This window comes from Natrinema pallidum (assembly GCF_005890195.1).
Taxonomy (GTDB): domain Archaea; phylum Halobacteriota; class Halobacteria; order Halobacteriales; family Natrialbaceae; genus Natrinema; species Natrinema pallidum.
The window spans coordinates 341,846-397,005 of sequence record NZ_CP040637.1; the positions used below are offsets into that span (position 1 = coordinate 341,846).

55 protein-coding genes, 1 tRNA gene and 3 rRNA genes (2 of these 59 running past the window's edge) are annotated in these 55,160 nt (G+C 64.6%); 39 read left to right on the forward strand and 20 right to left on the reverse strand.

Features of this window, described 5'->3' with window-relative positions; genetic code table 11:
• Window positions 1–24, forward strand: partial view of a dihydrolipoyl dehydrogenase gene (gene lpdA / locus FGF80_RS01580; protein WP_138651846.1) — the 3' end only. It extends 1,443 nt beyond the left edge of the window; 24 of the gene's 1,467 nt are visible here — the last part of the coding sequence; the start codon falls outside the window, past its left edge; it ends in the stop codon at window positions 22–24.
• 142 nt (window positions 25–166) lie between these two features.
• On the opposite strand, the gene FGF80_RS01585 is transcribed toward lpdA, so the two are convergent.
• Both FGF80_RS01585 and FGF80_RS01590 read right to left on the reverse strand, forming a co-directional pair.
• Window positions 167–463: a DUF7521 family protein gene (locus tag FGF80_RS01585; protein WP_006187175.1), complete on the reverse strand. Its 297-nt coding sequence runs from the start codon at window positions 461–463 to the stop codon at window positions 167–169.
• Window positions 460–837 carry a winged helix-turn-helix domain-containing protein gene (locus FGF80_RS01590; RefSeq protein WP_130170974.1) on the reverse strand — a complete coding sequence of 126 codons (378 nt, stop codon included), beginning with the start codon at window positions 835–837 and terminating at the stop codon, window positions 460–462. Before FGF80_RS01590 ends, FGF80_RS01585 begins: the two co-directional genes overlap by 4 nt.
• Before the next feature lie 894 nt (window positions 838–1,731).
• Between FGF80_RS01590 and FGF80_RS01595 the strand changes: the two genes are divergently transcribed.
• From FGF80_RS01595 to FGF80_RS19965, 5 genes are all read left to right on the forward strand, one after another.
• Window positions 1,732–3,205: ribosomal RNA gene (locus FGF80_RS01595) — 16S ribosomal RNA — on the forward strand.
• 134 nt (window positions 3,206–3,339) lie between these two features.
• A tRNA-Ala gene (locus FGF80_RS01600) sits at window positions 3,340–3,411 on the forward strand.
• Between the two features lie 229 nt (window positions 3,412–3,640).
• Window positions 3,641–6,561: ribosomal RNA gene (locus FGF80_RS01605) — 23S ribosomal RNA — on the forward strand.
• 130 nt (window positions 6,562–6,691) lie between these two features.
• Window positions 6,692–6,813, forward strand: a 5S ribosomal RNA gene (gene rrf / locus FGF80_RS01610).
• Together the 16S, 23S and 5S rRNA genes with 1 tRNA gene alongside form the textbook arrangement of a ribosomal RNA operon.
• Window positions 6,814–7,048: 235 nt before the next feature.
• Window positions 7,049–7,306 carry a DUF7344 domain-containing protein gene (locus tag FGF80_RS19965; RefSeq protein ID WP_455429711.1) on the forward strand — a complete coding sequence of 86 codons (258 nt, stop codon included), beginning with the start codon at window positions 7,049–7,051 and terminating at the stop codon, window positions 7,304–7,306.
• A 343-nt stretch (window positions 7,307–7,649) separates the two neighbouring features.
• Here FGF80_RS19965 and FGF80_RS01615 read toward each other — a convergent pair whose 3' ends face one another.
• Window positions 7,650–8,024 carry a hypothetical protein gene (locus FGF80_RS01615; RefSeq protein ID WP_138651848.1) on the reverse strand — a complete coding sequence of 125 codons (375 nt, stop codon included), beginning with the start codon at window positions 8,022–8,024 and terminating at the stop codon, window positions 7,650–7,652.
• Between the two features lie 583 nt (window positions 8,025–8,607).
• Window positions 8,608–9,399: a cytochrome c oxidase subunit II gene (gene coxB / locus FGF80_RS01620; protein WP_138651850.1), complete on the reverse strand. Its 792-nt coding sequence runs from the start codon at window positions 9,397–9,399 to the stop codon at window positions 8,608–8,610.
• Window positions 9,400–9,620: 221 nt separating this feature from the next.
• Here coxB and FGF80_RS01625 point away from each other — a divergent pair, with 221 nt between their 5' ends.
• Window positions 9,621–11,903 carry a DUF6789 family protein gene (locus tag FGF80_RS01625; protein WP_138651852.1) on the forward strand — a complete coding sequence of 761 codons (2,283 nt, stop codon included), beginning with the start codon at window positions 9,621–9,623 and terminating at the stop codon, window positions 11,901–11,903.
• Window positions 11,904–11,905: 2 nt separating this feature from the next.
• Entirely contained in the window at window positions 11,906–12,490 is a 585-nt protein-coding gene (locus FGF80_RS01630) for a hypothetical protein (RefSeq protein WP_006184293.1), read from the forward strand.
• A 60-nt stretch (window positions 12,491–12,550) separates the two neighbouring features.
• Here FGF80_RS01630 and FGF80_RS01635 read toward each other — a convergent pair whose 3' ends face one another.
• On the reverse strand, window positions 12,551–13,399 hold the full coding sequence (locus FGF80_RS01635) for a manganese catalase family protein (RefSeq protein ID WP_138651854.1): 849 nt from the start codon (window positions 13,397–13,399) through the stop codon (window positions 12,551–12,553).
• 430 nt (window positions 13,400–13,829) lie between these two features.
• Window positions 13,830–14,465: an IS6 family transposase gene (locus FGF80_RS01640; RefSeq protein WP_138651856.1), complete on the reverse strand. Its 636-nt coding sequence runs from the start codon at window positions 14,463–14,465 to the stop codon at window positions 13,830–13,832.
• A gap of 117 nt (window positions 14,466–14,582) precedes the next feature.
• Here FGF80_RS01640 and FGF80_RS01645 point away from each other — a divergent pair, with 117 nt between their 5' ends.
• Complete coding sequence (locus FGF80_RS01645) at window positions 14,583–14,765, forward strand: hypothetical protein (protein WP_138651858.1); 183 nt, start codon at window positions 14,583–14,585, stop codon at window positions 14,763–14,765.
• Between the two features lie 40 nt (window positions 14,766–14,805).
• On the opposite strand, the gene FGF80_RS01650 is transcribed toward FGF80_RS01645, so the two are convergent.
• The 3 genes from FGF80_RS01650 to FGF80_RS01660 form a co-directional block, all read right to left on the reverse strand.
• On the reverse strand, window positions 14,806–15,714 hold the full coding sequence (locus tag FGF80_RS01650) for a cytochrome c oxidase subunit 3 (protein WP_138651860.1): 909 nt from the start codon (window positions 15,712–15,714) through the stop codon (window positions 14,806–14,808).
• A gap of 150 nt (window positions 15,715–15,864) precedes the next feature.
• Window positions 15,865–17,256: an NAD(P)/FAD-dependent oxidoreductase gene (locus tag FGF80_RS01655; protein WP_006184288.1), complete on the reverse strand. Its 1,392-nt coding sequence runs from the start codon at window positions 17,254–17,256 to the stop codon at window positions 15,865–15,867.
• 180 nt (window positions 17,257–17,436) lie between these two features.
• On the reverse strand, window positions 17,437–17,781 hold the full coding sequence (locus FGF80_RS01660; RefSeq protein ID WP_138651862.1) for a cupin domain-containing protein: 345 nt from the start codon (window positions 17,779–17,781) through the stop codon (window positions 17,437–17,439).
• Between the two features lie 115 nt (window positions 17,782–17,896).
• Here FGF80_RS01660 and FGF80_RS01665 point away from each other — a divergent pair, with 115 nt between their 5' ends.
• The 4 genes from FGF80_RS01665 (at window position 17,897) to FGF80_RS01680 (ending at window position 20,146) form a co-directional block, all read left to right on the forward strand.
• The gene (locus FGF80_RS01665; protein WP_138651864.1) at window positions 17,897–18,304 is read left to right on the forward strand and encodes an SHOCT domain-containing protein; all 408 of its coding nucleotides are present in this window, start codon (window positions 17,897–17,899) and stop codon (window positions 18,302–18,304) included.
• A gap of 84 nt (window positions 18,305–18,388) precedes the next feature.
• Window positions 18,389–19,240, forward strand: coding sequence for a triphosphoribosyl-dephospho-CoA synthase (locus FGF80_RS01670; protein ID WP_138651866.1), 852 nt, complete (start codon window positions 18,389–18,391; stop codon window positions 19,238–19,240).
• Complete coding sequence (locus FGF80_RS01675; protein ID WP_138651868.1) at window positions 19,237–19,866, forward strand: DUF447 domain-containing protein; 630 nt, start codon at window positions 19,237–19,239, stop codon at window positions 19,864–19,866. Before FGF80_RS01670 ends, FGF80_RS01675 begins: the two co-directional genes overlap by 4 nt.
• Before the next feature lie 88 nt (window positions 19,867–19,954).
• Window positions 19,955–20,146: a 30S ribosomal protein S17e gene (locus FGF80_RS01680; RefSeq protein ID WP_006184283.1), complete on the forward strand. Its 192-nt coding sequence runs from the start codon at window positions 19,955–19,957 to the stop codon at window positions 20,144–20,146.
• Between the two features lie 142 nt (window positions 20,147–20,288).
• Here FGF80_RS01680 and FGF80_RS01685 read toward each other — a convergent pair whose 3' ends face one another.
• Window positions 20,289–20,555 carry a hypothetical protein gene (locus FGF80_RS01685; RefSeq protein WP_006184282.1) on the reverse strand — a complete coding sequence of 89 codons (267 nt, stop codon included), beginning with the start codon at window positions 20,553–20,555 and terminating at the stop codon, window positions 20,289–20,291.
• 212 nt (window positions 20,556–20,767) lie between these two features.
• Between FGF80_RS01685 and asd the strand changes: the two genes are divergently transcribed.
• From asd to FGF80_RS01700, 3 genes are all read left to right on the forward strand, one after another.
• Window positions 20,768–21,802, forward strand: coding sequence for an aspartate-semialdehyde dehydrogenase (gene asd, locus FGF80_RS01690; protein ID WP_138651870.1), 1,035 nt, complete (start codon window positions 20,768–20,770; stop codon window positions 21,800–21,802).
• A gap of 190 nt (window positions 21,803–21,992) precedes the next feature.
• Window positions 21,993–22,637: a helix-turn-helix domain-containing protein gene (locus FGF80_RS01695; RefSeq protein ID WP_138651872.1), complete on the forward strand. Its 645-nt coding sequence runs from the start codon at window positions 21,993–21,995 to the stop codon at window positions 22,635–22,637.
• A 53-nt stretch (window positions 22,638–22,690) separates the two neighbouring features.
• Entirely contained in the window at window positions 22,691–22,999 is a 309-nt protein-coding gene (locus tag FGF80_RS01700; protein WP_006184279.1) for a HalOD1 output domain-containing protein, read from the forward strand.
• A gap of 87 nt (window positions 23,000–23,086) precedes the next feature.
• Here the strand turns inward: FGF80_RS01700 and FGF80_RS01705 are convergent, their stop codons facing one another.
• The 5 genes from FGF80_RS01705 to FGF80_RS01725 form a co-directional block, all read right to left on the reverse strand.
• Window positions 23,087–23,518: a universal stress protein gene (locus FGF80_RS01705; protein WP_138651874.1), complete on the reverse strand. Its 432-nt coding sequence runs from the start codon at window positions 23,516–23,518 to the stop codon at window positions 23,087–23,089.
• A gap of 161 nt (window positions 23,519–23,679) precedes the next feature.
• A complete protein-coding gene (locus FGF80_RS01710; protein WP_006184277.1) occupies window positions 23,680–24,651 on the reverse strand; it encodes a D-2-hydroxyacid dehydrogenase in 972 nt (323 codons plus the stop codon).
• 183 nt (window positions 24,652–24,834) lie between these two features.
• Window positions 24,835–25,596 carry a beta/alpha barrel domain-containing protein gene (locus tag FGF80_RS01715; protein ID WP_138651876.1) on the reverse strand — a complete coding sequence of 254 codons (762 nt, stop codon included), beginning with the start codon at window positions 25,594–25,596 and terminating at the stop codon, window positions 24,835–24,837.
• A 1-nt stretch (window position 25,597) separates the two neighbouring features.
• On the reverse strand, window positions 25,598–26,590 hold the full coding sequence (gene cofD / locus FGF80_RS01720) for a 2-phospho-L-lactate transferase (RefSeq protein ID WP_006184275.1): 993 nt from the start codon (window positions 26,588–26,590) through the stop codon (window positions 25,598–25,600).
• Window positions 26,591–26,731: 141 nt separating this feature from the next.
• Window positions 26,732–29,227, reverse strand: coding sequence for a DUF5059 domain-containing protein (locus tag FGF80_RS01725; RefSeq protein WP_138651878.1), 2,496 nt, complete (start codon window positions 29,225–29,227; stop codon window positions 26,732–26,734).
• Window positions 29,228–29,524: 297 nt separating this feature from the next.
• Here FGF80_RS01725 and FGF80_RS01730 point away from each other — a divergent pair, with 297 nt between their 5' ends.
• Window positions 29,525–30,625: an FAD-binding oxidoreductase gene (locus FGF80_RS01730; protein ID WP_138651880.1), complete on the forward strand. Its 1,101-nt coding sequence runs from the start codon at window positions 29,525–29,527 to the stop codon at window positions 30,623–30,625.
• A 16-nt stretch (window positions 30,626–30,641) separates the two neighbouring features.
• Here FGF80_RS01730 and FGF80_RS01735 read toward each other — a convergent pair whose 3' ends face one another.
• The gene (locus FGF80_RS01735) at window positions 30,642–32,195 is read right to left on the reverse strand and encodes a hypothetical protein (protein ID WP_138651882.1); all 1,554 of its coding nucleotides are present in this window, start codon (window positions 32,193–32,195) and stop codon (window positions 30,642–30,644) included.
• Between the two features lie 103 nt (window positions 32,196–32,298).
• Here FGF80_RS01735 and ligA point away from each other — a divergent pair, with 103 nt between their 5' ends.
• From ligA to FGF80_RS19485, 13 genes are all read left to right on the forward strand, one after another.
• On the forward strand, window positions 32,299–34,035 hold the full coding sequence (gene ligA, locus FGF80_RS01740) for an ATP-dependent DNA ligase LigA (protein ID WP_138651884.1): 1,737 nt from the start codon (window positions 32,299–32,301) through the stop codon (window positions 34,033–34,035).
• A gap of 224 nt (window positions 34,036–34,259) precedes the next feature.
• Complete coding sequence (locus tag FGF80_RS01745; protein ID WP_006184270.1) at window positions 34,260–34,667, forward strand: hypothetical protein; 408 nt, start codon at window positions 34,260–34,262, stop codon at window positions 34,665–34,667.
• 228 nt (window positions 34,668–34,895) lie between these two features.
• Window positions 34,896–36,050, forward strand: a complete 1,155-nt coding sequence (hisC, locus tag FGF80_RS01750; RefSeq protein WP_138651886.1) for a histidinol-phosphate transaminase — start codon at window positions 34,896–34,898, stop codon at window positions 36,048–36,050.
• Complete coding sequence (locus tag FGF80_RS01755) at window positions 36,047–36,601, forward strand: adenylate kinase family protein (protein ID WP_138651888.1); 555 nt, start codon at window positions 36,047–36,049, stop codon at window positions 36,599–36,601. The genes hisC and FGF80_RS01755 overlap by 4 nt, the downstream gene beginning before the upstream one ends.
• Window positions 36,598–37,212, forward strand: a complete 615-nt coding sequence (locus FGF80_RS01760) for a CDP-alcohol phosphatidyltransferase family protein (protein ID WP_138651890.1) — start codon at window positions 36,598–36,600, stop codon at window positions 37,210–37,212. Before FGF80_RS01755 ends, FGF80_RS01760 begins: the two co-directional genes overlap by 4 nt.
• An 85-nt stretch (window positions 37,213–37,297) precedes the next feature.
• Entirely contained in the window at window positions 37,298–37,843 is a 546-nt protein-coding gene (locus FGF80_RS01765) for a multiprotein bridging factor aMBF1 (protein WP_083864476.1), read from the forward strand.
• A gap of 76 nt (window positions 37,844–37,919) precedes the next feature.
• Complete coding sequence (gene tpiA / locus FGF80_RS01770; protein ID WP_006184264.1) at window positions 37,920–38,564, forward strand: triose-phosphate isomerase; 645 nt, start codon at window positions 37,920–37,922, stop codon at window positions 38,562–38,564.
• Window positions 38,565–38,642: 78 nt separating this feature from the next.
• A complete protein-coding gene (locus tag FGF80_RS01775; RefSeq protein WP_138651892.1) occupies window positions 38,643–39,083 on the forward strand; it encodes a hypothetical protein in 441 nt (146 codons plus the stop codon).
• Between the two features lie 59 nt (window positions 39,084–39,142).
• Window positions 39,143–39,748, forward strand: coding sequence for a toll/interleukin-1 receptor domain-containing protein (locus tag FGF80_RS01780; RefSeq protein WP_138651894.1), 606 nt, complete (start codon window positions 39,143–39,145; stop codon window positions 39,746–39,748).
• Window positions 39,749–40,193: 445 nt separating this feature from the next.
• Window positions 40,194–40,619, forward strand: coding sequence for a DUF3054 domain-containing protein (locus FGF80_RS01785; protein WP_006184190.1), 426 nt, complete (start codon window positions 40,194–40,196; stop codon window positions 40,617–40,619).
• A gap of 296 nt (window positions 40,620–40,915) precedes the next feature.
• Window positions 40,916–41,131 (forward strand): hypothetical protein, encoded by a 216-nt coding sequence (locus FGF80_RS01790; RefSeq protein ID WP_006184191.1) that lies wholly within the window; start codon window positions 40,916–40,918, stop codon window positions 41,129–41,131.
• 67 nt (window positions 41,132–41,198) lie between these two features.
• The gene (locus FGF80_RS01795) at window positions 41,199–42,197 is read left to right on the forward strand and encodes an ornithine cyclodeaminase family protein (protein ID WP_138651896.1); all 999 of its coding nucleotides are present in this window, start codon (window positions 41,199–41,201) and stop codon (window positions 42,195–42,197) included.
• A gap of 102 nt (window positions 42,198–42,299) precedes the next feature.
• The gene (locus FGF80_RS19485) at window positions 42,300–42,479 is read left to right on the forward strand and encodes a hypothetical protein (RefSeq protein ID WP_138651898.1); all 180 of its coding nucleotides are present in this window, start codon (window positions 42,300–42,302) and stop codon (window positions 42,477–42,479) included.
• A 237-nt stretch (window positions 42,480–42,716) separates the two neighbouring features.
• Here FGF80_RS19485 and FGF80_RS01805 read toward each other — a convergent pair whose 3' ends face one another.
• On the reverse strand, window positions 42,717–44,261 hold the full coding sequence (locus tag FGF80_RS01805; RefSeq protein ID WP_138651900.1) for a zinc ribbon domain-containing protein: 1,545 nt from the start codon (window positions 44,259–44,261) through the stop codon (window positions 42,717–42,719).
• Window positions 44,261–45,439 carry a thiolase domain-containing protein gene (locus tag FGF80_RS01810; protein WP_006184195.1) on the reverse strand — a complete coding sequence of 393 codons (1,179 nt, stop codon included), beginning with the start codon at window positions 45,437–45,439 and terminating at the stop codon, window positions 44,261–44,263. The genes FGF80_RS01805 and FGF80_RS01810 overlap by 1 nt, the downstream gene beginning before the upstream one ends.
• Before the next feature lie 257 nt (window positions 45,440–45,696).
• Here FGF80_RS01810 and FGF80_RS01815 point away from each other — a divergent pair, with 257 nt between their 5' ends.
• Window positions 45,697–46,695: a DHH family phosphoesterase gene (locus FGF80_RS01815; RefSeq protein WP_006184196.1), complete on the forward strand. Its 999-nt coding sequence runs from the start codon at window positions 45,697–45,699 to the stop codon at window positions 46,693–46,695.
• A 65-nt stretch (window positions 46,696–46,760) separates the two neighbouring features.
• Here the strand turns inward: FGF80_RS01815 and FGF80_RS01820 are convergent, their stop codons facing one another.
• Window positions 46,761–47,225, reverse strand: coding sequence for an Hsp20/alpha crystallin family protein (locus tag FGF80_RS01820; RefSeq protein WP_006184197.1), 465 nt, complete (start codon window positions 47,223–47,225; stop codon window positions 46,761–46,763).
• 153 nt (window positions 47,226–47,378) lie between these two features.
• Here FGF80_RS01820 and FGF80_RS01825 point away from each other — a divergent pair, with 153 nt between their 5' ends.
• Window positions 47,379–48,068: a type 1 glutamine amidotransferase domain-containing protein gene (locus tag FGF80_RS01825; RefSeq protein WP_006184198.1), complete on the forward strand. Its 690-nt coding sequence runs from the start codon at window positions 47,379–47,381 to the stop codon at window positions 48,066–48,068.
• 147 nt (window positions 48,069–48,215) lie between these two features.
• Here FGF80_RS01825 and FGF80_RS01830 read toward each other — a convergent pair whose 3' ends face one another.
• Window positions 48,216–48,398, reverse strand: coding sequence for a hypothetical protein (locus FGF80_RS01830; protein ID WP_006184199.1), 183 nt, complete (start codon window positions 48,396–48,398; stop codon window positions 48,216–48,218).
• A gap of 162 nt (window positions 48,399–48,560) precedes the next feature.
• Here FGF80_RS01830 and FGF80_RS01835 point away from each other — a divergent pair, with 162 nt between their 5' ends.
• The 7 genes from FGF80_RS01835 to FGF80_RS01865 all read left to right on the forward strand — a co-directional run.
• Window positions 48,561–48,785: a HalOD1 output domain-containing protein gene (locus FGF80_RS01835; protein WP_138651902.1), complete on the forward strand. Its 225-nt coding sequence runs from the start codon at window positions 48,561–48,563 to the stop codon at window positions 48,783–48,785.
• Window positions 48,786–49,051: 266 nt separating this feature from the next.
• Window positions 49,052–49,264, forward strand: coding sequence for a DUF1918 domain-containing protein (locus tag FGF80_RS01840; RefSeq protein ID WP_138651904.1), 213 nt, complete (start codon window positions 49,052–49,054; stop codon window positions 49,262–49,264).
• Window positions 49,265–49,340: 76 nt separating this feature from the next.
• The gene (locus FGF80_RS01845) at window positions 49,341–49,790 is read left to right on the forward strand and encodes an RNA-binding protein (protein WP_006184203.1); all 450 of its coding nucleotides are present in this window, start codon (window positions 49,341–49,343) and stop codon (window positions 49,788–49,790) included.
• A gap of 198 nt (window positions 49,791–49,988) precedes the next feature.
• Window positions 49,989–50,582: a TetR/AcrR family transcriptional regulator gene (locus FGF80_RS01850; protein WP_006184204.1), complete on the forward strand. Its 594-nt coding sequence runs from the start codon at window positions 49,989–49,991 to the stop codon at window positions 50,580–50,582.
• A complete protein-coding gene (locus FGF80_RS01855; RefSeq protein WP_006184205.1) occupies window positions 50,579–52,018 on the forward strand; it encodes an MATE family efflux transporter in 1,440 nt (479 codons plus the stop codon). The genes FGF80_RS01850 and FGF80_RS01855 overlap by 4 nt, the downstream gene beginning before the upstream one ends.
• A gap of 145 nt (window positions 52,019–52,163) precedes the next feature.
• The gene (locus FGF80_RS01860; RefSeq protein ID WP_138651906.1) at window positions 52,164–53,402 is read left to right on the forward strand and encodes a cation:proton antiporter; all 1,239 of its coding nucleotides are present in this window, start codon (window positions 52,164–52,166) and stop codon (window positions 53,400–53,402) included.
• A gap of 59 nt (window positions 53,403–53,461) precedes the next feature.
• On the forward strand, window positions 53,462–55,160 hold the 5' portion of the coding sequence (locus FGF80_RS01865) for a YcaO-like family protein (RefSeq protein WP_138651908.1). The gene runs 62 nt beyond the window's last position; the window shows 1,699 of its 1,761 coding nt (coding positions 1–1,699); it begins with the start codon at window positions 53,462–53,464; the stop codon falls past the right edge of the window.

Genomic DNA, 55,160 nt, shown 5'->3' on the forward strand with positions numbered 1-55,160 from the left:
GCGATTCACACGCTCAATCGGTAATCCGTTTACTGGATCTGGAACCGATCCCTGAATAGCAGCCTCGGTACTTCCGTTCGTCCGGCTTCTGTCGATTTCCATCCGACCCGCGGCACACACTGGCCCACGGCGAGCGTTGGCGACCGGACGAACTCGAGGTCGACTCTTACTGTACGTACAACGAGTACGCGATCACGAGAAAGCCAGCCAACACGAGTAGGCTCTCGAGTAAGATTCCCGTCGCGAGCCCGACATCGAGCAGTTCGTACAACATTCCGGCGAGTACCAGTCCAAGCGTGACGAGTCCGAACCCTGCGGCGAGATAGCCCAATGCGGGCTGTCGAGTCCGACGATACGCCTTGAACGCGAAGTACGTAATGATGCTCCCAACCGCGAGCACGAGCGTCTTGACGACGGCCAGCGCGAACATCGTCTCGGCCGAGCCGGCGGGCAATGGATTCATGTTTCCTTTCGCACCTCCGACCACAGTTCCGCGAGCCGTTCGTCCGCCGTCCGCGCCGGCCGTTCGATCTGGACCGTCAGCGACCGCTCTTCGTCCAACCCGAGCGTGATTTCGTCGAACGCGATCGAGTACTTGCTCGCGTGGTGGCCGTCCTGTCGAATCTCGGTCGACTCCTCGAGCAGCGTCGCTTCGGTCAACAATTCGAGTTTCCGGTACAGCGTCGACTGCGGAATCTCACACCGCTTCGATAGCTCCGACGCGGTCATTGGCTCCTCGAGATTACGGATGATCTCACGGCAGTCGGGATCGTCCAGCGCAGAGCAGATCTCCTCTGCCGACGGCGTCGACTCCGAAGCGAACGGGTCCCGGACCATTCGTCTCCCTCTTGCAACGCACATGGTTTATCGGCATCGATGCGTTGCCCCCGTCCGGTGGCCCGCGACACGAAGCCTTCATGCGCGTGCACGCTCGAGTGCGAGCACGCGGGTATCATTCGGTCCGACTCCCTACAAGGGTGGGATGACCGGCCGACCTCCGCCCGCGTGACATTCTCGAGACGGCGCTTCGACTCGCTCGAGCAGCCGCTGCATTTATTAGTGTCACTGCTGCAATGGTCTCGCGGAAAATCGTGCCATGGTATCGGATTCCGATGCCGGTCTCGTCCGACGGCCTTATATGTTGCCCGGGCATCCGACACTAATGCGAACGACGTGGCGCACGCCGCCACGTTCCCTCCGGCCGCGACCCGGCACGGAGGTTGGCATCATATCCGCCCTCGCGACGGCAGCGGACCGCTCCGCTACCGTCCATCTCGAGGCACTCGGACTCGCCGCGACTGACGCCGACCGACGGCGTTCCGATACGACGCCCTTATATGATAGGGGATCGTCGTTCGGAGTACGCGGAAGTCCCCGCCGGATGCGGATTCCGGCGAGGACGCGATCCGATGCCCTTATATGTACGAGGGCAGTTGGATATGAACGCGAACGAAAACGTGATCGACGGAACGTTCAATCCGTTCCGTCATCTCGGATGGCTCGAGTCCGAAGGGGTTATGTACCCCAGGCGACCTACGATTACATCCGAAGGAAATGAGGATTCCACCCCTGCGGTCCGCCGTACAGATGGGATCTGATGTTAGCCTTGGTAGTTCGGTGACGCTCGATCGGTCGACGATCCGTGTGTCATCGAACGTGGACCATTGTGTGAGTGTGTACCAACATTCACCGCCAACAGACCCTCTCCCACCACGGGAGAGTACAGATAGCATTCCGGTTGATCCTGCCGGAGGTCATTGCTATTGGAGTCCGATTTAGCCATGCTAGTTGCACGAGTTTAGACTCGTAGCAGATAGCTCAGTAACACGTGGCCAAACTACCCTATGGATCCAAATAACCTCGGGAAACTGAGGCTAATGTGGAATAGCGTTCATCGCCTGGAGTGGCACGAACGCGAAACGTTACGGCGCCATAGGATGTGGCTGCGGCCGATTAGGTAGACGGTGGGGTAACGGCCCACCGTGCCCATAATCGGTACGGGTTGTGAGAGCAAGAGCCCGGAGACGGTATCTGAGACAAGATACCGGGCCCTACGGGGCGCAGCAGGCGCGAAACCTTTACACTGCACGCGAGTGCGATAAGGGGACTCCGAGTGCGAGGGCATATAGTCCTCGCTTTTCACGACCGTAAGGTGGTCGTAGAATAAGTGCTGGGCAAGACCGGTGCCAGCCGCCGCGGTAATACCGGCAGCACGAGTGATGACCGCTATTATTGGGCCTAAAGCGTCCGTAGCTGGCCACGCAAGTCTATCGGGAAATCCGCGCGCTTAACGCGCGGGCGTCCGGTGGAAACTGCGTGGCTTGGGACCGGAAGACCAGAGGGGTACGTCCGGGGTAGGAGTGAAATCCCGTAATCCTGGACGGACCACCGGTGGCGAAAGCGCCTCTGGAAGACGGATCCGACGGTGAGGGACGAAAGCTCGGGTCACGAACCGGATTAGATACCCGGGTAGTCCGAGCTGTAAACGATGTCTGCTAGGTGTGGCACAGGCTACGAGCCTGTGCTGTGCCGTAGGGAAGCCGTGAAGCAGACCGCCTGGGAAGTACGTCCGCAAGGATGAAACTTAAAGGAATTGGCGGGGGAGCACTACAACCGGAGGAGCCTGCGGTTTAATTGGACTCAACGCCGGACATCTCACCAGCATCGACAATGTGCAGTGAAAGTCAGGTTGATGACCTTACTGGAGCCATTGAGAGGAGGTGCATGGCCGCCGTCAGCTCGTACCGTGAGGCGTCCTGTTAAGTCAGGCAACGAGCGAGACCCGCACTCCTAATTGCCAGCAACACCCTTGCGGTGGTTGGGTACATTAGGAGGACTGCCAGTGCCAAACTGGAGGAAGGAACGGGCAACGGTAGGTCAGTATGCCCCGAATGTGCTGGGCGACACGCGGGCTACAATGGCCGAGACAGTGGGATGCAACCCCGAAAGGGGACGCTAATCTCCGAAACTCGGTCGTAGTTCGGATTGAGGGCTGAAACTCGCCCTCATGAAGCTGGATTCGGTAGTAATCGCGCCTCAGAAGGGCGCGGTGAATACGTCCCTGCTCCTTGCACACACCGCCCGTCAAAGCACCCGAGTGGGGTCCGGATGAGGCCGACGCAACGTCGGTCGAATCTGGGCTCCGCAAGGGGGCTTAAGTCGTAACAAGGTAGCCGTAGGGGAATCTGCGGCTGGATCACCTCCACAGACCGGGACCAGGCCGTCGTGCCTGGCCCACCTTTGCAGTTCACGTTCGATCGACCAGCGTCTGGCCGATCGGGCACCTTTGAACTACCAAGGCTAACGTGTCACTCCCTGTCCGCCCTTCTGGGCGGACGTGGGCCCATAGCTCAGTGGTAGAGTGCCTCCTTTGCAAGGAGGATGCCCAGGGTTCGAATCCCTGTGGGTCCATGTCTCGGAGGACGATCGAACCGTGTCCCTTAAGTGGGAGACGGAACTTCGATCTAATCCGAACAACGAACCGATGCACCACCCCGTGTAAACGCGGGTGGGAAGGGTTAATGCAGGCCGGCCGTCTACCGGCGTGCAAATGAGACCGTGTGTACGTGTAGTCCAGGCGTCCACTGGACCCGTTCCCGGGTCACTACGTGATCGCACTTCCGTGCGATCGCCGATCCGATGAACGTGGCTACTGTGCCAGCTGGTGGATCGCTCGGCTTGAGAGCTGATGAAGGACGTGCCAAGCTGCGATAAGCCTGAGGGAGCCGCACGGAGGCGAAGAACTCAGGATCTCCGAATGGGAATCCCCACCGCAATTGCTTCGCGCAATGGGGAACGTCGAGAATTGAAACATCTTAGTATCGACAGGAAAAGAAAGCAAACGCGATGTCGTTAGTAATGGCGAATAAACGCGACACAGTCCAAACCGAAGCCCTCACGGGCAATGTGGTGTTCGGGCTGACTCTCAGCAGCAGAACGGCGAGGCGAAGTCTCTTGGAATAGAGCACGAGACAGGGTGACAGTCCCGTACCGTCGACAAGTATGCTGTGCGTCAGTCCCAGAGTATCGGGGGTTGGATATCCCTCGTGAATATCGCGGGCATCGACCGCGAAGACTAAACACTCCTCAAGACCGATAGCGAACAAGTAGCGTGAGCGAACGCTGAAAAGCACCCCACGAAGGGAGGTGCAATAGGGCGTGAAATCAGTTGGCGATGGAGCGACAGGGCACACAAGGTCCCGGACAAAATGAATCAGGTGCGAACCTGTAGTAAGAAGTTTGGGAAGCCGGTGTTCTGTCGTACGTTTTGAAAAACGAACCAGGGAGTGTGCTTGTTTGACGAGTCTAACTCGATTATCGAGGAAGGCGAAGGGAAACCGACATGGCCGCAGTGCTTTGCACGAGGGCCGCCGTGTTCAAGCGCGGGGAGTCAAACGGGCACGACCCGAAACCGGACGATCTAGGCGTGGGCAAGATGAAGCGTGCCGAAAGGCACGTGGAAGTCTGTTAGAGTTGGTGTCCTACAATACCCTCTCGTGACCTACGTCTAGGGGTGAAAGGCCCATCGAGTCCGGAAACAGCTGGTTCCAACCGAAACATGTCGAAGCATGACCTCTGCCGAGGTAGTTTGTGGGGTAGAGCGACGGATTGGGGGACCGCACTCCGAGAGGAGTGCGCCCCCCTGTCCAACTCCGAACCTACAAACGCCGCTCGACGCAGGGAGTCCGGTGCACGGGGTAAGCCTGTGTACCGTGAGGGAGACAACCCAGAGCTGGGTTAAGGTCCCCAAGTGTAGACTAAGTGCGATCGAAGGTGGTCTCAAGCCCTAGACAGCCGGGAGGTGAGCTTAGAAGCAGCTACCCTCTAAGAAAAGCGTAACAGCTTACCGGCCGAGGTTTGAGGCGCCCAAAATGATCGGGGCTCAAGTCTACCACCGAGACCTAGCAGCACCTTTCACAAGGTGATCTCGTAGGTTGGCGTTCTGTTCGGGTGGAAGCACGGAAGAGATTTCGTGTGGACCGTTCAGTAACGAAAATCCTGGTCATAGTAGCAGCGTTAGTCGGGTTAGAACCCCGACGGCCGAACGAGTAAGGGTTCCTCAGCAATGCTGATCAGCTGAGGGTTAGCCGGTCCTAAGTCAGCCCGTAAGTCGAAGCTGACAACAGGGAAATAGGTTAATATTCCTATGCCAGTGTGCACTCAAAGCCGACGCTTTGGGGCCGCCTGAGCTGGGCTTTCGCCCAGTCGAACTATCGAAATTCGTGGAAGCCGTAATGGCACGAAGCGAACGAATGGTAGGATCGCGCAAGTCAGGCCAACCTAGAGCCCGTGAAAAGGCGAGCACACTGTCCGTACCGAGATCCGACACAGGTACTCATGGCGGCGAAAGCCAAGGTCTGTCGGGATCAACCGACGTTAGGGAATTCGGCAAGTTAGTCCCGTACGTTCGCAATAAGGGATGCCTGCCTCGCGAAGAGGCAGGTCGCAGTGACTCGGACGCTCCGACTGTCTAGTAACAACATAGGTGACCGCAAATCCGTAAGGACTCGTACGGTCACTGAATCCTGCCCAGTGCAGGTATCTGAACACCCCGTACAAGGGGACGAAGGACCTGTTAACGGCGGGGGTAACTATGACCCTCTTAAGGTAGCGTAGTACCTTGCCGCTTCAGTAGCGGCTTGCATGAATGGATCAACGAGAGCGTCACTGTCCCAACGTTGGGCCCGGTGAACTGTACGTTCCAGTGCGGAGTCTGGAGACCCCCAAGGGGAAGCGAAGACCCTATAGAGCTTTACTGCAGGCTGTCACTGAGACGTGGTCGCCATTGTGCAGCATAGGTAGGAGGCAGTACACAGGTACCCGCGCTAGCGGGCCACCGAGCCAGCATTGAAATACTACCCGATGGTGACTGCGACTCTCACTCCTGGCGGAGGACACTGGTAGCCGGGCAGTTTGACTGGGGCGGTACGCGCCTGAAAAGATATCGGGCGCGCCCCAAGATTTCCTCACCCGAGTCGGAGACTCGGGGAAGAGCGCAAGAGCAAAAGGAAGTCTGACAGTGTCCGGCACAACGACGGACGCTGACGCGAAAGCGTGGTCTAGCGAACCAATTAGGCTGCTTGATGCGGCCAATTGCTGACAGAAAAGCTACCTTAGGGATAACAGAGTCGTCACCCGCAAGAGCACATATCGACCGGGTGGCTTGCTACCTCGATGTCGGTTCCCTCCATCCTGCCCGTGCAGAAGCGGGCAAGGGTGAGGTTGTTCGCCTATTAAAGGAGGTCGTGAGCTGGGTTTAGACCGTCGTGAGACAGGTCGGCTGCTATCTATTGGGGGTGTTACGGTATCTGACGGGAACGTTCGTATAGTACGAGAGGAACTACGAATGGGTGCCACTCGTGTACCAGCTGTCCGAAAGGGCACGTGCTGGGCAGCGACGCACCACGGGGTAAGAGCTGAACGCATCTAAGCTCGAAACCCACCTGGAAAAGAGATACCATTGAGGCCACTCGTAGAAGACGAGATCGATAGACTCGGGGTGTACGCACCAAGGCAACGAGGTGTTGAGCCCGCGAGCACTAACCGGCCAAGCCACACATTCATACATTACATCGCATTGGATCCGTGACGCGAGAACGGGTCCGGACGTAAACTGGACTACACGTACACACGGTCTTAGACACACCAACCGATACTGGCATTGCAACGGTTCGATTCCGTTGATCGGCGTTACGGCGGCCATAGCGGCGAGGTGCCTCCCGTACCCATCCCGAACACGGAAGATAAGCTCGCCTGCGTTACGGTTAGTACTGGAGTGGGAGACCCTCTGGGAACTTCGTTTCGCCGCCACCACTCATACTGAAGCCCCACATAGCATCGGCTATGTGGGGTTTTCTGCGTATGTATCGCTCCTGAAGCGGTCCGATACACAACTCGGAGCAGCCAACCAGAGACCGTAGCAAGTTTAAATACCGACTGTTTCTGGAGCGGACCTTAACCAGCTGTCCCTGGAACACCGGATTGTGTCCACAGGACTACCTATGATCTCCTTTCCGCAGCGCGTCGTCAATACGTCTTGTACGCTCTCATGGACCGCGAACGGACGACCGTTGACCGATTGGTGCTTCGGATCGCCGCTGCAGAACAGACCAAGTCGATTGAGCAGGTCACGGCAGACGAAGCAGAGAGGGTAACAACATCACAGAGGCAGATTCACCTCCCTCGATTCGCCGATCACGAAATCATCACGTGCGATCCACAAAGTGGTGATCTCGTTACTGGCGTCACTTCGAGAGACTGCAAGCGACCATCGAGCACACGCGAGATGTCGAGTCCGTCGATCTAGCTAGTGATCGTCCAACCGAGTCACTTCTCTTTACAGATCCAGTAACGGAATCGACTTCCGACGGCTGATCGGCTTGTCGTATTGGTCGAGGAAGGAGCCAGCAACTATTCATGAATCCGGAAATAGCACTCTGCGTTCGCGGCCGATCTGTACGGTTTGCTCTGTCACCTCGAGAGTTGTGCTCACCGCATCGGAAAATGTCGCCCGAAACACTAGCCGTCGACGGACTAGTAGCACTTGAGTACGGCATTACCCGGCATCTCTCCATCACAGACCCGATGACTGCATCTGAACGGTTACAATAACTTCGTCTTACTCCGACCACTTCGACTGTGCTGGGCCGTCAGCAACCCGCACACAGATGGCTTTGATAACGCCGATGATCGCGAACACCCCCTACGAAAAAGGTTCCACCTGCCACAGTTCTGGACGGCCAGATTTCGTCGTCGCCGCGTGGGTTTCGCTTGTGACGGCGCAGAATCGCTGCGCCGAACACAAGGCTGATGACCGCCTGACCGAAGTAGAGAGTGACGCCGACGGTTAACACGAGAAACAGTCCTCCGATATACGCCGCCGGGGTAAACAGGATCTGTGGCCATGGATCGAGGGCGGACTGATCGAACAGATAGAGAAACAGAGTCGGATGATACCACGAAGCTGGCCCGACAAAAATTAAGAGTCCACTGATTCCTAGGCCGACGAGCAGGTCCAACACCATACGAGTTAATTCACATACTTGCTAAAATCTCTTTTTACGGCCGGTCAGGGCCATGAGCGGTCAGCGTTCACTCTCCCCTCCTGAAATAACAGACCGCTTCTCGGCAGGAAATACGGCTATCTTGACGATCTGGAGCTGTTATGGTGCCGGGTCTGTGTTCCGGCTCGAGCTCCGGTCGCACGTCCCCGACGACAGGAGTGAATCATCCGTGGAATGTCACGTACGGACCACGGGTCGTACTTCATGGATAGAGTCGACGGTGATGGATCGACAGATATGAGCGGGTTTCGAGAGACGGGACGACCGGACACGGCCCGAGAGATTGGTCACGGGTGACACTCGCGGCACCGTCACTGGTACGGTCTCAGAAATGTGCGCCCGGAACACTAACGTCCAGCCTCATCCCGTGGCGGCGTGCCGCGTCGGCTGGCTAACCCTCGTGCCGGGCGGGGGAACTCGTGGGAGGTCCCCGGAACGACTGTTGCGTGCCCGGGTTCGCCGTACTGTCATCGCACCCGAATGGGTTCGCTCGGACGGGGACTAAAGGCACGCAGTGTCTCTAGGTCGGTGTCCGGTTTAACTCTTACAGACTGGGGCTGTCTTGGCCGGGTTCCGGTGCGTCGGTGACGGTGTCCTCGTTTTCGGCGAGCCAGCGATCGTAGGTGGCTTGTTCGACGACGACGACTGTGGCGTCCATTCGCGAGTGGCCTGCACCGCAGAATTCGGAACAGACCGCGTTGTAGCGGCCCGGTTCGGAGACGATGGTCCGGGAACGGGTGTATTCGCCGGGGAAGGCGTCCTGTTTGATGCCCAGATCAGGGACGAACAGCGAGTGGACGACGTCGTCACTGGTGAGCCAGACGGTGACGTTTCGATCGGCCGGGAGCACGAGTTCGTTTTCGGTCGTGACGTTCGACCCCGGGTAGGTCGCTTGCCATTCCCACTGGTAGCCGCGGACGTGTATCTCCTCGTCGTCGGTTTCGGGGAGATCGTCGAACGAGTCGAATCCCTCCTGACTGCGGTCGTCGCCCTCGAGTGCCTGAGAGGGCGATACGTAGGGATTGACGAGGACGCTGTAGCCCGAAAGGCCGACGAAGAGCAGGATGAGCGCCGTCGCGGCGGTCCAGGTGATCTCGAGGGCGGGATCTTCCGTGGTCGGTTCGGGATCGTCGTTGTCGTGGAACTTGACAGCCGCGTAAATCAGAATGACGAGGACGAACAGGGTAAGCGGCAGGGCAACGTAGAGCAGTTGGTATTCGAGGGAGTCGATGAGGTTGCGATTGGTCGACTGTGCAGCGACTACCCCCGTCAGCGCGAGGCAACTCGAGCACGCCATGACGAGGAGTGTGAGGATCGCGCGTCGACGGCTGCCCATTAGCGGGCATTCGACGACCGGCATGATATACGGCGTTCACGAATCGGCGGACTGTCAGGGTCGACTACTGATCGGAGGCGACAGGGGGTGGTGGCGGAGACCTGTCACGGATGGCGACACTCACGGAGATGCCAGTCCACCTTTATTGGGGACGATGGTGAGACCACCGCTATGTGCGGTGACGTGCGGCATGACCGAGCAGCGGGGGGTGACGGGAGACGATGAACCGTGCACTCGCGGAGGTGTCGCTGTTCGGTGTCATCGTCATCGGCTGTCTGTTGGTCGTCCTCTATGCGCAGCGCGTTCGGGCTGAGGCGTCGCCGGATGGGGGCTATGCGGCAGAGCGGCGGCTCGGGTTCGGACTCGGGGACGCAAAGGCGGCCGCGGTCCGCTGGACGACGACGACGAACCATCGAGAGATCGGCATGCTCTACATCGCGTTCGGGACCGTCGCGGCGATCTGGGGCGGGATCGACGCGATGATGATGCGGACGCATCTGTTGACGCCCGAAGCGAACATCTGGACGGAACAGACGTACAACGAACTGTTCACGATGCACGGGCTGACGATGCTGATTTTCTTCGTCACGCCGGTGTTCTTCGGGATCGGGAACTATTTTCTCCCGCTGTTGATCGGGGCCGACGACATGGCGTTTCCACGGCTCAACGCCGTCGGGTTCTGGTTGTTGCCGCCGTCGCTCTTGCTCGCTCGGCTGGGGATCGTAGCCGAAGTGACGGGTGCGGTGCTCGCAGTCGTCGTACCGACGGACTGGCTCTCGGTCCTATTGGCGTTTCAGGAGCCGGCGATCGGATGGACGATGTATCCGCCCTTGTCACTGGCACCGAACCCGCAGACGAACTTCCTTTTGCTCGGTCTCCACCTGAGTGGCATCGCTACCACGATCGGCGCGATCAACTTTATTACGACGGTCATCTACGAGCGCGACGAGTCGATCGGCTGGGCGAACCTCGACATCTTCTCGTGGAACATGCTCGTCACGAGTGCGATCATCATCTTCGTGTTCCCGTTGCTCGGGACTGCTCTACTCATGTTGCTGTTCGATCGGAACTTCGGGACGACGTTCTTCGCAGTTGAGGGGGGCGGTCCGATCCTCTGGCAGCACCTCTTCTGGTTCTGGGGTCATCCTGAAGTCTATATCATCTTCCTGCCAGCAACCGGGTTGATGAGTCTCATCTTGCCGAAGTTCGTCGGTCGAAAGCTGTTCGGCTTCAAGTTTATCGTCTACTCGACGATCGCCATCGCCGTCCTCTCGTTCGGCGTCTGGGCTCACCACATGTTCGTGACCGGCATCGATCCGCGCGTCCGAGCGAGCTTTATGGCGACTTCGATCGCCATCGCCGTCCCGAGCGCGATCAAGGTGTTCAACTGGATCACGACCATGTGGAACGGTGATGTCAGACTCGCCGCGCCGACGATCCTTTGTATCGGCTCGATCGGCCTGTTCATCGTCGGCGGCGTCACCGGCGTTTTCCTGGCCGTGATCCCCGTCGATGTCATCTATCACGGGACCTACTACGTCGTCGGTCACTTCCACCTCATCCTCATGGGGATCATCCCACTGATGATGTTCGCCGCCAGCTACTACTGGTTCCCCGTGCTCACCGGCCGGATGTACGACCGTCGGCTCGCGATCTTTCAGTCGTCGCTGCTAGTCGTCGGCTCCGCGCTCACGTTCACGACGCTGATGGCGCTCGGCTTTCTCGAGCTTCCACGTCGGTACGCGACGTACCCGCCGGCGTACTCGGGGCTGCAGGTCGTCGCGACTGTCGGGTCGTTCATCATCGGGCTCAGCGTCCTCATGTGGCTGTATAACATGCTCTGGTCGTCCGTTCGTGGGACGCCGATCGAGACCGCCGACCCCTGGGAGCTCAAGGCGACCGAACAGTTCACGCCGGAGTGGCAGTGGTTCGAGGACCGTCTCGAGCGCGAGCGTGGCGTGCCGCCGAGCGAGCCCGAGGACATCCGTCCGTCGTACGTGCCCGCACAGGGTGAGCGGCCGCTGTCGATCTACGGCCGGATCAAGCCGGTGGCCCGGACCGTCGCGAACGACGCCGGTATCGGTGCGGTCGGCGGGTTCGTCGGGACGATGTTGATGACGGGCGTTCTGCTTCTGGCAGTGGTACTCGGCGTGTTCGACCTCGAGTCGTTCGCGACCCTCGCGACGTTCGTCGGGTTGCCGGCGAACCTCGGGCTCGGATACGCGCTCTTCGTCGCCGGTGGAACGACGGTCTGGCCGCTCCTGTTCCTGTCGCTGGGCGAGTACCTGCCCGGGACGCTCACGCTCGTAACGGGGCTGTGGTATGCGACGGTCATCGCCTCGGGGTTCGCACTCGCATTCTACACCGGGCAGCCCGGCCTGCAGTTGGTCGCGTACCTGCTGTTCGTCCTGCTCGGTCACTGGAGCTACGGACTCGGGCTCGCCGGCACGATCGCAACTCTCGGCGGTCGGCAACGTCGCCCGTCGGCCGGGGAGGGCGAGTAGCGATGAGCGCCGGCGACGACAGGTCATCCGACCCGACCGAGCCGCCCGCGACCGACGAGGCGGGACCGATCGAGCCGACGGCGTCGTCCGAGTCGCTGGTGTTGACTTACGCCGCGCCTTTTCTGGGTGTCCTCCTGATCGCCGCCGGCATTCCGCTGTCGATCGCGGGGGGCTACGTCGTGATTCAGGACGGGATCGGGCTCTGTGGGGACCCGAGTATCACGGTCGACCCGATCGCCGAGGGTGAGACCCCACCGGAGACCGTCGAGACGCTGCCAGCCACGTCACTTTCGGCGGCCGAGCGAGCGGCCCTCGAGGAGGCGATCGACAGCCCGCTCCGGGAGGCGACAGTCGACGGCGAGATGAGAAACAGGGGGACGCTACTCGAGGGAGCAGTCGTCGAGTACGACGGGGACCGCTACTACGTCCGGATCGCGTCCCAGAACTCCTGTCTCGATGTTGCACCGTTGCTGTTTCCGATCGGTGCGATCGCGATCCTTATCGGGGGGATCGGCGTCTTGACGCCCCCGATATACCGGAAAATGGCGGGCTTCGAGGAGCGGATGCAACGCGATCGAACGGACTGAACGGCCGCTCGCAGGCGGCACGACCGCGGCTGGCGACGACACGATGCGACGGCGTCGCGCTTACTCGTTCGAGTCCGCGGCGTCGGCCGACTGGGTGTCCCTGTTCGGATCGTTGTTCGTCATGGGAGCAGGATCGGGGGCGACGACGTTGCCGTCACCCGGCTGCTCGGCGGCGTAGGAGAACTGGCCGTTGCCGTCCGGTGTCTCTCCCTGGGTCCACGGGTACTCGGGGTCCGGTTGTGCTTCGCGCCTCGTCGAGATGAACGTGTAGTTGACGTCCTGGTTCTCCTGGTCTTGCGGGAAGCTTGCGGGCACTGGGACCGGGTCGTCGAGCGTCTCCAGAACCTGGAGCCACTGGTTTTGGTGCATCGTGTCGCGAGCGATGAGATAGGAGAGCATGTCCTTCATGCCGGGGTCGTCGGTGTACTCCCAGAGCCGCGTCGCGAGGGTGCGGCCGGTCGCCTCGGCCATCACGTTCGCGTAGAGGTCGCCGGCGAGGTTGCCCGACGCGGCGATGTAGCCGCCGGTGAACGGGACGCCGTTACTGTCGACCGGCATCGCCGACTGGCCGGCCGAAAGGAACTGCCGCGGGTTCTGTCCGGTCATCGACGCCACGGCCGCCGGTTCCCGAGCGTCGGTGTCCATTTCCGTGGACGACCCGCGCAGGTTCTTCGTGACCGCGGTCGCGAGCATCTCGATGTGGCCGAGTTCCTCGGCTGCGGTCTCCATCAGCAGGGTCCGATACTCCTCGTACTCCTCGGGCAGCGCCCAGGCCTGGAACATGTACTGCATGGCGACGCGCATCTCGCCTTCCTGGCCGCCGATCGCTTGCTGGAGGAGTTTCGCGAAGTGCGGGTCGGGTTGGTCGACGGTGACCTCGTATTGGAGTTCCGGTTTTTGGAAGAACATCCACTGGGGCCTGCCCACAGCCAGTCGGATAAACCACTGGGACAATCGCCAGTGACCGTTCCCCGTCCTGTCTGAGGACGTGATGTCTGATACTGGGCCAGCCGACTGCGGCGTCGTTCGTTCCGGACAGCCCCGTCACCGTCCTCGAGTCGATGCCCGACTGGCTACCGGAGCGGTTCGAGGACACCCATCGAACGACCGTGATCGCCGACGATCACGTGCCGTCGTACCGTGCGTTCCTCTTCACCGAGTCCGATGCGATGTCACCTTCGAGTCGGACCGATCGCTCGAGTTCGGGGCCGTTCGGTGGACGTCCGAATCCGCCGGGCAACAGTTTGTTACCGTCGCCCTCGAGTGGCCACGGACGCGCGGAGAGTCGAACCGCTCTCACCGTGCGGAGTGCGGACTGGCGGCTACCGATCGGTAGTGTTCAGATAAGCTGATTCCATACGAAGCTGAACGATCTGAGCCAGTCATCGGCAGTTTCTGCTTCGGCATTGCTAAAGCAGTTTGAGAAACAGAGAGTTCGTCGTTTTATCTCTCGAAAGACACGTTCAACAGCATTCCGATTTCCATGTTTCTCGTATCTGAAATCGAAGCCGTGACGTTGACATGCATCTTGTAATGAGTGCGATCCATCGACGAGAAACACGGCGTCGGAGACGTCGTGTTTCTCGGAGAGTTCCGTAAGAAACGAATGAGCGAGAACCTTTGTTGTTGTCGGTTCAAGCTTCGTATGGAGCAATTCGTTTGTCTCGGGATCAACTGCAGCGTACAGCCAGTACTGCTCATTATTCAGTTGGATCACAGTCTCGTCAACCGCAACGTGATCCGGACACCGATCAGATTCGGGCTGTAGATCGGCCTTGTGAACCCAATTGTGAACGGTTGATCGAGCGCGTTCGACACCGAATACCTCAAGAATAGATACAGTATTTGAAAGCGAGAGTCCAGCAAGATGCAGCTGAATACTGAGTTTCATCAGCAATCGCGGTGTCGCTTCTCGTTCAACAAACTCTAAGTTGATCTCTTCTAAACAACCATTGAGGCGGTCGTTTTCGGGCATAGATCACTCAGAAAACGAACCGCCTCATCCTTCATCCTTATCTGAACACCGCCTACCGATCGGACCGGGGTTTTTCGTCGGTGGCTGTGGTATGGCCCAGCCCGAGAGGTGAGCCTAGTGGGAACGAACGACGGGAAACAGCGAGCGGCGGCCGAGTGCGACGGGTGCGGGACGATCGGTATCGTTCAGATCTGGCCCGACGGACGTCTCCAGCCCCTCGGGCAGTCGGATTTCTGTGACTGCGACGCATCGACGCTGAGAGTCCTCGAGACGGATCTCGACCACGACGAGATACCGTGAGTTCGGTTTTCCGGCGGCGGTCCAATCGGCCGCGGTCCACCTACACCGACGCGCCGGCGTAGAGGACGACGACGAGGAAGAGCCAGACGGCGTCGACGAAGTGCCAGTACAGGGACACGGTCGTGATCGACGTATCGCGATCCCGACCGTAGTGACCGCGGACCGCTCGCCACCAGAGCACGGCGATGCCACCAATGCCCAGCGCGACGTGGAGCCCGTGCAGTCCGGTCAGGCCGAAGAAGGCGGTCCCGAAGAACCCGCTCGTGAGGGTGAACCCCTCGTGAGCGACGAACTCGTAGTACTCGTAGGCCTGCCCGGTGAGGAATAGCAGGCCGAGCGCGAGCGTCGCTCCGAGCAGCCCGAGAAATCGCCGTCGGTTCTCGTGCTCGAGCGCCCTGTGGGCGTAGTGGAAGGTGACGCTGCTGGCGACCAGGAGGCCGGTGTTGACGATCACGAGCGAGCCGAGCAGCGGCGGGAGTTCCGCAGGCGGCCAGGCCCCGATTCTGACGACGAAGTAGTAAATAAACAGCGCGCCGAACGTCGAGACGTCAGTTGTGAGGAAGAGCAGCGTCGTCGAGACGTACGACGCCCGTGACTTTCGCGGTCTGCGTTCGTCGCGGGCGGGTGCCAGAAACGCCTGGTCGACCCAGCCCGCGATGCCGGCTAGCAGAACGATCGTTCCGGTGACGGCGAGGCCGACGCCGAACAGCGGCGGGACGAGACCGGTTTCGTCCCCGAAAATGGAGACCGCGACCCCGCCGTAGAGGCCGGCCGCTCCCGCGGCGGCGACGAGCGGCCAGCGACTGCGGTGATCGTGTTCGTCGTGATCGCCGCGACCGCGGTGGTCGCCGTACTCCTCGGGGGCCTGCCCCTCGGGAACGCGGTGGCCGGACCCGTCGGCTCGAGGAGGGCGCTCGTCGAGCGGCTCGGAACGTCCACCGGAGTCCATAGGGCCGCCTTCCACGCCGGGCCGGAAAAAGGACCGCTGCGTACGGGAGGTGCCGTCATCACGCGACAACGAGTCTCGATCGAAACGCGCTCGCCTGTCCCGCGAGCATGCGAGAGCGCGAATGGCCGGCGGGCCGACGAGCCGGTCGGCTCAGTAGAAGTAGTCGTCCGCCGAGAGCTGTACGTAGTCGCCGTCGCGATAGGTGTACTTCCGGCGCTTGTACGCCGCCATGATCTTCGCCGCGCCGAGGCCGGCGGAGTACGTTTTGTTCACGAGACCGTCGCTCGAGCCGGTGCCCTGCATGTCGTTGATCGTGTCGAACACCCGGTCCCAGTCGTCGGGTCCGTAGTCGGCGACGATATCGGCGAAGGCGACGTTGCGCAGGATTTCGTCGCCGATCGCGCGTTTCCAGACATCGTTGTAGTTCGCGATGGAGTCCGTCGCGGCGAGCCGTCCGGCGATCTTGCCGGTGCGGACGGCGACGTGATAGCCCCCCTCGTGGAAGGCGGAAGTGGTACCCATCGCGCCGCCGGCGACGGCGATGTTCGCGCCGACGGGCGACTCGATCGGTCGCGTCGAGGAGATCGGATAGGTTTCGGTCCCCTTCGACTTGCCGCGGTCCTCGACGCGCGGGATGTCCTCCTCGATGTCGTACTCGTCGCCGAACTCCTGCTCCAGGAGGCGGCTGATGTACTCCGCGCCCGAGGGAATCCCCTCGTCGTCGGGCCGCAGGAGCTTGTAGGAACCGGGATCGTCGACGTCGTCGAGGTCCATGCCGATGGGCATCGTCAGCCCGACGCGGGCGACGGTGCCGTCGTTCGGGAAAATCCACGGGTAGGCGGTCTCGCCGGGCATGTGTCCCCACCAGAACAGCAGTCGATCCTCGAACTCCTCGAACAGTTCGGGCGGGAACTCCCGGTACTCCTGGTAGGCGATGTGGTTGGCCTCCGGCGGCGAGAGGTGATCGGAGACGCTCCGGCCGGGGGCCGTGAACTGGTCGAGCGCGTCGAGCGTGATCCGTCGCTGGGGGCCGTCCGCGAGGACGACGTACTGGGCTTCGAGTTGCTCCCCGTTCGAGAGCGTCAGCGTGTGGATCGGCCCCTTGGGACTCGCGGCCCGCAGGTCCGTCTCGAGGTCCGAGACGCCGGTCCCGACGCGCAGGTCCGCGCCGGCGTCGGCGGCGCGGTCGTAGAGCCAATCGTCCATGCGCGCGCGGTGGAAGGTATATCCGAAGTTCGGATAGCTGGCCGCCATCCCGGTCGACGTCAGTTCGACGTCGCTGTTCGGGCCGACGAACTCGGTCGCCTCGAGTTCCCGGTGGATGACCTCGTCGGGGATGTCCCGGTAGTCAAAGCCCATGATGTCGATCCAGTAGTCGAGCATGCCGGCGGCGTCGGTCGAATCCGGCCCCGGTCCCTCGCGGTCCTCCCGCGGGACCCCCTGCTCGAAGAGGACCGTCTTTGCGCCGTGAGCGGCGGCCCGTTCGGCCGCTGACGCACCAGCGGGGCCTCCGCCGACGATCGCGACGTCTACGCGTTCCATACGCCGTTTGGACTCATTGGGTCATTATAAAAACTGCGAGGTGTATTTTCGACGCTCGGCGTCGCCCACCGTCTCCGTCCGGATCGGTAACTGCGGTGGAGCGGTCCGCGCTGTGTCGCGGTGCGCGAGGTCTGACCGAAACGGACTGCGGCCTCCCGAGACGGCCCGGGCGACGGCCGATTACAGCGGTGCGCCGACCAGAACGAGTTTCGCGCGTTCGTCGCTCCGGTTGTGGATCTGCCTGGTTTCCGCCGCGTCGAGTCGGATCGCCTCGTCCGCCTCGAGCGTTACGGTTTCGTCGGCGTCGCCCAGTTCGATGTCGATCGTCCCCGCGACGACGTAGTAGATCTCCTCTTGGCCGGAGTCGGTCTCGTCGTGTTCCATGCCCTTCCCGTCCGGCTCGAGTTCGAGGACCGAAATGCCCAGTTCCTCGGTGTCGAGATCGTCCTTGAGAAACCACATGCCGCCCCACTCCTCGTCGATGACTGATTCCGGATCGGTCTTGGCGACGGTATCGTAGCCCATGATCGATACTTCGCGTTTCGAAACTTAAATCGACGGGACGACGACTCCGCCGTCGCTCGACGGCGGAAGCACGATCCCCGTGCGTTTTTGTTCCGACACGCATAGCAAACGAACGATGTACGATCTGGTCCACCGCTATGCCCCCGCGAGTCCCGCGGGCCGGACCCTCGTCGCGATCAGCGCCTCGGTGATCGGGGTCCCGGCGCTGGTGCTCGGACTCCTCGGAGTGGCCGGCAACACCGCTGCGGGACTCCTGTTCCTTCTGATGAGCGTCGTAACCCTGACCGTCGCCGGCCAGTTGACGCGCGGTGTCGTTCGACAGGCCGCCTCCGCGGACCCCGAGGCGAGCCCACACGAGACCGGGATGCCGGACGAGTCCGACGAACGCCCGGTCGAAACCCTGCGGCGACGGTACGCAGCGGGTGAAATCAGCGACGACGAGTTCGAACGCCGACTCGACCGACTGCTCGAGACCGAACGGCAATCGCGATCGGCGGACGAGCGGGAGCACCTGGTCGAGTGACTCGGTTCCCGCTGGCCCGTCTCGAGACGCCACCGGGTCCGCCACAACAACTGCTAAACCGCGGCGGCACACAGTGAGACGTGTATGCGATCGACGGCAGGGAACGCACAACTGGCGTTGCTCCTCGAGGTCGCGGCGACGCCCAAACCGGGGAACGTCGACCGCCATCGGGACCTCCCGGACCTGCGGTTCGCCCACTTCATGGCCGGCGCGGTGGGGGCCCGTGAGGGGCTCGAGATGGCGGCCGACGGCGCGGCGGTCGGGCCGGCGTTCGAGCGGGCCGTCGAGAAGATGGCCGCTCAGCAGGGGGGAAACACGCAGTTCGGCGCGCTTCTGTTGCTCGTCCCGTTAGTGCGGGCCGCCCAGCAGGATCTCTCACGGCCCGTCGCCGAGTCCGTCGCCCGGGAGACGACCGTCGACGACGCGGCATCGTTCTACCGCGCGTTCGAGCACGTCGATGTCGCCGTCGGCGACCCGCCAGACGACATGGCGGCCCTCGACGTGCGCCGCGGCGCGGACGCGGTCCCAGCCGTCGACGCCCGCGGGTTGACGCTTTTCGACGTGATGGACCGGAGCGTTCCCGGCGACGATGTCGCTCGCGAGTGGGTCCACGGGTTCGACCGCTCGTTCGCGGCGGCCGAGCGACTCGCCGCGGCCGACGGCCCGATATCGGATCGGACCGCGGCCGTCTTCCTCTCGCTGCTCGCCGAGCGACCCGATACGCTCGTCGCGACGCGTCACGACGAGGCGACTGCACGGGCGGTGACCGACCGCGCTGCGGCCTTACACGACGCGGACGCCCTCGAGACGGCCCCCGAAGCCGTCGACTCCTTCGCCGACGATCTCGTCGAGCGGGGGATCAACCCGGGAACGACGGCCGACGTTACCGCAGCCGGGCTGTTCATTGCGCTCGAGCGCGAGGCGGTCGACGTATGACCGACGAGCGAGAGACCGTGACCGACGACGCAGTGACCGATCGCGAGGACGACCGGGCGAACCTCGCGGAGTGGCCGGTCGACCTCTCGGGGGTCACCGAGTCGATCGTGACCACGCTGGGGCCCAACGGGCTGTGGAACGCCGCTGCGCTCGGCCTCCACGCCGGCGATCCCGTCACCGCCCGAACGTGGGGCAACACCCGCACCCGCCGGAACTTCCACCGGCAGGGGACGGGCTACGTGCAGTTCGTCGACGACCCCGTCGACTTCGCCGAGGCCTCTCTCTCGATCGTCGAGCGCGAGGAACCGGTTCTGGCGTCCGCGACCGCCTGGGTGCACGTCGCCGTCGACCGGGTCGAGACCGGTCGCGAGGGCGACACCGACTGGGAGGACTGGACGCTTCGCCCGCTCGAGGCGACGATCGAGCGAGAAACCGTGCCCACGATCGATCGCGGGTTCGGAGCCGTCGTCGAGGCGACCGTCGCCGCGTCGCGACTGTCCGTCTCGGGCTACGACGAAACCGAACTTCGGGACCGCCTCGCGTACTGTGCGTCGGTCGTCGACCGCGCCGGCGGGCCACGCGAACGCGAGGCCATCGAGCGCGTCCGCGAGCGGTCGTCGTGGTAACCCGGAACCGAAACGGCGGGCCGACGGATCGATATCTCGGAGCGCCAAAGAGAAAGGGATTAAGAGCCTCTAGACGGAACCACCCTACATGGCAATCAAACCGGCCTACGTCAAGAAGACCGGGAACCTCCTTCTGGAGCGGTACCCGGAGGCGTTCACGACCGATTTCGAGCAGAACAAAGAGAGCGTCACGAAGCTCACGAACGTCGAGTCCAAGGGCGTCCGCAACCGCATCGCGGGCTACGTAACGCGAAAGAAAGGCGCAGAAGTTCCCGCATAAGTCGATCTTTTCACCTCGAGCGAGTGACCCGACGGCAAGCGACCGCAGTCGATCGTCCGACTCGAGAGCCGGGGCTTCGCCGATAGAGCGGAGCGCTTCGCGGTCGAGCGCGCGCGGAGAACAGTCCGACTCGATACCTGCCTTACTGGTCGAAACCGGGTTCCATGTAGACCGCGGCGACGAACGCGACGGTCGCGATCCCGAATCCGAACAGGAGCCCGATCATGCCGGTCAGAATGCTCAGTTCCAGACCGAGTACCGGGAGCATCCCGCCGTTGTAGCCCGTCCACGCGAAGGCGACGCCCAGCAGCGCCGCGACGGCCGCGATGGCCGCCGCACCGATACTAAAGCGGGTGTCGAACAGTCCTCGGTCGCTGGTGTTCGCGGTCGAACTCGTCATCGGGACCACCTCCCGTCGGCGGCCTCGAGTCGATCCTGTCGATAATGCATCGGTCGACAACTGGCGCTCCCGTTTCTTAATATCTTCTATCCGTTCACAGCGCTCGCGACGACCGGCTACCGGTCGCACGCGGGCCCGACGCCGGCCAAGTGATTCCGACCATTGACACGCGCTACCGTAAACCCAAACGGTTTTGCGGACACGACTCGGAGTGGCGAAAAATGGCAGTACGAGTAGGCGTACTCGGTGCAACCGGTGCCGTTGGACAGCGACTCATTCAACTACTCGATCCTCACTCGGACTTCGAGATCGCGACGCTCACAGCCAGCGAGGCAAGTGCCGGCAAGACGTATCGACAGGCCGCGAAGTGGCGCGTCGACAGCCCGATTCCCGATGCCGTCGCCGATATGACCGTGACGGCGACCGATCCCGACGCGGTCCCGAACGATGTCGACATGCTGTTCTCGTCGCTCCCCTCGAGCATCGGCGCGGACGTCGAACCCGGCTTCTGTGAGGCGGGGTACGTCGTCTCGTCGAATTCCTCGAACGGGCGTATGGACGACGACATCCCGCTCGTGATTCCGGAAGTCAACCCCGACCACCTCGACCTGCTCGAGGTCCAGCGCGACGAGCGCGGCTGGGACGGCGCGATGGTCAAGAACCCCAACTGCTCGACGATCACATTCGTTCCTACGCTCGCGGCGCTCACGGAATACGGCCTCGAGAAGGTCCACGTCTCGACGCTCCAGGCTGTTTCCGGCGCGGGCTACGACGGGGTGAGTTCGATGGAGATCATCGACAACGCCGTCCCCTACATCGGCGGCGAGGAGGACAAACTCGAGACCGAGTCGCGGAAACTGCTCGGCGAGTTCGACGGGGCCGAACTCACGCACAACGGTATGGACGTGGCGGCCTCCTGTAACCGCATCCCGACCATCGACGGCCACCTCGAGAACGTCTGGGTCGAGACCGAGGAGGACCTGACCGCGGACGCGGCCGCCGAGGCCATGCGGGAGTACCCGTCGCTGGACCTGCGTTCCTCGCCGGACCCGCTCATCCACGTCTTCGAGGAACCCGACCGTCCGCAGCCCCGGATGGACCGTACCCTCGGCGACGGGATGGCCATCGCCGCCGGCGGCCTTCAGGAATCGCCCTTTGGCTTGCAGTACAACTGTCTGGCTCACAATACGATCCGCGGTGCCGCCGGTGCGAGCGTGCTCAACGGCGAACTGCTGCTCGAGAACGGATACATCTAATCGCGCGAAGCCGTCCCGTGGTCGACAAACGGTCGGCGTCACCGTTCGATCGCCGTCATTTGCCACGGCTCTCGAACCGCTCTCCGGTCGCAGTGCTCCCTCAAAACTGTCGCTCGGCCGTGCTGTGACGGGGTCGGGAGAGTGCGATAATATAAGCCCCAGCGCCACGTAATGAGAGCGTACGCCCCGCATGGTCCTGATCGTCGAGTTCGAAATCGCGACGCCGATCCTCCGGCGAACGGTCGACGACGTCGCGAAGATCGACGTCGATGAGATCTACCAGTCCGAAACGGGGGCGACGAAACTCATCTGCTGGGTCTACGGCGACGACCTCGGGCATCTCGAGGCGTCGCTGGCCGCGGACGATACCGTACGGACCGCCTCGCTGCTCGAGGAGCAAGACGACTGTCGTCTCTACAGCGTCACGCTCTCCGAGCGTGGCGAGGCCCACCTGACGTATCCCACGGCAGCGGAGTACGATATCGGCTACCACGAGATCACGGTCACGAAGGATACGAAGATCCGGGCCCGCGTTCCCACGCGAGCGTCGCTGTTCGCGTATCGCGACGCCTGTCGGGAGAAGGGCATCCCGTTTCGGATTCAGCGAATCTTTCGGGAATCGGACCCCTCCGGCGATCGGTACGGAATCACCGACAGGCAGCGAGAGGCGTTGCAGGTCGCCCTCGAGGAGGGCTATTTCGACGTGCCGCGGGAGACGACGTTATCGGCGATCGCCGAGAAACTCGAGATTTCGGACCAAGCCCTGTCCGCGCGCCTTCGACGGGGACAGGCCAATCTCCTCCGCAATACGATGGGTGAACGGTCCCCCATTTAACGGGTTGGCCATTCAATCGTGTTCGCTTCCCGTTTCCGACTGGTATCCGGAGTATGGAAACCGAACCGTCGACCGTCGAATCTCGCCCGCACGACGGGGACAGGACGTATCAGTTCGAACCGGAGACCCCACTCAGCGAAACGGTCATCGCCGCGGTCGCGGCGGAATCGGGGTTAGACGAACTCGAAATCGCCGACGAGTTCGGGCCGCTCTACGACGCGGTCGATCCGACCGCGTTGGATTCGCTGTTTCGGTCGACGCCGCGGACGGACCGGTCCGTCGGGTCCGTTACGTTCGCGTACGCCACCTACCGAATCACGGTCGACCAGACGGGACAGGTGTTGCTCGAGGACCGGGACTAATCGTTCTTTGAACGAGCGATCGGACCTATTCCTCAGGACCGTCGGAAGCGACTGATCGACGAGCGAAGGGTGGCGGTACGTCGCCGCTTAGTCGTCGGTTCGTGGCAACGCGACCACCGGGACCGATGCTTCCGTCACTAACCGTCGCGCCACGTCGCCGGTGAGTAGTTCCACGAACCGGCTCCCGCCGCGGGGCTCGAAGACGACGGCGTCGACGTCACGTTCGGTTGCCGCCTCGAAGATCGTCTCGACCACGTCGGTTCCGAAGAGGATCGCCGTCTCGACCGCGCCGACTCGCTCCTCGAGCGGCCCGCGAGCGCGCTCGAAGACCGTCCGTGCATACTCCTCGCGCTGTTCGACCGAGGCTTTGTCGGGCGCACCCTCTGCTTTCTCGATCACGTTGACGACGATCACCCGACTCGACGGGGAGAGATGCGGTGCGAGCGCCGCCGCGGTCCGTTCCCCGTCTTCGGGATCGGCCACGGGAACGAGCACTGTCCCGTCGAAGGTCAGCAACACGGGACACCTCCCGCGTTCTCCGCTTGCGCGGCGTCTTTCGTGCGACTGTCGACGACTGCTGTGAGCTTCATACACCTGGTTCGTCACAGGGGGGCAAAAAAGTAGAGTCGATCGACGGCTCGCGCGGCGGTCGTCCGGGATCGTCCGCGGCCGCAGTTCCGTCAGGGGAGGACTACGTTTTCGAGGGCCGCATCGGGTCCGGATTCGTCGAATCGACGGCGGTTTTCCGCGACGATGTCGGCCAGTCGATCGTAGTACGCCGGCGTGTGGCCCGCGTTGTGTGGCGTGATCTGCACGTTTTCGAAGGTCCACAGCGGATGGTCCTCGGGCAGCGGTTCGGGATCGGTTACGTCCAGTGATGCGCCCCGAATCCGGTTCGAGCGCAGCGCCGCGACGAGCGCGTCGGTGTCGACGACCGGCCCGCGGGCGATGTTGACGAGCACCGACTCGGGGTCCATCGTGATGAACGCCTCGCGATCGATCAGACCGCGCGTCGTTTCCGTGAGCGGACAGGCGAGGACGAGGTAGTCCGTCCGTGCGAGTGCGTCGTCGAACGCCGCGTCCTCGAAGCCGATCACCTCGTCCGTCGGCCCACCCTTCGCCGGGGTATAGCGCACGCCGATCGTGTCGACGCCGAACGGCTCGAGGCGCGTACAGACCGACTGCCCGATCGCGCCGAGGCCGACGATGGTTACCGTCGACCCCTGCAGTTCCGTGGCCTTGTAGTGGCGCCACTCGCGGCGACGTTGGCGGCGCTCGCCGACGTGAAACCGCCTGGTGAAGTGGAGGATCGCACCCACGACGTGCTCGCCGATGTTCGGTCCGTGAACACCCGAGGCGTTCGTCACCGTGACGCCCCGATCCTCGAGGTCCGCGAGCGGCAGGTGGCCGGTCCCCGCGTAGGCACACGCGAAGACGTCGAGGGAATCGGCGGCCGCGAGCAGTTCCTCCTCGAGCGTCATGCCGGTGACGAAGCGTACGTTTTCGATCGCCTCGCGCTCCTCGGCCGGCGTTCTCGCCAGGTCGACGGTGTGGTCCGGCAGCCGATCGCGGATCGCGTCGGCGTACTGTTCGATCGGCGTTCCGTGGGTGCCCGTTCGCAGGACGAGCACGTCCGGCGCATCGTCGCTCATGTCACAGTCCTCGACCGATGCCGGCAAAAGCGTTCGTCTCGCGGCACCGCTGGTGCCCCAACGCCGTCGAACCGATCCGGACTGCGACGCACGCTCCGTTCACGCTGGTACGGCGTCCCGCCACGACCACCCGCCGAAGCGGTTCGCCGTTGACGGCCCGCGCCGTCCCGGTCTCGCCGGCCGTTATCGGCTCGTCTCGCAGCCCAGTCGTCGCTCCACCGCGTCGCGAACCCGCTCGAGCACGACGGGAGTGTCGCTCGGGCGACCGACGCTGACCGCGTCCGCGCCGTAGCCGACGTACTCGCGGACGGTCTCGTCGTCGCGGACACCGTTGTTGGCGATCACGAACAGGTCGGTGGCGTCGGCGATGTCGGCGACGACCGATTCGGTATCCATCGCGTCGACGTGGACGAAGGCCGCTCCCGCCGTCTCGAGGCGACGGGCCAGTGCCGGCAGGTCGACGCCCGGGACCTCCGCGCGGACCTTCACGCCGACGGTCGCACCGGTTTCGGCCGCCCGCGCCACGTAGCCAGCGAGTCGCTCGCCGTCCCGCAGGAGCGTCTCGCCACAGCCGACGTCGCGGAGTTCGGCCTGTCGGCAGTGGGCGTTGATCTCGAGGTACGCGTCCCGATCGCGACAGACGCGAGCGGCGTCGACGACGGGGTCGACGGTCGCACTCCGGACGTTGACCCCCGGTTGGATCGGCGTCCCGGCGAGCGACTCGAGTTCGCGGGCGACGAAGGCCAGCGGATCGTCGGGCAGGAACTCGGTGCGATCGCGAGCGACGAGTTCGCGGGCGGCCGCGCGGGAATCCGCGTCGATGGCGATGCCGCCGAGGAACGCCGCCCCGGCGTATTCGGCACCGGCCCGTGCCCAGTCGGCGTCTGCCTCGCCGCTGAGGCTCGCGAGCGCGAGCGGCGGCGTAAACGACACTGTCGATGCCATTTCAGCTCACGTGTCCGATCGCATCGTCGATCGCGCGGATCACGCGCGCGGCGTCAGCGCTGGAGTCGATCGCGATGTCCGTCCGAACCGTCGGCCGGTCGAAATCGGCGTCGTCGCCGTCGTCGATCACGAACGCGTCCGCGAACGGGTAGGCGGTCGCCAGCCCTTCGGTGCTCGGCTCCGCGTTGACGGCCTCCATGAGGTCGCCAGCGGGCCCGGAGAACGCGTCGTCGCCGAGGAACGGCGAGACGGCGACGACGGTCGTCTGGGCGAGCGCGTCCGCGACGCCCGGGAGCGCGAGCATCGGTCCGATACTGGTGACCGGGTTCGACGGGCCGATGACGACGGTATCCTCGAGCGCCTCGAGGACGCCCGGAGCGGGGTCGGCCTGCGAGGAGCCGCGGAACTCGACGGTGTCGACGGCCGGGTCGCCCCGATGGGCGACCCAGTACTCCTGGAAGTGCATGACTCCCTCGTCGGTGTGGACGAGGCTTGCCACGGGATCGTCGCTCATCGGGAGGAGATCGATCGTCAGTCCGAAGGCGTCGGCGAGTCGCTCGGTCGCCTCGCTCAACGTCTTCCCCTCGTCGATGAGGCTCGTCCGCGTAATGTGGACGGCCCGGTCGCGATCACCGATGGTCATGAATTCGGCAACGCCCGAAAAGCGACGCCAGTTCGCGAGCGTCCGGCCCTCGGTCTGCCTGTCGTCGGGGAGATACTGCGGCCCCTCGGGCAGCCCCGCGGCCGATGCGATATCGGAAAGCGCCGAGTTGGTCCGCTGCGTATCGCCCTCGATACCCCACCACGTCTCTCGGTCGAGGATTCCACCACCCTGAAACAGCAGCGTATCGACGTCCGGCGAGACCAAGAGCCCGCCGATCTCGATGTCGTCGCCCGTGTTGACGACGACCGTGGTCTCCTCCGGCGAGAACGCGGCGGCAGCGCCGTCCAATAGCTTCGGCGTTCCAGTGCCACCGGAGAGGAAAGTTACCATACCTACACCTCTCGAGCGAGGCTACTTAATCGCTTATGGCCGGCGTTCGGGACCCGGAAATATCGTCCCGAACCGCTTCGTCGAACGACGACCGGCGGCCAGGGTGGCGGTTCAATGCAGTAGACCGGGGGGATCGCGCGGTTACTCGACGACGATCGTTCCGGTCATGAAGCGTTCGTGGGGGATGCAGACGTACTCGTGTTCGCCCGTCGTCTCGAACGTGTGGACGTACGATTGGCCCGACTGGACCGCGCCTTTGCCGTTCTCCCATCCCTCGCGAGCACCGTCTTCGCTGTCGAACCCGCCCGACGTCCAGTAGGCCGCGTCGCTCGGGATCCGATCTTCGAAGGCCGTCACCGTGTGCGGTTCGCCGGCCGCGTGTTTCCAGGCGACGGTCTCGCCCTGCTTGACGGTGAGCGTCTCCGGAGCGTACGCGGTCGCCTGCATCTCGACGACGTGGTCGGCGTCGTCGGGGACGCCCTCGACGACGTTCGGTCCGCCCTGGAGGTCCGGCGCTGATTCGGTCTCGTCGGCAGTGTCAGCCGACCCGTCGACCGGCGCTGCGTCGGCCGCGCCGGCGACCGCGAACTGCGCCCGCAACGCCGCCGTCGCGAACGCTTCGGCGGCCTCGTCGACGTCCATCTCCGTCTCGTGGGCGGCGTCGCTCTCGGCGTCGCTCGCCTCGAGCGCGGCGGTGTACTCCTCGAGCGCCGCCTCGAATCCCTCGTAGGCCTCCCGGTCGGCTTCCTCGAGGAGTTCGTGGGCCTGCGCACTCTCGAACGTCTCGTACACGTCATCCATGAGTGACGCGGCGGCGGCACCGAACGAGCCGCCGGCGGCCGCGACGACGGTATAGGTCGCCGCGACCGCGTGCTCGTTGAACGCCCGGGCCGTGGCTCCGACAGCCGTATCGTTCCCGGCGGCGGTCTGCGCGTCGCCGAGCGCGCCCTCGAACGATTCGTACCGGTCGTGATCGGCGTCTTCGAGTGCCTCGTGGAACCCGCCCGCACCGTTTTCGAAGTACTCGAACGTCTCCCCGACGACGGTTTCGGCTCGGTCGGACGCGCCGAGGGCGTCCAGAACGCCGGCGTCGAACACCCGCGCGGTCATGTACCCGCTTTCGACGGCGCTGACCTGTGCGGTCGAGCCGACGGTCGTCTCGAACTCGAGGAGGGTCTCGCGGATCCCCGTCGCGTGTTCGTCGACGGCCGCGTCGTCGCCGTTCTCGCAGGCCTCGATGAGGCCTTGCAGGTGCTCCTCTTCGAAGGTCTCGTAGAGCGATTCGTCAGTCTCCTCGAGCGTTTCGTGGAAGTCGGCTTCGTTGGCCTCGAACGTCTCGAACAGCCCGCGGACGAGTTCGGCGGCGGCCGCGTTCTCGCCGAGCCGATACCGTTCCACCGCGTCTTCGGTTCGAGCTTTGAAGAAGCCAGCCTCGATCAGTGCGGCCTCGCTGCCGGTCCCCAGGGCCTCGATCCCGGTCACCAGCCCGTCGTCGACCGCATCGACGGCGGTGTCGACGCCCGCCGAATCGTCGTTCTCGATCGCCGTCGCGAGTGCATCCAGACCGTCCTCCTCGAATCGGTGGTAGGCGTCCTCGCTCGCCTCTTCGAGTGCCTCGTGTGCGCGAGCGCCCTCGAAGTGTTCGAACGCGTTCTCGACGACCCGCGCGGCTGCATCGTGCTTCCCGTGCTCGAAGAGCCAGGCCGCGTCGTGGGCCCGCGCCCGATACACGGTCAGGGCAGCGGCGTGAGCGAACGCCGTCGACGGCCCGCCCAGCCCCGCGAGCGCCGCAGCGTCCCAGCCTCGTGCCTGATAGGCGGCGATCTGTCCGGCACCCGCTGCCGACTCGGACGGTGCCAGGGCGTAGCCGCCGTCGATAGCCGCCGCGAGCGCATCGCTCGCGCTCGAGCGGACGCCCTCTACGTCCTCGTCGCCCGCGGCCGTGGCGACGCTCTCCATGGCGTGTTCGAATCGCTCGTAAACGTCGCCGTCGGCTTCCCCGATCGCGTCGTGGACGGCCGCCCCCTCGAACCGTTCGAACGCGTCGTTCGCGACGGTTTCGGCGGCGTCGAAGGCACCGGCCGAGGCGAGCATGACACTATCGGCGACCGTCGTCCCGAACGCCTGCAGATCGAACGCCTGGGCCGTCGGCTCGCCAACGAGGGTCTGCTGGGCCCCGCGGAGTTGCTCGTCCGCGATACCGGTTTCCTCCCGGCCGCGTGCGATGTCGTTCCGCTCCAGCCCCTCCGTCCGGAGTTCGACGAGCGCCTCCTCGAACGCCTCGTAGCGTGACTCGTCGGTTTCCTCGAGCATTTCGTGGGCGTTGTACTCGCCGCTGGCGTGCTCAAAGCGATCGAACGTCCGGCTGGCGATAGCAGCGCCGGCACCGGTCTCACCGGCCTCCCCCGCGGCGAGCGCGTCCCACAGCCGCGCTCGCATCGCGTTCCACTCGGCGGCGACGGCCGTCTTGGCCGGCTCCGCGACCGTCGATCCCTCGTCGGACTCCGGAGATGTCCCGTCTTCCCCCGAGTCCGATTCGGGGTCTTTTTCCTCGGTCGTCTCGGAACACCCGGCGAGTCCGAGACTCGCGATTGCAGCGCCGCTCCCCTTCAGCCACGCGCGTCGTGTCTGTCGCATGGTTTTAGGCTCGCCTAAATATATAAATGCGTTCCGATTTTGGATGGCCTAAAACGGTGCCTCACGGCGTCGCTCGCGCTGCTGTGCTGTGATCGCAGCCCCGTCGGTCCTGAATCCGGTTCGAACGACCGGCCTCCGATCGGAGCGTGGGCCAGTTTGCAGGCGTGCGGCGCGATCCGGATTCCCTCGAGCCGTCCCGTGATCTCCCCGGTTCCGGGCACCCCTCGATGCAACATTATATAATCATTGATGATGGTATCCATATCCGCGAGCGAGGCCTACGACTACCGAGGACCGATGGCAGTAACGACCACACCCGTAGACGACGGTGCAATGGACGGACTCGACGAGGAACTTCGCGGCGAGTTGTTCCGGCCCGGTGATCCGAACTACGACGAGAGGCGAACAATCTGGAACGGCATGATCGACAGGCGGCCGGCGCTCATCGTTCGAGCGACGGGTGTATCGGACGTGATCGCAACGGTGGACTTCGCCCGCGAGCAGAACGTACTGCTCGCAGTTCGCGGCGGCGGACACAACATCGCCGGCAATGCCGTCTGCGATGGCGGCGTGATGCTCGATCTCTCGGCGATGCGGTCGGTTCGGGTCGATCCGGCGGAACGGACGGCTCGCGTCGAGCCGGGCGCAACCCTCGGTGATTTCGACCACGAGGCGCAAGCGTTCGGACTGGCGACGCCGACCGGAATCAATTCGCCGACCGGCGTCGCGGGGCTCACGCTCGGCGGCGGGTTTGGCTGGCTGACTCGCAGGTACGGAATGACGGTGGATAACCTGCGCTCCGTCGATATCGTCACCGCGGACGGCGAACTGCGTCACGCAAGCGAGGCGGAAAACTCGGACCTCTTCTGGGGGATTCGAGGCGGGGGCGGTAACTTCGGCGTGGTCACCTCGTTCGAGTTCGATCTCCACGAGGTCGGCCCCGAAATCCTCTCCGGACCGATCGTCTACGCGGGCGACGATGCGCGGGAGGTCATCCGACACGTTCGGGACTTCAACGAGGACGCACCGGTCGAGTACGCAGCCGATCTCCCGTCGCCACTGTCCGAGATCGTCTTCGGGCAACTCGGCGGCGAGATGGCACGCGTCCCGTCGGACGCGATGGCCTACCCCCACCGGGACGCCGCGTACGCGATGAACGTCTACACGCGCTGGGAGGACCCCGCGATGGACGACGAGTGCATCGCCTGGTCCCGAACGTTCTTCGACGCGATGGCTCCGTACGCGACCGGCGGCGTCTACGTGAACTTCATCAGCGAGAACGAGGGCGAGGAAACCCTCGCTTACGGGCGGAACGGGGACCGGCTGGCCGAGGTCAAGGCCACGTACGATCCGGAGAACCTGTTTCGGCTGAGCCAGAACGTCGAACCCGCCCGATAACTCTTTTTTCGAGCCGCTACTCGCCGATCCAGTCCGCGAAGCTCCCCTCGAGCAGCGTCTCCGACTGCCGGCTGACGTATGCGCGTTGCATCGTTGCGATCGCCTCGTCGAAGTCTGCTCCGTCATCGAGAGCGGACCGAACCTGCTCGCGCTTCCAGCCGGCTGGCGTGACTGCCTGCCGGACGCGCCGCCGGAGCGGGTAGAGATACTTCGCGGCGTCTTCCTCGCTCAGACCGCGGTTGGTCAGCCCGTCCTCGGCGTGAGCCAGCAGGTCCTCGTAGAGCGCGAGGCGATCGGCCGTCTGCTTGCCGTCGTTGGTGATCCAGGTCAGGTCGGCCTCGAGACCGTCGACCATCGCGGCGTAGAAGTTTCCGCGAGCGAGCTGCCAGTCGAGTTCGATGACGGGGTGCTCGAGTCGGGTCAGACTCTCCATCAGGCCGGCGAAGGCGGCGAGGAAGGCGATCGAATCGCGAACCGTGGGCTGGGCAGGAATCGGCCGGAACTCGATGCGGGCGTTCGCAGCCGATCTGGTCGGGCCGCCGAAGACCGGCCGGACCCACCGCCAATACGTGCCGTGTTTGCGGCTGAAGTGGGGGAACTGATCGTCGAAGCGCTCGCCGGGCTCGACCGGCATCGGGACGATAGTGTCGTCATCGGCGACCCGGTCGATCGCTTCGTCGACCGTCTCCAGGTCGTGTGGGAAGCGGACCTTGCCGTCTCCCGTTGTGGGATCGTTGAGGACGGTCTCGAAGATGCTGATCCGGTGTTCCATCCAGGCGTCCCGGAGGATGTCGTCAGCGGTGGCGTCGTCGTCGTAGAGGTCGACGGGGAAAAACGGGGAGTTGACCCCGAGCGCGAGCAGCGGGCCGGCGACCCGGAGCGCGTAATTGAAGTACTCGGGGAGATCGGGGGCGTGAGCGACCTGATAGTGGGGCTGAATCGACGTGATGAGGCTCTCGGGCATGACGGTATCACCCTGCACGGAGACGTTCGGGGCCTCGATGCGCATTCCCGCGGCGTCGGCCTGCTCGGTGTTGGCCATCGCGTGATACCGGGCGGAGTCGCTCATGTTCGTCGCGATGCGGATCGCCCGTTCGGTCCCGTCCGGAGCGGTCGCCGTCCGCTCGACGCTGTCGGTGAGGTAGGTCCCCGCCGCCTCGCCTTCAGGGGGGAGCGTCCAGAGCGCGTCGCTGACTAACCGCATTCGCTCGGACTTCGTCACGTCCAGTGCCGTCTGTAACCGGGCTTTGACCTCCGACTCCTGGGCGGCCAGTCCGGGGGCGTTCAGCGGCTGCGGGCTGGTCGTCATCTCCGCGTTGTGCAGGCCCAGTTCCTTCTCGAAACCGATCAACTCGAGCAGTCGACGCGGGACCCGCCGCAGCGCACAGTCGTCGGCCTTGACCGCGTAGAACTCGTACTCGAGGCCGACGATCGCCTGCGGATTGTCGAAGACCCCCTCCTCGACGGCGTCTTTGATGACTGCCGCGTCCGCCTGGGCCCGCTCCCGGAAGTCGGCGGCGTCGACCGCCAGCACGTCCGCGACCCGTGCGGCGAGTTCCTCCTCTGGCATACCACCGAGTGTGTGGCCGATTGTCTTTAAAGCACGTCTCTCGAGGGGACGGCAGCGGTCCGTCTCAGAACCGTTTTACTCCCGGCGGCGATACACGCCCCCGATGGAGTTCGCCACGTTCGCCGACCGCGCCGCGACGATCGACGCCGAACCCGCAGACCTCGAGATCGTCGCCCACGTCAGGGACCTGCTCGCCGATGCCGGCTCCGACCTCGAAATCGTGGCCCGCTTCGCACAGGGCCGGGTGTTCCCGGCCTGGGACTCGACGACGCTCGATATCGGTCCGAGCGCGTGTTACGAGGCGATCGCCCGCGCGGCGGGGCGAAACGTCAGCAGCGACGACGTCGAAGAACGACTCGCCGAGATGGGCGAAATCGGCGACGTAGCGGCCAGCTACGAGTTCGGCGGCCAGCAGGGTCTCGGCGCGTTCACGGGCGACGATAGCAGCGCGACCGGCGGCGATCTCACCGTCCGCGAGGTCGCCGACACGCTCGCGGAGCTGGCCGCCGCCGAGGGGTCGGGCAGCCACGACCGGAAGGTCGATCTGCTCTTTGGCCTGTTCAACCGCGCCTCGAGCGAGGAGGCGCGTTATCTCGCCCGTCTCGTCCTCTCGGAGATGCGCATCGGCGTCGGCGAAGGGACGGTACGGGACGCCATCGCCGCGGCCTTCGACGTCCCCGAGGACGGCGTCGAACGCGCCCTGCAAGTGTCCAACGACTACGGGCGGGTCGCCCGCATCGCCCGGGACGAGGGACTTGCGGGTCTCGAGGCGATGGAACTGGACGTCGGCCGCCCCGTCCAGGCGATGCTCGCACAGGCCGGGACCGTGACCGACGCCCTCGAGGAGTGGGGGACGGCCGCGGTCGAGTGGAAGTACGACGGGGCGCGGATCCAGTTGCACCACGACCCCGCGGGTATGGACGACGGTGACGGCTCGACGGTCGAGACCCGCGTCTTCTCGCGGAACATGGAGGACGTCACCGATGCCCTCCCCGAGGTCGTCGAGTTCGCCGCGGAAACCCTCGATGCCCCCGCAATCCTCGACGGCGAGGTCGTCGCCGTCGACGACGACGGCTCGCCGCTGCCGTTCCAGGAAGTCCTCAAGCGGTTCCGCCGGAAACACGACGTCGCGAAGGCCCGCGAGGACGTCTCGGTGCGCCCGGTCTTCTTCGACTGCCTGCACGTCGGCGGCGAGGACCTGCTCGCGGAACCGCTGACGACCCGCCACGACGGGCTCCGGTCGGTGCTGGCCGATTCCGGTACCGATGGCGATGCGGGCGACGCGGTCGCGGACGAGGACATCGAGGGTCTCTCCCTGCTCTGGACCACCGACGACCCCGACGAGATCGAGTCGATCGACGCCGGCGCGCTCGAGGCCGGCCACGAGGGGATCATGCTCAAGGACCCCGGGTCGACATATTCGCCGGGGCGACGGGGGAAACACTGGCGCAAGCGCAAGCCGGACGTGGAAACGATCGACTGCGTCGTCACCGGTGCCGAGTGGGGCGAGGGCCGACGGGCGACCTTCCTCGGGACCTTCGAACTCGCCGTGCGCACGGGCGACGATTTCGAGACCGTCGGCAAGGTCGCGACCGGGATCACCGACGAGAAACTCGCGGAACTGACCGACCTGCTCGAGCCACACATTGCCGCCGAGAACGGACAGGAAGTCGACCTCGAGCCGGAAGTCGTCTTCGAGGTCGGCTACGAGGAGATCCAGTCCTCGCCGACCTACTCCTCGGGCTATGCGCTGCGGTTCCCGCGGTTTCAGGGCGTGCGATACGACAAGGACCCCGAGGGCGCGGACTCGCTCGAGCGCTTACAGCGCCTGCAGGCGTGACGAGTCGGGGTGGAATCGACGTATCGCCCTCGTTCTCGGACCGAGTCGACGAGTCACGGCGACCCAACTGGGACGGATATATAGAAGAACTAGTTATTTTTATGCTGTCATACGCGGACCGGTGACCTATGCCCTCCAGACGAACGTTTCTGAGTACTATCGGTGCTGTGTCAGGCGGTCTCGGAGCCGGCTGTCTATCGTCTCTCCGTGCTGTCAGTGGATACGTGCAACTGAAGTCGATCGAGGGGTGGTACGCTGCGGCTGACGGCGGGGGAAACGATCCCATCATGTCCGTCCAGCTGAGTTCCCCGCCGGGTGGCGAACCGGAGCTGGGATATCTCGACCCCGAGTGGGAGGACCGCTTCGACACGCCTCGAGAACCGGTCGTTTCCGACGACTTACACGACGACTTCGATCGAACCTACGACACCATCGTCTACACGGTCGGCGTTTGTAGCGAGGAATGGATCGACGGACGGGACGACGACGACGGGGAGGGATGTCATAACGATTCGGTGTCTCGAGAGGAGTTCAACATGGTTCAGGTCCACGATCAGGCGAGCGCGTCGTTCGAGGATCACGATCTCTCCATTCACTCGCGGGAAGGGACGTGGGCGTTCGAATCGGAGTGACCGACGACTCAGCCGGAATGTAGCGTTCGCTGACGTATTCGCGGCGCACCTGTCTGTGAGTTCCACGCTCTCCGCGCACTCCCGAACTGAGCCATCGCCGAGCGGGCGTGTCGTCGGCGGGGCCGCGGGATTCGGACCCGAGCGTTCCGGACCGTGACGATCACCGACGATCCCCCGCGCCGAAGACAGGTAAGCACCCTTAAGACCCACGACCGACAGGATTCCCGTATGCAACCGCGCGACCTGTCCGATCACGTCGCTTACGAGGCGGGTCGAGGCATCGAGGAGGTCGCCCGCGAACTCGACCGGGACCCCTCCGAGTTCATCAAACTCGCCTCGAACGAGAACCCGCACGGACCCTCGCCGGCCGCGGCCGTCGCCATCCGGGAGACGGCCTCGAGCGTGAGTTCGTACCCCAAAGCTGCCCACGCCGATCTCACGACCGCCGTCGCCGGCCGCTGGAACGTCACCGACGACCAGGTCTGGCTGGCAAACGGCGGCGACGGGGCCATAGACTACCTCCACCGGACGACGCTGGACCCGGACGACGCCGTCCTCGTTCCCACGCCCGGCTTCGCCTACTACGGAATGAGTTCCCGCTTTCACCACGGCGACGTTCGGGAGTACGAACTCTCGAAGGCCGACGACTTCACGCAGGAGGCCGACGCGGTCCTCGAGGCCTACGACGGCGAGCGCGTGATCTGGGTCACGAGCCCGCACAACCCGACGGGCTCGACGATGCCCCTCGCGGAAATCGAACGTCTCGCCGACGAGACCGACGAGGAAACCCTGATCGCAGTCGACGAGGCCTACGGCGAGTTCGCCGACGGCGAAAGCGCCATCGCGCTGCTGGACGGCTGGGACGAGTTCGAGGCCCGCGACGATGTCGCGGTCCTCCGGACGTTCTCGAAAGCCTACGGATTGGCCGGCGTTCGGCTGGGCTACGCCGTCGTGCCCGACGAGTGGGCCGACGCCTACGCCCGCGTGAACACGCCCTTCGCGGCGAGCGAACTCGCCTGTCGGGCCGGTCTCGCTGCCATCGACGACGAGGAACACGTCGTCCGGACCGTCGAAACCACCCGTGAATCCCGCGCGTACATGCGCGACGACATCGACGCACACGTCTGGGAGAGCCAGGGCAACTTCGTCCTCGTCGACGTCGGCGATGCCTCGGCCGTCGCCGCCGAAATGCAGGAACGCGGCGTCATCGTTCGTGACTGCTCGAGTTTCGGGCTGCCGGGCTGTGTCCGTATCACCTGCGGAACCGAGGACGAAACGGAGCGGGCCGTCGAGACGCTCAACGACGTGCTCGACGACCTCGACGTCGAGCCGGAGTCGGCGGGCGAGCCCGAGAACCCGGATGCGGAGGTGGCCGATCCATGAGGATCGCCGTCACCGGGACGCCGGGTACCGGGAAGACGACCGCGACGGAACTGCTCGAGTCCCGACTGGCCGCTGCGGGGACGAATGCCGGCGACGAGTCGCCACCCGAACTCGAGGTGATCCACCTCAACCGGGTGCTCGAGGACGAGGGACTCTACACCGAGGTCGATGCCGACCGCGAGAGCAAGATCGCGGATCTCGACGCACTGACCGAGTGGCTCGAAGGGCGTGACGGGATCGTGATCGAATCCCACCTCGCCCATCACTTCGATGCCGACCGGATCGTCGTCCTCCGGTGTCACCCCGAGACGCTCGAGCAACGCTTGCTCGAGCGCGGTGAAACCGAGGCGAAGGCGGCCGAAAACGCCGAGAGCGAGGCGCTCGACGTGATCCTCTCGGCAGCCGTCGAGGAACACGGCCTCGAGTCCGTCTACGAGATCGACACGACCGACCGCGCTCCCGCAGCGGTCGCGGACGAACTGACGGCGGTCGCGACGGGCGAGCGCGACCCGAGCGCCGGCGAGGTCGACTATATGGAGTATCTGACATGACCCTCGATAGGTTCCGCCCGTACGTCTCGCGGTTCCTCGACCCGTTCGTCCGGGGGTTCGATCGCGTCGGCATGACGCCCAACGGGGTGAGCGTCGTCGCGTTCGGGATGGCGATCCTGGCGGCCGGCGCGTTCGCCCTCGGCGGACTCGAGGAGCCGATCTGGTACGCCGTGGCGGCGGTACTGGTCTTCCTGAACGGCTGGCTGGATATCGTCGACGGCGCGCTCGCGCGCGAGCAGGAGATCGCCTCGGCCGGCGGCGACCTGCTGGATCACGTCCTCGACCGATACGCGGATATCGTCGTCATCGCCGGACTGGCCGCGGGCATCGAGGACTACCTGCTTGGCTTCGCGGCCGTGACCGGCGTCGTGATGACCTCGTATCTGGGCACGCAAGCCCAGGCGGTCGGTCTCGATCGGGTCTACGGCGGCCTCGTCGGTCGAGCGGACAGGTTGGCGATCATCGGTCTCGCCGGCTTCCTCGCGTACCCGCTGGCGGACGCGACGCTCGCCGGGTTCTCGCTGGTCGGCTGGCTGCTTGTCTTCCTCGCGGTCGTCGGTCACCTGACAGCACTCCAGCGCTTTTATTACTCCTGGATCGCGCTCGAGTAGGCCCGTTTCGACCCGGCCTCCGGGTGATTCGACAGCGTGGAGCCGCGCCGCATGCTTTATCCCTCACCGCGATATAGAGTCCGACATGGTTCAGTGCGAGATGTGTGGGGCCGAGACGTCGTCCCCGAACACCATCAAAGTCGAGGGCGCGAAGCTAGACGTGTGTTCGAACTGTACGGACTTCGGCACTGAAGTCAAAGACACGTCGAGTTCGAGCGGCTCGACGAAGTACTCGACCGGGTCGAGTTCGTCCTCGTCGAGCGGGGGCGGCCAGTCGAGTGGCTCGAGTCGGAGTTCCTCCAGTTCGGGCGGCTCGAGCCAGCGCCGCTCGGACATGTTCGACGACATGGACGAACTCGCGACCGATTACGACGACCGCGTCCGCAACGCACGCGAGGACGCGGGGCTCAGCCAGTCCGATCTCGCGAACGAACTCAACGAGAAGGCCAGCCTGATCCGCAAAATCGAGCGCGGTGATACGCTGCCGAGCGACGAGGTACAGACCGAACTCGAGGACTTCCTCGAGATCAGCCTGAGCGCACAGGGGAGTTCCGGCGAGGACTCGGAGTGGTCCGGCGGCTCCTCGACGGGGAGTTACACCCTGGGCGACGTCGTCAAACGCAAGGACTGACTGCGACGGCCGTCTCCGTCCTCGATACCGCCGCCGACTCGCAAACTATTTCTTTCGGGCGGGTGCGGTTGCCGATATGTTCGTCCTCGTTAATCTGAAGACGTATCCGTGTGACCCGGTCGACGTCGCGGAGGCCGTTCGCGATGTCAACGATGCAACTGACGCTCGTCTAGCCGTCGCACCGCAGGCGGCCCACATCGAGCGCGTCGCCGAAACGGGCGTGGAGACGTGGGCGCAGCACGTCGACGCGATCGAACACGGAAGCAACACCGGTCACACGCTCGCCGAGAGCGTCGCCGACGCCGGCGCGGTCGGCACGCTGATCAATCACTCCGAGCGGCGGCTGAAGCTGGCCGACATCGACGGTGCCGTCCGCGCCGCCGAGCGGGCGGACCTCGAGACGGTCGTCTGTGCGAACAACCCGGCCCAGATCGGCGCGGCCGCCGCGCTGGGACCGGACGCCGTCGCCGTCGAACCGCCCGCGCTCATCGGTACCGGGACGCCGGTCAGTCAGGCAGATCCCGATGTCGTCGAGGACGCTGTCGAGGCGGCGGCGAACGTCGACTCCACGGTATCGGTCCTCTGTGGTGCGGGCATCAGTACGGGCGACGACGTCGTCGCGGCGGGCGACCTGGGTGCCGAAGGCGTCCTGCTCGCCAGCGGGGTCGCGAAGGCCGACGATCCGCACTCCGCGCTCGAGGATCTCGTCGAACCGCTCTGAAGCAGGCACCGACGCCGACCGCGTCTCGAAGACGCGGCCCGTCGACCGACTTTTCTCGATCCCCGCCGAAGGGTGCGTATGACTGACCAGGGAAGCGATCCCGGCGTCGGCGACGAGTCCGCGGCGGGGGCACGACCCGTGGCCGTCACGCTCGAGAATCGGCTGATGAGCCACGGGCTCTATCTGACCGCCTTTCGGTGGCTGGACGAGCACGAACCACCCGGAGCAGACGGAGCCGGGATCGAACTCGAGTACGAGGCCGTCTCCGACGCGCCCGCCGTTACGAGCGACGAAGTCGGGGCCGTCCTGCGGACGCTCCTGACGATCGGCGATGAGCGGGAGTGGACGCCGGGCCGTCTCGAGGTCACGTCGCTGACGACCGACGGGGATGTCCGCGGCTGGTGGTACGTCGAACGCGAGTGGTTCGACCGACTCGGCGACGAACTCTCTCAACTCGGGTTTTCCCAGCGAGTTCTCACAACTGTCGCAAATAACCGACACGAACAAGACAATCATTAAATAGGAACGCGGGGATAGATTAATGATGTCCCATACGCGTGTGTATCGTAGACGATCCCATGACTGGAGAGCAGGTGTACGTTTCACACGCGCCACGGAATCTCGACCTCGTGCAGGACCTGTTCTCGACGGTCAAGAACTTCCCCTTCGGCGTCCACATCGCGCTCGAGGAGATCGAGTCCGGCCGCTCCCGAAAGCGACTCGAGGGCCGCCTCGCCAACAGCGATCTCGTCGTCGCCGTGCTGACCGAGGACGCGGCCGGAAACACGTGGATCAATCAGGAGGTCGGCTACGCGGTGGCGAAAGGCATTCCCGTCTTGCCGGTCCGTGATGACGGCATCAGCTGTCGCGGGTTCATCAGTGACGTCGAAGGCGTGACGATCGATCGGGACGACCTCTCGGTCACCATCTTCAACTTGCTCTGTCGGCTCCGAAGCGAACTCGCGCCGCTCGGAGCGCTGTCGGTCCCGAACTGGTATATCCGGTTCCCCTGTACGGTCACCGACTGCACCCAGCCGGTCACGCTCGAACTCGAGCGGGGGCAGACGAAACTCTGGAAACTCCACAGTCACGGCAAACACTTGACCGCCTCGTGTAACGGCTGCGGATCGACGTACTACTTCGATCCGGCGACGATCGGTTTCTCGGGCCGGAAAGATGGGTAGCCCTCGTCCATCATCCGTCGGAACGATTCGCAGGCGTCGGCGACGATCGGTTGCCGGCCTCGTCACTGTCGTCACCGTCTCGAGGGTCGTCGCAACGGGAACGTTGCACGGAGTGGGTGTGGCCGTAGGACTCGCTTACCCGTCGGTCGGAAGCCGACCGTGTGGCCGTCGCTGCTGAACGGTGTCGATAACAAAGTGCCCCCCGGCCGATGGTTCGTTCGTGCGAGGCTCCCCTCGCACGGAGGCGCTCTGTCCGTTGGACGACACTCGGCGGCCGCCGGTCGCCGAGTTCCTCCTCTCCTGTCAGGGATACCGGTGGCCGCCGCGACCGTATCGACGTCGGTCCGGAGAGCGGCCGGATCCGTTTCTCGCGCTCGCGTAGCCGCCGGCCACGCCGTCGATCGGAACCGGGGAATCAATAGGAACGGGGCACCCACGGTCGACTATGGACACGGCAGTTCAGACGGGCGTCCGTGACAGCGCAGCCGGCCGCAAGCGGATCGCCGCCGGCGTAATCGATGTCGGCCTCGTCGCCGCGATGGTCCTCTACGGCTACGTCCACCACGGGGGCGACCCGGTCGCCACCCCGCTCGAATCGCTCGAGACGATCGCTCCGTTCGTGATCGGGTGGCTCGCCGTCGCAGCGCTCGCAGGCGTCTACACGCGTGACCGTCTCTTGGGCCGGGACGGACTCCGAGTAACGGCGACCGCCTGGATCGCGGCGGCAAACGTGGGACTCATGCTCAGGGGGTCTCCACCGTTACACGGCAGCACCATCTGGCCGTTCCCCGTTGTGATAACCGTCTCCGTCCTCGTCGTTTTGCTCGGCTGGCGGCTCGGACTCTCGCTGTACCTATCAGTAACCGAGTGAGTTGATGCGATACCGGTTGCTGTCATCATTGTGAGCCGAACTGAGCGTCATCGTTTCTCTCACCCTTGGACGAAACGGACGGTAATGCGGCTTCTCGCGGACTAATACTGCCGGCCGTACCGTTTGATTCGCTGCCGTCGGTGTCTCAATCGCGAACACATTATCGGACTGGGACGATGTAACTTCTTCATAAGTTATGAAGGCCATATCTGTTGAGTTCTGGTTTGTTATGAGTACACCACGAACCGATTATGGGAAACACTTATATGGTTATTTAGCATACTATAGAATAGATTATGACTGGATATTACGACATTGTCCTCGGCCTCATCCCAGTCGCACTGCTCGGTATCACCGCCGCCCTGCTGTTCGTTGGACTGTCGCTGACGACGGCGATACCGCTCGGTTCGCTGGCCGCGATGGGAATTATCGGGCACGCAATGTTCGTCAATACGCCAGTCGACTCCGGCGACGAATCCCGATCCGCGCGCCCGCCGATCAACGCGGACTGATCTTGCGATTTCGGTCTCTATCCCCGCTTTCGGTCCTTTTTCACGTCTCCGGATCCTATTATCGACGATGACTGACACGCTGTTTCTGGCAAGTTCGGATGTCGATTCGCTCGCAACGCCGGCCGAATACGTCGACGCCGTCCGCGAGGGCTATCGCCAGCGCGGTGAGGGCGCGCCCGCCCAGCCGCGGTCGAAGTTCCTCCGTGAGGATCCGGCGGGGATGTTCACGGCCTATGCCGCCATCCTCCCCGACACGGGTGCCATGGGCGGATACATGTACAGCGCCGGCTTCGGCGCGGCCGACGCCTGGTTCATGACGCCACTGTTCGATGCCGAGAGCGGCGCGCCGCTCGCTCTGCTCGACGGCGCGAGTATGAACCCGTTCAAGACCGGTGCGGTGGGTGCCGTCGGCGTCGACGAACTCGCCCGCGACGACGCCGACACCCTCGCGATTATCGGCAGCGGCGCACAAGCCCGGGGGCAGCTCCACGCGACTGCGACCGTCCGCGAGTTCACCGACGTCCGGGTCTACTCGCCGACACCCGAGAACCGCAAGGCCTTCGCGTCCGACTTCGACGACGCCCTCGAGGCGGATGTCCGCGCGGTCGACTCGAGCACCGCCGCCGTAACGGACGCGGACGTGGTGATCACGGCGACACAGGCCAGCGAGCCGGTCATCGACGGCGACGATCTAGAGCCCGGAACCCACGTCACAGCCATGGGCCAGTACTCGCCGGACAAGCGTGAGCTGGATGCGGAGACGATCGCTCGGGCGACATACGTTCCCGACCTCCGCGACCGGGCAACGCTCGACGCCGGCTCGTTCATCCAGGCGCTCGAGGCGGACGCGATCACCGAGGATCACGTCCACGCCGAACTGGGCGAGGTCGTCGCCGGGACCGAACCCGGCCGAACGAGCGACGACGAACTCACGGTCTTCGATAGCGGCGGGACGGGGATCGAGACGGTCGCCGCGGCGTACCTGCTCTACGAGCGTGCCAGCGAACAGGGACTCGGCCAGCCGATCGAGTTCGCGCCGGCGAGCGAGGCGCTGACGGGGAATTAGATACTCGAGGGGCTCAGAGGTCGTTCAGCACATCCGTCCGTCAGCTATTCTGTGACCCCTTCTCACCCCGGCTATATATCGGTGGCACGGGTATGAATTGACATGGCCCACGCCCCAGAAATGCCGGAAAAGTATGTCTGTACGGCCTGTCAGACGATACACGCCGGTACGGTCTCCAAACGAACCGAGAGCGGACACGAGTACGAGGCACCTGCGGAGTGTGGCTGCTGTGGCGAATCCGAACTGGTCCCGGAGAAAAACTGGCCGCATTTCCAGCCGTAACTGCGCTCGATCGTTCTCGATACGACCGGCCGGGCGGCGTTCGCGGCCGATAGAACGTCCAGCAATCGATATCTACACGTAGCGACCGACTATTCTCGTCACTGAAACGGTTGACACACTGACTGCAACGCCGTCGTGCGGTCAGGTTGCAGTGACGTTCAGTGAGTACTCTCGCTCACCAAGACGAGTTCCGCTCTTCGACGGAGCCGAAACCCCAGTTTCGACGGCTCGAGCCCGCTACTCGCCCGCGGGCCGAATCTTGAATCCGTAGCGGGTGACGCCTTCCTGCGTGTAGATCCGGCGAATCGTCGTCTCAATCCGCTCACCGACGGAGAAATCGGCGGGGTCGGCATCGGTGCCCATCGCGGGGACGCTAACGGTCTCGTCGCCGCTATCGACGCCTTCTTCTCGCTGGCGCTGCCCGCTCGAACGGTCCGCGGAGTTTCGCTCCGCGTGATCACCGTCTTTTCGGTGCGTCTCCGACGCACCGTCCGTCTCGAGCGCGACGATCGCGGCCGCGTAGTCGCCCGACTGGGCCTGCTGTTCGGCGAACTCCGGTGGCGCGCCGCCCTGGGAGATCGTCGTCACGGCCTCGATCGTCCCCTCGCCCGCGAGTTCGATAGGCTCGTAGTCGGCGAGCGCGCCGCAGTCGTCACAGGCACCGTTCGGCGGGAACGAAAGCGCATCGCACTCCGAACAGCGGCCCGCCTCGAGCCGGTATCGCTGGGGAATCGAGCGCCGCCAGGAAGGGACGCTGACGTAAGCACCGCCGCCCGATGGCGGCCCCGTGGTCACGATGCCGCGCTGGCGCAGGTACTCGGCGTAGGTGAGCGGGTCGTCACCCTCGAGTGCCGTTACTGCCGGCACGTCGCCGTCGCTTTGGCGTGTCTCCGACGCAACGCTGACGACGACCGCGTCGGCCCCCGCGCCGCTGCCATGGGAGACCGCGAGGATGGACTCGTACCCGTCCGCGAGTGCGGTCGCCAGCGAGACGGGGACGCTCGCAGCGCCGAGGTCGCCCAGCTCGTGGACCGTCGCGGCGGCTCGAATCTCCTCGGTCCCGACGCCGGCCGCGCCCGCGGCGCGATAGGGGAGTTTCCCGTCGGGGGCCTGGATCGCAACCGCATCGGGGGTGGGTTCGTCCTCGAGCCCGGCGACGGCACCGCCGATCGTCTCGGTGAACGCCCGTCGGTCGTACTGGGTGATGCCGAGCCCCTGCGTCTCGTCCTCGCCGGCGTTGCGGAACCGGGTGCCGGGATACGGCGCGGAATACTCGGCGCGGTCGACGATCTCCGCGGGGCCCTCGCGCTCGAGGACGAACGCCGCACTGCCGGCCCCGGCGGCGTGATCGATCCCGTCGTCGGGATCGCCCTGCGGCGCGTCGGCGGCGACGACGAGCGCGGTCGTCGAATCAGCCTCGAGCGCGTCGAGAGCGGCCCACAGCGCCCGCGTTCCGGCGCGCGTGCTGCCGGTGAACGCGTGGCGGGTCGCGGACTCGGAGAGCGCGACCATCGCACCGAGGCGGGCGGTCAGGTCCTCCTCGGCAGTCGGCGGCCGCGAGGAGGCGAACGCGAGCCAATCGATTTCGTCGGGGTCGGTCTCGGCCGCCTCGAGCGCGCGGGTCGCGGCCTCGTAGCCCATCGTCAGGGCGTCCTCGTCGGCCGAGGGGACGGCCTTCTGGGTGACGCCGGCGGCGTGGAACTGGCCCCAAGCGTCCTCGAAGGCCTCGCTGGTGATGCGGAACCGCGGTGCGTACGCGCCGACGCCGGTAATCGCGGCCATTACGCGCTCACCTCCCCTTCCTTTTCGAACACGTGAACGACGGCGGCACCACCGCTGCCGCCGACGTTGTGGGTCAGCCCGCGGGTGGGGGTCTCGACCTGTCGTGCGCCCGCGTTCCCGGAGAGTTGTTTGTAGGCTTCGACGACCTGTCCGGCACCCGTCGCGCCGATGGGGTGGCCCTTGGACTTGAGGCCGCCGGAGGTGTTCACGGGGAGCTCGCCGCCGAGTTCCGTCGCGCCGGACTCGATCAACTGACCGGCCTCGCCCGGTTCACAGAAGCCCAGGTCCTCGTACGCCAGCAGTTCCGCGATGGCGAAGCAGTCGTGAACCTCCGCGAAGTCGAGTGCGTCGGGCTCGATGTCGGCCATCTCGTAGGCCGTCTCGGCGGCGCGCTGACTCGCCGGCACGCCGGTGTAGGTGTCGCGCTGGAAGAGGCCGACGGTGTCGCTGCCGGCACCGACGCCGGCGACCCGGATCGGATCGTCCGTGTAGTCGTCGACCACGTCCTCGCTGACGATCAGCGCACAGGCCGCCCCATCCGAGGTCGGACAGCAGTGATAGAGGTTCAACGGGTCCGCGACGACCGGCGCGGACTGGGCGTCCTCGAGCGAACACTCGAATCCCAACTGTGCGTGGGGGTTTTTCGCGCCGTTGGCGTGGTTCTTCACGGCGACCCGCGAGAGGTGCTCGCGCGTGGTGCCGTACTGCGCCATGTGGACCGAGGCCATCTGGGCGTAGACACCCGAGAAGGTGGTCCCCGAGAGCCGTTCCCATTCGGTCTCCCCGGAGACGCCGAGCCAGTACTTCGTCGCGTCCGAACTCATGTCCGACATGATCTCGAAGCCGCCGGCGAGAACGACGTCCGCCATCCCCGACTTGACGGCTTGGACGGCCTGTCGCACGGCGAAGCCGCTGGCCGCGCAGGCGTTCTCGACGCGCGTCGTCGGCACGCCGTCGAGGCCGACGTGTTCGGTCACTGCGGGGCCGGAAAGACCGAGTTGGCGGCCGCCGACGCCGAGAGTACCGACGAACGCCTCGTCGACGTCCCCGGCCTCGAGCCCCTTCGGCACGCTGTCCGTCGCCGCATCGAACGCCGTGCGGAACAGGGAGCGGTAGCTCTCCGCGGGGAAGGCCCCGTAGTCCGACTGTCCCGCGCCGACGAGATATGCGTCTCGCATACACTCCGTTTAGTGAGCCGGATGAAATAAGTGTCCGATACGCACGGTTCGCGCCGGACAGCCGGTCTCGAACGGGGTGACGACTGTGCCGATGCGTGAGATCCGTCGGGACGACCCCGGTGGGTTCGACCCCACCGTCACGCACGACCCAACGACGTTCCTGTCGGGCGGGGGTCGGAGCCGACGCGCCCCCGCTCAGTTTCGTCGCTCCTGAGACGCGACGCGGGATTCAAGCGTTTCGTTCCCGTACGTCGAATATGTCTCGTGCGGCCGACCTCGTGTCCGTCCTCGAGCGGACCGACTCGCTGGCGATCGTCTGTCACGACAATCCCGATCCGGACTGTCTCGCCAGCGCGCTCGCACTCGAGGCGATCGCGTCCGAACACGCGGTCGCGGACGTGGCGATCGCATACGGCGGCGAGATTTCTCACCAGCAAAACCGTGCGTTCGTCAACTTACTCGAGATCAGTCTTCGGACGCTCTCGGAGACGACGATCGAGGAGTACGACAGCGTGAGCTTCGTCGACCACACCAGACCGGGAGCGAACACCGAGGTCCCGGCGAGCGTCACTCCCGATGTCGTCATCGATCACCATCCGGGCGAGCCGGCCGATGCCGCGTTCGAGGACGTTCGCGCCGACTACGGCGCGACGGCGACGATCTTCGTCGAGTACCTACAGGAACTCGAGGTCGATCTGACGTCGCGGCTGGCCTCCGCGTTGCTCTTCGCGCTCCACCGCGAGCGGCTGGACTTCGTCCGCGAACCCACGCGACGGGAGTACGAGGCGGCGCTCGCGGTCTACCCCGACGCGGAACTCGAAATCCTGGAGCAACTGTACGGCAGCGCGTTCTCGCCCGGAACGCTGGACGCGATCGGTCGGGCGATCGTCAGCCGCGAACGCCGGGGGTCGTCGCTCGTCGCGAGCGTGGGCAAGACCGGTGAAACCGACGCGTTACCACAGGCGGCGGATTACCTGCTCAACCTCGAGGGCGTCGATACGGTACTGGTTTACGGCGTCGTGGGCGACGCGATCCGGCTGAGCGGCCGGTCGATCGATCCGCGAGTCCACATGGGCGAGACGCTGGAGGCGGGCTTCGACGAACTCGGTGCCGTCGGCGGTCACCACGACATGGCGGGCGGCCGAATCGAACTCGGCCTCTTCGCGGACGAGGGCGGCGATGAGGACGAACTGCTGTCCTTCGTGGGCGGACGACTCACACGCCGGTTTTTCGACGCGTTGAACCTCGACGAGTGATACCGACGGGAACCGTCGGGACGCTTGGGGCCGGCGGCGACGAGCGAGCGACTCGTCGACGCGGACTAGTCGATGTCGATCGAGTGTGCGTCGGCCGACGGCTCGTGTTTCGGCAGTCGCACCGTCAGGATGCCGTTGTTGACGCTCGCTCGAACCGCGTCGACATCGACCGGCTCCGGCAACCGAACCTGACGGCTGAACGACTGCGTTTTCCGTTCGCGCCGAATGTACGTCTCCTCGTCGCCGCCGGCCTCCCGCCGTTGCTCCCGTTCGCCGGACACCGCCACCGTTTGCCCGGAGAGGCGCAACTCGAGGTCGTCGCTCTCGTAGCCAGGGACGTCGACGGTGACGACGAACTCGTCGCCCTCATCCGCGAGGTCCAGACTCGTCTCCGCACCGCTCATCGAGAGATCGAACTGGCTTCGGTTGTCGACCTGCGATTCCCACGATCGGGCCGCCGTTTCGATCTGCCGGTTCAGTCGGTCGAGCAGGTCGTCGATACCGTCGAACGGACGCGGTCGGTCTGCCATGAGATCACCTCCCGAAGGTAGGGCGTCGACGGCGAAAAAAGCAACCCACGATCACCGTGAGGCTCCCCCAGACGGACCTGTAAGCGCAGCGACTTGCGGCAGAACCGAGGGGTGGGCTGGTCGTTTTTACGCTCCCCGTCTTAGAAGTGATGCATGACGGACGCACTATTCGTCGTCAGCGAAGAAGGGTACTGGGGAGAGGAATGCGTCGAGCCGCTCGAGACGCTCTCGGACGCGGGCGTCGAGATCACGGTTGCGACGCCGTCGGGGAGTCCGCCGGTCATCGACGAGCGGTCGCTCGACCCCGACGAGGTCGGCGAGGAGACCGCCGAACACGTCCGCGAGGTCCACGAGACCGACGAGCGACTGAACGACCCGATCCCGGTCGCACAGGCCGACGCCGAGGGGTACGACACCGTCGTCTTCCCCGGTGGCCACGGCACCGCGTGGGACATCAACCAGGACAAACACGCTCGCGAACTCCTCCGGGACATCGTCGAAGGCGACGGCAAGGCGCTCGTCGTCTGCCACGCCGTCGGTATGCTCGGGTTCGCCCGCGACAGCCACGGCGCGTTCATCGTCAACGGACGCGACGTGACCGGCTTCCCCAACGAGTGGGAGGAGGGCATCGTCGACGAGGCCGATCGCATGCCCGACGGCCGCAAACTGCCCTACTGGACCGAAGACGAAGTGAAAGCGGCCGGCGGCAACTGGGACGCCGAACTCGAGTCGGCGACCAGCGTCACCGTCGACGGCGACCTGCTCACCGCCCGCGGGCCCGGCTCCTCGAGCGCGGCCGCCGAAACCCTCCTCGAGGAACTCGACGTCGAATCAGAGGCCTGAACGGATCGGGAGCCGATTCGCCGCGGTCGGTTTCCTCGATCGAGGCGTCCGTCCCCGCGAGTCCGTGTCAGGAGGCCGCCGTGTCGCCGGGCCGATGAGCGCCACTCCGGGTCGGCTGTGACGGCGTGCGACCGCGTTTGACCACCGCTATTCTCCGTCGTAGACTCGAGTGTACTGCAAAACTAACCGATCTTTCTCATCCGTGTCGGTCTCCACGGAAAGGACATCACCACGCTCAATGTCGAACTCTCGGGTAATTGCCGCTGGAATGGAGAGGTCCATCGTCGCGGTCCCTTTTCGCCCACGCACCTTCACAGTCTTCTTCACCATCGTACGTCCTGTTGGCGTCGATACGCAGATACGCCTTTTTAGTTATATTGCGTACAATGTACATTTATAATTGCTCTATTGAACTGTTCAAAATGTTTAAAACGCTTAGCCGGCAACACACGATTGAAAACACGGGGGACATCCCCATCAAATACGACACCCATGATCGTACGCCAGATCGAGGGGAGCGATTCCCCGAGCCAGACCGTCCTTCGCGCTGTCGCTACGGAAACGAATACACCGGTCCTGGAACTCGAACCGTTGTACGATACGATCGATCCCGAGGCCCTCAATACGCTCGTCACCGGTAATGGCACTGTCCGCGTCGCATTTGACTATCAGGACTTCACAGTGACCGTTGATGCCGAGCGAGTCGTTCTCGAATGAGCCGGTTTTGCCTCCTTCGAATATCGTAGCAACTGAAACGATTGACACACTGAACGCACCGTCGTCGTGTACTCCGGTGTGCAGTGACGGTCAGTGGTGACGCTCCCGCTGTTGCAGTCCACTCCTGGCAGGCTCGAGCTTCGCCGAACGGATCGGTCCCACTCCCTCGTCACGCTGCCTGAACCCCGGTTACGCCTGCCTGACGGCGACAATACCAGTACGTCCAAATCAGTCCCTTTTTACACGCAGACGGGGAATCACAACTCATGAGCTTCGAGGAAGACGACCGCGTCGTCCTACACGACGAGCACAGCGAGTTCGACGGCGAAACCGGCACCGTCTCCCAGACGATGGAGTCGATGTTCGGCGACGTTACCTACACCATCAGCTTCGACGACGGGCAGGAGGCCGGCGTCCCCGAGGACGATCTCGAGGCGGCTGCTGCCGAAGACGTCGACGCCGACGCCGACGAGGAGTAAACACCGCCTGCGGCTCGGCCTCTCGAGTCCCGTCACCACCGCGCCCGCACTCATCACACCGACTTTCGAATCGCAGATGCCACAAATACCGCTTCACTACGTCGATTTACGGACGTTCTGCTACGCCACCGAGGACGAAAAACGCGTCGAGGAAGCGCTTCGCACCTTCCTCCCCGACGGCGACGACGAGCCGTTCGAGATCGAGCGCACCGAGAGCGAGGGCCACTACGGCGACCGTATCCTCGTCCTCTCGGCCCGCGTCGAGAACGCCGACGATCTCCGACACGTCCTCTCGCGGTTGGCTGACCTCGAGAGCTTCGACGAACTGACCGACGAACTCGACGAACGGGTCACCGAGAACACCGAACTCTTCTTGCGACTCGACAAACAGGCGGCCTTCGCGGGGGACGTCCGCCTCGGACAGGGGATCACCTTCCGCGGGAAGGTCGAGGCCTACCCGGCGAAGAAAGAACAGGCCGTCGAGAACGCCGAAACGGTTCTCGAGCGCCTGCGCGACCGGGCGTAACCAGCCTCGGCGATCGGTCCGGAACGCACCGTCTCAGTCCGGTCTCCGAGAGCGATTTCGATGCGCCCCAGCCTTCCCTGGGTGATTCCGTCCGATTCGACCGAACGTGATCGCCCGGTTGCGAAGGGCTTTTGACTGGCCAGTCAGTAAGCCCGTGTAGAGATTTTCTGAATGACAGATGGGACGATCGACGATCTAATGGACGCAACGTACGGCGCGCTGTGTAAGCACGGCTACGCGGAGTTGACGATGCAGGATATCGCCGAGGAATCGAGCAAAAGCAAGGGAACCCTTCACTATCACTTCGAGGGGAAACAGGACCTCCTCGAGTCGTTTCTGGCGTTTCTCCTGAACAGGTTCGAGGAGCGGACGCGGACGATTCCCGGGGAGACGCCGACCGAGCGGCTCCACGAGTTCCTCGACGAGTTGCTGACTCCGACCGACGAGGAGTCCGCGGAGGAGTTCCGGACGGCGATCCTCGAGATCAAGGCCCAGTCGCCGTACAACGAGGCCTATCGGGAGCAACTGGCCGAGTTCGACAGGGCGCTCCACGAGCGTCTCGCGAGCCTCGTCGCGGACGGGCTCGAGGCGGGGGAGTTCCGCGCTGATGTCGACCCGGACGAGACGGCCGACTTCCTCGTCACGGTCTCGAACGGGTCGGAGACACGAGCGGCCGCGGTCGATCGGTCCCCGGAGCGGACGAAACGTCACGTCCACCAGTACATCGACGAATACCTCCTGGCGGATGACACGGACACGACGGTCGACGACGAAATGGAGGCCGCCGAATGAGCCTTCTGGATCGGATTTCCAGACTGTTCAAAGGTCGCGACGAGTTCGATCTCACCTCGGGCGGCATCGCGAAGCCGCTGTTCTACCTGTCGCTGCCGATCATCGTAACGAACCTGTTGCAGACGGCCTACAATCTCATCGATACGTTCTGGCTCGGCCAGTACAGCACCGAAGCGCTCGCGGCGATCAGCTTCGCGTTCCCGATGGTCTTCCTGCTCATCTCCGTCGGGATGGGGCTATCGGTCGCCGGTAGCGTCTTGGTTGCACAGCATATCGGTGCCGACGAGGAGGCCGAGGCCGAGTACGCCGCCTCCCAGACCGTCGCGCTGTCGCTGCTCGGCGCGTTGGGGCTGGGGCTCATCGGCTACGTTTTCGTCGAGGGACTGCTCGGACTCTTCGGCGCGTCACAGGACGTGTTACCGCTGGCGACCGACTACATGCAGGTTATCTCGCTGGGGATGCCCTTCATGTTCGGGTTCTTCGTCTTTATCGCGCTCATGCGGGGCTACGGCGACACGATCACGCCGATGCTGGTGATGTTCGGCTCCGTCCTGCTCAACGTCGTCCTCGACCCGTTCCTGATCTTCGGCTGGGGGCCGTTCCCGACGTTGGGGATCGAGGGGGCGGCGATCGCGACGGTCTTCTCCCGCGCACTCGCACTCATCGTCGGACTCGCGATCATGTTCCGCGGGACGCGAGGGGTCAAGATCCGGCTCCGAGAGATGCGTCCGGACCTCGCCTTCGCCAAGAAAATCGTCTCGATCGGCTTTCCCGCGTCCATCGAAGGCATGGGAAGAGCCCTGTCGATCAACCTGCTGTTGGTGATCGTCGGCCTGTTCCCGACCTACGTCGTCGCTGCCTACGGCATCGGCACCCGCGTGTTCTCGGTCGTCTTCCTCCCTGCGATCGCGGTCGCCCGCGGCGTTGAGACGATGACCGGCCAGAACGTCGGGGCGGACAAACCGGACCGCGCGGCGGCCGCCGCCGACTTCGCCGCCCGAATCATGTTCCTCGTCCTCGGTGCGATGGGTATCGTCGCATGGTTCGGCGCACGACCCATCACCGCTGCCTTCACCGACGACGCCCAGGTCATCGAGGTGGGCGTTACCTTCCTCCGGTACGTCGCGCCGTCCTTCGGCTTCATCGGCGTCATGCGGGCCTACAACGGTAGCTTCCGCGGAACCGGAAAGACGCTCACCGCGGCGGCGATCGTCCTCGTCACATACGCTGCCGTCCGGCTCCCGATCGCCTACTCCCTCTCGCGGACGACGATGGAGTACCGCGGCATCTGGATCGCCTTTGCGGTCTCGAACGTCGTCGGTGCCGGCCTCGCCTACGGCTGGTACCGACGGGGTACCTGGCGAGACGTCGCCGTCACCGAAGGCCCGTCTGGACCGGCGATCGGTGACGATCTCGAGACCAGCACCGACGACTGACCGCCCTGTCCAGTAAAGTGGCTGTGTGCCGTCACAGCTGACCGAGCCCAGTTTCGAGAGGTGAATCAACAATGAGTCCACACCGGCAGGGCCGACCGCGAGTCCCACGATACGTTCGACCGCCGGACGACGGGTGGCCGTAACGATGGTCGAAACCGTTTCCATCGATATCCTGAGCCTCCTCCTCGTTCTCTCGGTTGCGTGGGTGTTCGGTGCGATCGCCGAGCGCGTCGGCTATCCGACGATGATGGGCGAACTGTTCGCCGGCATCGCCTTCGGTCCCGCGCTGTTCGGACTCCTGCGTCCCTCGGAACTCCTCTCGGTCCTCTCCGAGCTCGGGGTGTTCCTCCTGATGGTTTACGTCGGCATGGAGGTCGATCTGCGGGAGCTGTTCGAACTCGGCCCCCAGTCGCTGCTGATCGCCTTCGGCGCGTTCGTCATTCCGTTCGGCCTCGGCTACGTGGCCGGCATCTGGCTCGGCGTCTCCGTCGGCGCGGCGCTGTTCATCGGGCTTGCAATGGCCGCTACGTCGCTGGCCACGAAGTCCCGCATTCTCGCCGACCTCGAGCTGCTGGACACCCGGATCGCGAACGTGTTGCTCGGCGGCGCGCTCGCCTCCGACGTGGGAGTCCTCATCGCCTTCGCGGGCGTCGATAGCTACGTGACCGTGGGCTCACTCGATCCGGCCGAGATCGCGATGATCCTCCTGCAGGCGATCGGGTTCTTCGCAGTGACGCTCCTGATCGGCTATCAGTTCCTCCCGATCGCGTGGCGATCGATCGAGCGCCAGCGCGAACGGTACGGGTTCGTCGACCGAACCACCGCGTTTACGTTCGCCCTCCTCGTCTCCCTGCTGTTCGCCCACCTCGCGACGCTCGCGGACCTCCACATGATCATCGGCGGGTTCGTCGCGGGGATGTTTCTCCGGCAGGCGGACGTCGAGACCGGGCTCTACGAGCACATGCATACGGTTATGTACGACCTCGCGATGGGGCTGTTCGCTCCCATCTTCTTCGTCACGGTCGGCTTCGAGATCACGTTCAGCGTCTTCTCCGATTCCATTGCCGTCCTCGCCGGTCTGGTCGTCATCGCGTTCGTCGGGAAGATCGTCGGTTCGTGGCTGTTTTCCGTGCCGACGTCGCTTACCTCCCGCGAGGGACTGGTCGTCGGCTTCGGCATGAACGGCCGCGGGACCGTCGAAATCATCATCGCGCAGGTCGCCTTCGAAGCCGGGATTATCGACGCGGAGCTGTTATCGATCCTCGTCTTCATCGCCGTGTTCACGACCGCGCTCGTCCCCGTTACCGTCACCTGGGGCGTCCGCCTGCTCGAGGCGCGGGGGGAACTCGTCTACGTCGACTCGGCGGCCGCGGCCGAGGACTGATCCTGGCCCGCCGCCTCTCGAGCGGGGCGTTTTTGCCGCCCGCGCCAGCAGGGAGGAGTATGCAAGTCCACGTCGTGGGTGATGATCCGGTCCGCGAGGCGGTCGTCACCGCGCTCGATGACGTCGATATCGGTGTCCGCGATGCCGACCCGGCAGCGCTCACGGACGCTCGTTTCGCAGTCGTCAGCGATGTCGCCGGTTCGGAGACGTTCGACCGAGCGAACGAGGCCGCCAGCACGGGCGGAACGCCCTGGATCGCCGTCGAGATCGGCGGTGTCGGAGGGCACCCCATGCCGGGCGTCGACGCCGCGATCACCGGGTTCGCGCCTGCGACGGGGTGTTTCGACTGTCTGCGCGCCCGCGTCGCGTCGAACGTCGAAGAGCGAGCCGACGGCCCACAGGCCGACCGCAGCGAAGCGCGATTCGCCGGTGCGGTCGCCGGCCGGGAGTGCGTGCGCGTCCTCTCGGGCGACGAACGATCGATCATGGGACAGGTACTCGAAGTGCCCCACGCCCGACGTCGGCTGCTGCCCGTGCCCGGGTGCGTGTGTGCTGAGGGCGGCCGGGATCGTTCGCTCGACCGCGATGCCGCGTCGCTCGCCCTCGACGCCGCTGTCGACAGCGCTGAGGGAGCGATCGACGACCGCGTCGGACCGATCACCAGTATCGGCGAGATCGAGTCGTTCCCGGCCCCTTACTACCTGTCGACGGTCGCGGACACCGCCGCATACAGCGACACGAGTGCGCCGCGACAGGCGGCCGGCGTCGCGACCGACTGGAACGCAGCACTGATGAAAGCCGTCGGCGAGGGCCTCGAGCGCTACTGCGCCGGCGTCTACCGTGAGGCCGATTTCGTCCGCACGAGCGAGACCGCCCTCGAGAACCCGGTCACACCGACCGACTTCGTTCGGCCGGACGACGCGCCGGCCGACGACGGGAACGACGCCCGCCGTTGGGTTCCGGGCGAGAACCTCGTGACTGGCGAGACCGCGCACCTCCCCGCCGCGGCGGTACAGTTCCCCCAGCCCGGCACGTCGCTGCTCCCGGCGATCACGACCGGGCTGGGGCTGGGGTCCTCGACCGTCGATGCGCTGTGTTCGGGGCTGACAGAAGTCATCGAGCGCGACGCGACGATGCTCGCGTGGTACTCGACGTTCGACCCGCTCGGACTGTCGGTCGAGACGGACGCCTTCGACGCGCTCGAGCGCCGCGCCCGGAGCGAGGGGCTGTCGGTGACGCCGCTGCTCGTCACACAGGACATCGACGTTCCCGTCGTCGCCGTCGCGGTTCACCGCGACCCGGACGCGCTCGAGGGACGCGAGGTCCGAGCCGACGACGACTCCTGGCCGGCATTCGCCGTCGGCTCGGCGGCCGGACTCGACGCCGCGGCGGCCGCGGCGTCGGCGCTCGAGGAAGCGCTCCAGAACTGGATGGAACTCCGAAGTCTCGGACCGGCGGACGCCGACGATGCCGGCGGGGAGATCGGCGAGTACGCCTCGTTCCCGGCTCGGGTGCGAGCCTTCGTCGACACCGAGCGGACGGTTCCGGCGGCGAGCGTCGGGCCCGATCCCGTGCCGACCGGCCGCGACCGACTCGAGGCGCTGTGTTCGCGGACGGCCGCCGTCGGACTGACGCCGTACGCCGCCCGGTTGACGACCCGCGATATCGACGAACTCGGGTTCGAGGCCGTCCGCGTACTGGTGCCGGGCGCACAACCGCTGTTCACCGACGAGCCGTTCTTCGGCGAGCGAGCGCGGA

Coding starts and splice junctions, on each gene's coding strand:
- FGF80_RS01585 (WP_006187175.1), bottom strand. CDS start 463: ATGAATCCATTGCCCGCCGGCTCGGCCGAGACGATGTTCGCGCTGGCC.
- FGF80_RS01590 (WP_130170974.1), bottom strand. CDS start 837: ATGGTCCGGGACCCGTTCGCTTCGGAGTCGACGCCGTCGGCAGAGGAG.
- FGF80_RS19965 (WP_455429711.1), top strand. CDS start 7,049: ATGGACCGCGAACGGACGACCGTTGACCGATTGGTGCTTCGGATCGCC.
- FGF80_RS01615 (WP_138651848.1), bottom strand. CDS start 8,024: ATGGTGTTGGACCTGCTCGTCGGCCTAGGAATCAGTGGACTCTTAATT.
- coxB (WP_138651850.1), bottom strand. CDS start 9,399: ATGGGCAGCCGTCGACGCGCGATCCTCACACTCCTCGTCATGGCGTGC.
- FGF80_RS01625 (WP_138651852.1), top strand. CDS start 9,621: ATGAACCGTGCACTCGCGGAGGTGTCGCTGTTCGGTGTCATCGTCATC.
- FGF80_RS01630 (WP_006184293.1), top strand. CDS start 11,906: ATGAGCGCCGGCGACGACAGGTCATCCGACCCGACCGAGCCGCCCGCG.
- FGF80_RS01635 (WP_138651854.1), bottom strand. CDS start 13,399: ATGTTCTTCCAAAAACCGGAACTCCAATACGAGGTCACCGTCGACCAA.
- FGF80_RS01640 (WP_138651856.1), bottom strand. CDS start 14,465: ATGCCCGAAAACGACCGCCTCAATGGTTGTTTAGAAGAGATCAACTTA.
- FGF80_RS01650 (WP_138651860.1), bottom strand. CDS start 15,714: ATGGACTCCGGTGGACGTTCCGAGCCGCTCGACGAGCGCCCTCCTCGA.
- FGF80_RS01655 (WP_006184288.1), bottom strand. CDS start 17,256: ATGGAACGCGTAGACGTCGCGATCGTCGGCGGAGGCCCCGCTGGTGCG.
- FGF80_RS01660 (WP_138651862.1), bottom strand. CDS start 17,781: ATGGGCTACGATACCGTCGCCAAGACCGATCCGGAATCAGTCATCGAC.
- FGF80_RS01665 (WP_138651864.1), top strand. CDS start 17,897: ATGTACGATCTGGTCCACCGCTATGCCCCCGCGAGTCCCGCGGGCCGG.
- FGF80_RS01670 (WP_138651866.1), top strand. CDS start 18,389: ATGCGATCGACGGCAGGGAACGCACAACTGGCGTTGCTCCTCGAGGTC.
- FGF80_RS01675 (WP_138651868.1), top strand. CDS start 19,237: ATGACCGACGAGCGAGAGACCGTGACCGACGACGCAGTGACCGATCGC.
- FGF80_RS01680 (WP_006184283.1), top strand. CDS start 19,955: ATGGCAATCAAACCGGCCTACGTCAAGAAGACCGGGAACCTCCTTCTG.
- asd (WP_138651870.1), top strand. CDS start 20,768: ATGGCAGTACGAGTAGGCGTACTCGGTGCAACCGGTGCCGTTGGACAG.
- FGF80_RS01695 (WP_138651872.1), top strand. CDS start 21,993: ATGGTCCTGATCGTCGAGTTCGAAATCGCGACGCCGATCCTCCGGCGA.
- FGF80_RS01700 (WP_006184279.1), top strand. CDS start 22,691: ATGGAAACCGAACCGTCGACCGTCGAATCTCGCCCGCACGACGGGGAC.
- FGF80_RS01710 (WP_006184277.1), bottom strand. CDS start 24,651: ATGAGCGACGATGCGCCGGACGTGCTCGTCCTGCGAACGGGCACCCAC.
- FGF80_RS01715 (WP_138651876.1), bottom strand. CDS start 25,596: ATGGCATCGACAGTGTCGTTTACGCCGCCGCTCGCGCTCGCGAGCCTC.
- cofD (WP_006184275.1), bottom strand. CDS start 26,590: ATGGTAACTTTCCTCTCCGGTGGCACTGGAACGCCGAAGCTATTGGAC.
- FGF80_RS01725 (WP_138651878.1), bottom strand. CDS start 29,227: ATGCGACAGACACGACGCGCGTGGCTGAAGGGGAGCGGCGCTGCAATC.
- FGF80_RS01730 (WP_138651880.1), top strand. CDS start 29,525: ATGGCAGTAACGACCACACCCGTAGACGACGGTGCAATGGACGGACTC.
- FGF80_RS01735 (WP_138651882.1), bottom strand. CDS start 32,195: ATGCCAGAGGAGGAACTCGCCGCACGGGTCGCGGACGTGCTGGCGGTC.
- ligA (WP_138651884.1), top strand. CDS start 32,299: ATGGAGTTCGCCACGTTCGCCGACCGCGCCGCGACGATCGACGCCGAA.
- hisC (WP_138651886.1), top strand. CDS start 34,896: ATGCAACCGCGCGACCTGTCCGATCACGTCGCTTACGAGGCGGGTCGA.
- FGF80_RS01755 (WP_138651888.1), top strand. CDS start 36,047: ATGAGGATCGCCGTCACCGGGACGCCGGGTACCGGGAAGACGACCGCG.
- FGF80_RS01760 (WP_138651890.1), top strand. CDS start 36,598: ATGACCCTCGATAGGTTCCGCCCGTACGTCTCGCGGTTCCTCGACCCG.
- FGF80_RS01765 (WP_083864476.1), top strand. CDS start 37,298: ATGGTTCAGTGCGAGATGTGTGGGGCCGAGACGTCGTCCCCGAACACC.
- tpiA (WP_006184264.1), top strand. CDS start 37,920: ATGTTCGTCCTCGTTAATCTGAAGACGTATCCGTGTGACCCGGTCGAC.
- FGF80_RS01775 (WP_138651892.1), top strand. CDS start 38,643: ATGACTGACCAGGGAAGCGATCCCGGCGTCGGCGACGAGTCCGCGGCG.
- FGF80_RS01780 (WP_138651894.1), top strand. CDS start 39,143: ATGACTGGAGAGCAGGTGTACGTTTCACACGCGCCACGGAATCTCGAC.
- FGF80_RS01785 (WP_006184190.1), top strand. CDS start 40,194: ATGGACACGGCAGTTCAGACGGGCGTCCGTGACAGCGCAGCCGGCCGC.
- FGF80_RS01790 (WP_006184191.1), top strand. CDS start 40,916: ATGACTGGATATTACGACATTGTCCTCGGCCTCATCCCAGTCGCACTG.
- FGF80_RS01795 (WP_138651896.1), top strand. CDS start 41,199: ATGACTGACACGCTGTTTCTGGCAAGTTCGGATGTCGATTCGCTCGCA.
- FGF80_RS19485 (WP_138651898.1), top strand. CDS start 42,300: ATGGCCCACGCCCCAGAAATGCCGGAAAAGTATGTCTGTACGGCCTGT.
- FGF80_RS01805 (WP_138651900.1), bottom strand. CDS start 44,261: ATGGCCGCGATTACCGGCGTCGGCGCGTACGCACCGCGGTTCCGCATC.
- FGF80_RS01810 (WP_006184195.1), bottom strand. CDS start 45,439: ATGCGAGACGCATATCTCGTCGGCGCGGGACAGTCGGACTACGGGGCC.
- FGF80_RS01815 (WP_006184196.1), top strand. CDS start 45,697: ATGTCTCGTGCGGCCGACCTCGTGTCCGTCCTCGAGCGGACCGACTCG.
- FGF80_RS01820 (WP_006184197.1), bottom strand. CDS start 47,225: ATGGCAGACCGACCGCGTCCGTTCGACGGTATCGACGACCTGCTCGAC.
- FGF80_RS01825 (WP_006184198.1), top strand. CDS start 47,379: ATGACGGACGCACTATTCGTCGTCAGCGAAGAAGGGTACTGGGGAGAG.
- FGF80_RS01830 (WP_006184199.1), bottom strand. CDS start 48,398: ATGGTGAAGAAGACTGTGAAGGTGCGTGGGCGAAAAGGGACCGCGACG.
- FGF80_RS01835 (WP_138651902.1), top strand. CDS start 48,561: ATGATCGTACGCCAGATCGAGGGGAGCGATTCCCCGAGCCAGACCGTC.
- FGF80_RS01840 (WP_138651904.1), top strand. CDS start 49,052: ATGAGCTTCGAGGAAGACGACCGCGTCGTCCTACACGACGAGCACAGC.
- FGF80_RS01845 (WP_006184203.1), top strand. CDS start 49,341: ATGCCACAAATACCGCTTCACTACGTCGATTTACGGACGTTCTGCTAC.
- FGF80_RS01850 (WP_006184204.1), top strand. CDS start 49,989: ATGGACGCAACGTACGGCGCGCTGTGTAAGCACGGCTACGCGGAGTTG.
- FGF80_RS01855 (WP_006184205.1), top strand. CDS start 50,579: ATGAGCCTTCTGGATCGGATTTCCAGACTGTTCAAAGGTCGCGACGAG.
- FGF80_RS01860 (WP_138651906.1), top strand. CDS start 52,164: ATGGTCGAAACCGTTTCCATCGATATCCTGAGCCTCCTCCTCGTTCTC.